This is a genomic window from Nonomuraea sp. NPDC050404 (genome assembly GCF_040655495.1).
Lineage (GTDB): Bacteria > Actinomycetota > Actinomycetes > Streptosporangiales > Streptosporangiaceae > Nonomuraea.
In genome coordinates this window covers 1-45,201 of record NZ_JBFAKB010000030.1, presented here as the reverse complement: position 1 = coordinate 45,201, position 45,201 = coordinate 1, and the positions used below count along the sequence as shown (strand labels likewise).

Annotated in this window: 42 protein-coding genes; 26 read left to right on the top strand and 16 right to left on the bottom strand. The window is 71.4% G+C overall.

The features are described 5' to 3' along the window. The first annotated feature begins 895 nt into the window (after positions 1-895). Positions 896-2,098, top strand: coding sequence for a hypothetical protein (locus AB0I81_RS51285; protein ID WP_360674750.1), 1,203 nt, complete (start codon positions 896-898; stop codon positions 2,096-2,098). Between the two features lie 1,136 nt (positions 2,099-3,234). Here AB0I81_RS51285 and AB0I81_RS51280 read toward each other — a convergent pair. Further along, a complete protein-coding gene (locus AB0I81_RS51280; RefSeq protein WP_360674747.1) occupies positions 3,235-4,206 on the bottom strand; it encodes an AsnC family transcriptional regulator in 972 nt (323 codons plus the stop codon). Positions 4,207-4,341: 135 nt separating this feature from the next. Between AB0I81_RS51280 and AB0I81_RS51275 the strand changes: the two genes are divergently transcribed. The 3 genes from AB0I81_RS51275 to AB0I81_RS51265 all read left to right on the top strand — a co-directional run bounded on the left by AB0I81_RS51275 (position 4,342) and on the right by AB0I81_RS51265 (position 6,947). Further along, positions 4,342-5,760, top strand: coding sequence for an MFS transporter (locus tag AB0I81_RS51275; RefSeq protein WP_360674744.1), 1,419 nt, complete (start codon positions 4,342-4,344; stop codon positions 5,758-5,760). Between the two features lie 226 nt (positions 5,761-5,986). Next, a complete protein-coding gene (locus AB0I81_RS51270) occupies positions 5,987-6,559 on the top strand; it encodes a TetR/AcrR family transcriptional regulator (RefSeq protein ID WP_360674741.1) in 573 nt (190 codons plus the stop codon). A 1-nt stretch (position 6,560) separates the two neighbouring features. Next, the gene (locus AB0I81_RS51265) at positions 6,561-6,947 is read left to right on the top strand and encodes a tautomerase family protein (RefSeq protein ID WP_360674738.1); all 387 of its coding nucleotides are present in this window, start codon (positions 6,561-6,563) and stop codon (positions 6,945-6,947) included. A 322-nt stretch (positions 6,948-7,269) separates the two neighbouring features. Here AB0I81_RS51265 and AB0I81_RS51260 read toward each other — a convergent pair whose 3' ends face one another. Both AB0I81_RS51260 and AB0I81_RS51255 read right to left on the bottom strand, forming a co-directional pair. Then, positions 7,270-7,992, bottom strand: coding sequence for a phytanoyl-CoA dioxygenase family protein (locus tag AB0I81_RS51260; RefSeq protein WP_360674735.1), 723 nt, complete (start codon positions 7,990-7,992; stop codon positions 7,270-7,272). A gap of 210 nt (positions 7,993-8,202) precedes the next feature. Next, on the bottom strand, positions 8,203-9,525 hold the full coding sequence (locus AB0I81_RS51255) for an aspartyl protease family protein (RefSeq protein ID WP_360674732.1): 1,323 nt from the start codon (positions 9,523-9,525) through the stop codon (positions 8,203-8,205). A 480-nt stretch (positions 9,526-10,005) separates the two neighbouring features. Here AB0I81_RS51255 and AB0I81_RS51250 point away from each other — a divergent pair, with 480 nt between their 5' ends. From AB0I81_RS51250 to AB0I81_RS51240, 3 genes are all read left to right on the top strand, one after another. Next, the gene (locus AB0I81_RS51250; protein WP_360675000.1) at positions 10,006-11,895 is read left to right on the top strand and encodes an ATP-binding cassette domain-containing protein; all 1,890 of its coding nucleotides are present in this window, start codon (positions 10,006-10,008) and stop codon (positions 11,893-11,895) included. Next, positions 11,892-13,664: an ABC transporter ATP-binding protein gene (locus tag AB0I81_RS51245; RefSeq protein ID WP_360674729.1), complete on the top strand. Its 1,773-nt coding sequence runs from the start codon at positions 11,892-11,894 to the stop codon at positions 13,662-13,664. Before AB0I81_RS51250 ends, AB0I81_RS51245 begins: the two co-directional genes overlap by 4 nt. A gap of 86 nt (positions 13,665-13,750) precedes the next feature. Further along, complete coding sequence (locus tag AB0I81_RS51240; RefSeq protein ID WP_360674726.1) at positions 13,751-16,270, top strand: excinuclease ABC subunit UvrA; 2,520 nt, start codon at positions 13,751-13,753, stop codon at positions 16,268-16,270. 21 nt (positions 16,271-16,291) lie between these two features. Here the strand turns inward: AB0I81_RS51240 and AB0I81_RS51235 are convergent, their stop codons facing one another. After that, positions 16,292-17,128, bottom strand: a complete 837-nt coding sequence (locus AB0I81_RS51235) for a M55 family metallopeptidase (protein WP_360674723.1) — start codon at positions 17,126-17,128, stop codon at positions 16,292-16,294. Between the two features lie 126 nt (positions 17,129-17,254). Continuing rightward, a complete protein-coding gene (locus tag AB0I81_RS51230; protein WP_360674720.1) occupies positions 17,255-18,025 on the bottom strand; it encodes a MerR family transcriptional regulator in 771 nt (256 codons plus the stop codon). Between the two features lie 84 nt (positions 18,026-18,109). Here AB0I81_RS51230 and AB0I81_RS51225 point away from each other — a divergent pair, with 84 nt between their 5' ends. Continuing rightward, positions 18,110-18,493, top strand: a complete 384-nt coding sequence (locus tag AB0I81_RS51225) for a VOC family protein (protein ID WP_360674717.1) — start codon at positions 18,110-18,112, stop codon at positions 18,491-18,493. Positions 18,494-18,529: 36 nt separating this feature from the next. Here the strand turns inward: AB0I81_RS51225 and AB0I81_RS51220 are convergent, their stop codons facing one another. Then, complete coding sequence (locus tag AB0I81_RS51220) at positions 18,530-19,723, bottom strand: MFS transporter (RefSeq protein WP_360674714.1); 1,194 nt, start codon at positions 19,721-19,723, stop codon at positions 18,530-18,532. 85 nt (positions 19,724-19,808) lie between these two features. Between AB0I81_RS51220 and AB0I81_RS51215 the strand changes: the two genes are divergently transcribed. Then, positions 19,809-20,255 (top strand): helix-turn-helix domain-containing protein, encoded by a 447-nt coding sequence (locus tag AB0I81_RS51215; protein WP_360674711.1) that lies wholly within the window; start codon positions 19,809-19,811, stop codon positions 20,253-20,255. 9 nt (positions 20,256-20,264) lie between these two features. On the opposite strand, the gene AB0I81_RS51210 is transcribed toward AB0I81_RS51215, so the two are convergent. Next, positions 20,265-20,813, bottom strand: a complete 549-nt coding sequence (locus tag AB0I81_RS51210) for an EF-hand domain-containing protein (RefSeq protein WP_360674708.1) — start codon at positions 20,811-20,813, stop codon at positions 20,265-20,267. A gap of 161 nt (positions 20,814-20,974) precedes the next feature. Between AB0I81_RS51210 and AB0I81_RS51205 the strand changes: the two genes are divergently transcribed. The 3 genes from AB0I81_RS51205 to AB0I81_RS51195 all read left to right on the top strand — a co-directional run bounded on the left by AB0I81_RS51205 (position 20,975) and on the right by AB0I81_RS51195 (position 23,030). Continuing rightward, on the top strand, positions 20,975-21,859 hold the full coding sequence (locus tag AB0I81_RS51205; protein WP_360674705.1) for a hypothetical protein: 885 nt from the start codon (positions 20,975-20,977) through the stop codon (positions 21,857-21,859). A gap of 89 nt (positions 21,860-21,948) precedes the next feature. Further along, a complete protein-coding gene (locus AB0I81_RS51200; protein WP_360674703.1) occupies positions 21,949-22,581 on the top strand; it encodes a helix-turn-helix domain-containing protein in 633 nt (210 codons plus the stop codon). A 2-nt stretch (positions 22,582-22,583) separates the two neighbouring features. Next, the gene (locus tag AB0I81_RS51195; protein ID WP_360674700.1) at positions 22,584-23,030 is read left to right on the top strand and encodes a thioesterase family protein; all 447 of its coding nucleotides are present in this window, start codon (positions 22,584-22,586) and stop codon (positions 23,028-23,030) included. An 18-nt stretch (positions 23,031-23,048) separates the two neighbouring features. On the opposite strand, the gene AB0I81_RS51190 is transcribed toward AB0I81_RS51195, so the two are convergent. Beyond that, entirely contained in the window at positions 23,049-24,332 is a 1,284-nt protein-coding gene (locus tag AB0I81_RS51190; protein WP_360674697.1) for an aspartyl protease family protein, read from the bottom strand. Between the two features lie 160 nt (positions 24,333-24,492). On the opposite strand from AB0I81_RS51190, the gene AB0I81_RS51185 reads away from it, so the two are divergent. From AB0I81_RS51185 to AB0I81_RS51165, 5 genes are read left to right on the top strand one after another with little or no spacing between them, the layout of a single operon-like run. Continuing rightward, a complete protein-coding gene (locus AB0I81_RS51185; protein WP_360674694.1) occupies positions 24,493-25,152 on the top strand; it encodes a TetR/AcrR family transcriptional regulator in 660 nt (219 codons plus the stop codon). After that, the gene (locus tag AB0I81_RS51180; protein ID WP_360674691.1) at positions 25,145-26,047 is read left to right on the top strand and encodes an ABC transporter ATP-binding protein; all 903 of its coding nucleotides are present in this window, start codon (positions 25,145-25,147) and stop codon (positions 26,045-26,047) included. Before AB0I81_RS51185 ends, AB0I81_RS51180 begins: the two co-directional genes overlap by 8 nt. Beyond that, positions 26,044-27,642 carry a polyketide antibiotic transporter gene (locus AB0I81_RS51175; RefSeq protein WP_360674688.1) on the top strand — a complete coding sequence of 533 codons (1,599 nt, stop codon included), beginning with the start codon at positions 26,044-26,046 and terminating at the stop codon, positions 27,640-27,642. Before AB0I81_RS51180 ends, AB0I81_RS51175 begins: the two co-directional genes overlap by 4 nt. 44 nt (positions 27,643-27,686) lie before the next feature. Further along, entirely contained in the window at positions 27,687-28,271 is a 585-nt protein-coding gene (locus tag AB0I81_RS51170) for a CGNR zinc finger domain-containing protein (protein ID WP_360674685.1), read from the top strand. A gap of 11 nt (positions 28,272-28,282) precedes the next feature. Beyond that, entirely contained in the window at positions 28,283-28,798 is a 516-nt protein-coding gene (locus tag AB0I81_RS51165) for a protein-tyrosine phosphatase family protein (RefSeq protein WP_360674682.1), read from the top strand. Between the two features lie 114 nt (positions 28,799-28,912). Here the strand turns inward: AB0I81_RS51165 and AB0I81_RS51160 are convergent, their stop codons facing one another. The 3 genes from AB0I81_RS51160 to AB0I81_RS51150 are packed head-to-tail and all read right to left on the bottom strand — an operon-like array spanning position 28,913 to position 31,410. Next, a complete protein-coding gene (locus tag AB0I81_RS51160; protein ID WP_360674679.1) occupies positions 28,913-29,695 on the bottom strand; it encodes an alpha/beta hydrolase in 783 nt (260 codons plus the stop codon). A 7-nt stretch (positions 29,696-29,702) separates the two neighbouring features. Next, the gene (gene sigJ, locus AB0I81_RS51155; RefSeq protein ID WP_360674676.1) at positions 29,703-30,623 is read right to left on the bottom strand and encodes an RNA polymerase sigma factor SigJ; all 921 of its coding nucleotides are present in this window, start codon (positions 30,621-30,623) and stop codon (positions 29,703-29,705) included. A 40-nt stretch (positions 30,624-30,663) separates the two neighbouring features. Further along, positions 30,664-31,410 carry a TioE family transcriptional regulator gene (locus tag AB0I81_RS51150; RefSeq protein WP_360674673.1) on the bottom strand — a complete coding sequence of 249 codons (747 nt, stop codon included), beginning with the start codon at positions 31,408-31,410 and terminating at the stop codon, positions 30,664-30,666. 102 nt (positions 31,411-31,512) lie between these two features. On the opposite strand from AB0I81_RS51150, the gene AB0I81_RS51145 reads away from it, so the two are divergent. The 3 genes from AB0I81_RS51145 (at position 31,513) to AB0I81_RS51135 (ending at position 34,564) form a co-directional block, all read left to right on the top strand. After that, the gene (locus tag AB0I81_RS51145; RefSeq protein WP_360674670.1) at positions 31,513-32,034 is read left to right on the top strand and encodes a PadR family transcriptional regulator; all 522 of its coding nucleotides are present in this window, start codon (positions 31,513-31,515) and stop codon (positions 32,032-32,034) included. After that, entirely contained in the window at positions 32,031-32,774 is a 744-nt protein-coding gene (locus AB0I81_RS51140) for an ABC transporter ATP-binding protein (protein WP_360674667.1), read from the top strand. Before AB0I81_RS51145 ends, AB0I81_RS51140 begins: the two co-directional genes overlap by 4 nt. 74 nt (positions 32,775-32,848) lie before the next feature. Beyond that, positions 32,849-34,564 (top strand): FtsX-like permease family protein, encoded by a 1,716-nt coding sequence (locus AB0I81_RS51135; protein WP_360674997.1) that lies wholly within the window; start codon positions 32,849-32,851, stop codon positions 34,562-34,564. Between the two features lie 36 nt (positions 34,565-34,600). Here AB0I81_RS51135 and AB0I81_RS51130 read toward each other — a convergent pair whose 3' ends face one another. Continuing rightward, positions 34,601-35,335 carry a LysR substrate-binding domain-containing protein gene (locus AB0I81_RS51130; protein ID WP_360674664.1) on the bottom strand — a complete coding sequence of 245 codons (735 nt, stop codon included), beginning with the start codon at positions 35,333-35,335 and terminating at the stop codon, positions 34,601-34,603. Positions 35,336-35,511: 176 nt separating this feature from the next. On the opposite strand from AB0I81_RS51130, the gene AB0I81_RS51125 reads away from it, so the two are divergent. Next, positions 35,512-36,075 (top strand): dihydrofolate reductase family protein, encoded by a 564-nt coding sequence (locus tag AB0I81_RS51125; protein WP_360674994.1) that lies wholly within the window; start codon positions 35,512-35,514, stop codon positions 36,073-36,075. A gap of 54 nt (positions 36,076-36,129) precedes the next feature. On the opposite strand, the gene AB0I81_RS51120 is transcribed toward AB0I81_RS51125, so the two are convergent. Then, on the bottom strand, positions 36,130-37,161 hold the full coding sequence (locus AB0I81_RS51120) for an RNA polymerase subunit sigma-70 (RefSeq protein ID WP_360674661.1): 1,032 nt from the start codon (positions 37,159-37,161) through the stop codon (positions 36,130-36,132). 226 nt (positions 37,162-37,387) lie between these two features. Between AB0I81_RS51120 and AB0I81_RS51115 the strand changes: the two genes are divergently transcribed. Together AB0I81_RS51115 and AB0I81_RS51110 are read left to right on the top strand one after the other, a co-directional pair. Beyond that, entirely contained in the window at positions 37,388-37,957 is a 570-nt protein-coding gene (locus AB0I81_RS51115) for a TetR/AcrR family transcriptional regulator (RefSeq protein ID WP_360674658.1), read from the top strand. Next, on the top strand, positions 37,941-39,047 hold the full coding sequence (locus AB0I81_RS51110) for a prolyl oligopeptidase family serine peptidase (RefSeq protein WP_360674655.1): 1,107 nt from the start codon (positions 37,941-37,943) through the stop codon (positions 39,045-39,047). The genes AB0I81_RS51115 and AB0I81_RS51110 overlap by 17 nt, the downstream gene beginning before the upstream one ends. Before the next feature lie 5 nt (positions 39,048-39,052). Here AB0I81_RS51110 and AB0I81_RS51105 read toward each other — a convergent pair whose 3' ends face one another. Then, on the bottom strand, positions 39,053-39,676 hold the full coding sequence (locus AB0I81_RS51105; RefSeq protein WP_360674652.1) for a maleylpyruvate isomerase family mycothiol-dependent enzyme: 624 nt from the start codon (positions 39,674-39,676) through the stop codon (positions 39,053-39,055). 26 nt (positions 39,677-39,702) lie between these two features. Here AB0I81_RS51105 and AB0I81_RS51100 point away from each other — a divergent pair, with 26 nt between their 5' ends. After that, positions 39,703-40,317 carry a TetR/AcrR family transcriptional regulator gene (locus AB0I81_RS51100; protein ID WP_360674650.1) on the top strand — a complete coding sequence of 205 codons (615 nt, stop codon included), beginning with the start codon at positions 39,703-39,705 and terminating at the stop codon, positions 40,315-40,317. Here the strand turns inward: AB0I81_RS51100 and AB0I81_RS51095 are convergent. After that, a complete protein-coding gene (locus tag AB0I81_RS51095) occupies positions 40,314-42,101 on the bottom strand; it encodes an alpha/beta fold hydrolase (RefSeq protein ID WP_360674647.1) in 1,788 nt (595 codons plus the stop codon). The two genes, AB0I81_RS51100 and AB0I81_RS51095, sit on opposite strands and share 4 nt — an antisense overlap. Before the next feature lie 66 nt (positions 42,102-42,167). Continuing rightward, positions 42,168-42,728: a TetR/AcrR family transcriptional regulator gene (locus tag AB0I81_RS51090; protein WP_360674644.1), complete on the bottom strand. Its 561-nt coding sequence runs from the start codon at positions 42,726-42,728 to the stop codon at positions 42,168-42,170. A 178-nt stretch (positions 42,729-42,906) separates the two neighbouring features. On the opposite strand from AB0I81_RS51090, the gene AB0I81_RS51085 reads away from it, so the two are divergent. Further along, entirely contained in the window at positions 42,907-43,806 is a 900-nt protein-coding gene (locus AB0I81_RS51085) for an oxidoreductase (protein WP_360674641.1), read from the top strand. A gap of 148 nt (positions 43,807-43,954) precedes the next feature. Continuing rightward, entirely contained in the window at positions 43,955-45,100 is a 1,146-nt protein-coding gene (locus AB0I81_RS51080; protein WP_360674638.1) for a hypothetical protein, read from the top strand. Positions 45,101-45,201: the final 101 nt, after the last annotated feature.

The following is a 45,201-nucleotide window of genomic DNA, read 5'->3' as shown; positions in this document are numbered from 1 at the left end:
CACGGCGAGCGTTTTCCAGGCGGTTTCCACAGTCGCGAGGTGGGGGGTGGCCGGGTGTGGCCGCGACTACGGCCACTACGGCGTCTCGCCGTGGGGCTGCAGGCCGCCGCCACGGCGAGCGTTTTCCAGGCGGTCTCCGCGGTCACGGGGTGGGGGGTGGCCGGGTGTGGCCGCGACTACGGTCACTGCGGCGTCTTGCCGTGGGGCTGCAGACCGCCACCGCGGCGAGCATTTCCCAGGCCGTTTCCACGGTAACGGCGTGGGGTGCGCGTGGCTGGCCGCGATCCGGCCGCTGCGCAAGGAGTTGTGTCATTCATGCGCTTCCACGCGGGGCCGTCCGATGCCCTCGATGCGCGAGCCGGGGAGCGGTGAGCTAGGTGTCACCGGAGGTCCAACTCGGGTAGAAGGCCGAGCTCGCAGGGTCCACGACGGCCAGGCGGGTGGCGGTGGCGGCGGTAGCGGATGTAGCGGTCGATGCGACGTCCAGCAGCGGAGACTCTCGATGGCCTGAGTTCCAACCACACGGACGCCGCCCTCCATGCCCGCGCGCCGGGCACCAAGAAAGATGGCGCGGGCGGGGTTTCGGTCGGCTCACGTCCCTCCGACATGGGCACCACCTACGCCGTCTGGTCCGGTGCCAGCCACCACCGCCTACGCCTAACGGTCGCCGGGGTGGCCGTCTCCCTGTCGGGCATCGCGCGGTGGCCTCGGCTCCCGTGACCGCGGTCGGCCAGGTTCATGGCCCATGGACCGGTGCCAGCACCACCGCCATCGTCCTCATCGGCGCCGCCATCTGCCGGGTGTCGCGCGCAACGTCTTGGAGGGCACTGGTGTGGCGACGCCAAATTATTTTTGGATTTTAATTTCTAGAAAATAAAAATGCTAGGCTGCCGTTGTGACTGGGGAGACGGGGCTTGTGACGTTGTGCAAGCACTGCGGTGCGTCCATCGAGCAGCGGGGAGGAAGAGGGCGGCCCAAGGCGTACTGTCCCGAGAAGGGTTGTCAGGCTGCGGCCAAGCGTGAGCGGGAGTTGCGGCGCGCCACCCCGGGGTTGGAAGGGGCGCTGGCCAGGGCGGAGCAGTTGTACGACCGGATGGAGAGTGGGCTGGTCGCGGCCATTGAACCGCTGGCGCGGGCGTTGGCTGAAGAGATGAGTCCTGCGGGGGTTGAGGCCAAGTTGAGCGCGGTGCAGGCGGAGGCGCATACGCGGGTCGCCATTGCGCGTACCGAACGTGAGCAGGCTTTTGAGCAAGTACGGCTGGCGCGCGAGGCCACCGAGCACGCGCGCAGGCAGACGGCGGAGATGCGCCGGCGGCTCGAAGAGGCCGAGCATGAGCGGGAGACCGCGCTGGGCGATGCCGAGCGCGCCCGCGAGCAGGCGTTGGCCGCCCTGCGTGAGGCGGCCAGCACCGAGCGGCAGGCGTTGCAGGCGGCGGAGGAGGCCAAGCGGCGGGCCGAACTGGCCGAACGGCGGGCGGAGGAGGCGGCCCGCCGGGTCGCGCTGACCGAGCAGGCCGGGGACCAGGCTGTACAGGAGCTCGCCGGGCGGGTCGAGCAGGCCGGCGGACAGGTGGACGATGCGCGGGCCGAGGCCGTACAGGCCAAGGAGGACGCGGCCATGGCCAGGTGGGAGCGGGATCGCGCCCGGGAGGAGACGGCGGCGGCGGTTCAGGCGCGCGAGGTGGCCGAGCGGGAGGCGGTCGGCGCCAGGGCGCGTGCGGAGGCGGCGGCGCAGGAGCGGGAACGGGCCGTGGAGCGGGCCGTCAAGGCGGAGCGGAACGCCGCCGAGGCCGAGCGCGACCGCGCGATGGCGCTCAGGGATGCCGCGCAGGCGGCGGCCGAGGGGGAGCGGCTGGCCGGGAAGATCGCGGAGATGGAGGAGGGTGGTGCCGCGGCGCTGTCCCGCGAGCGGAAGGTGGCCTCGCGGGAAAAGTCGCGGGCCGAGGCGGCGGTCAAGGAACGTGATCGGCTGCAGGCGGAGTTGCGGCTGGAAAGGGTACGGCTGGCAGATCTGCGGACCGAGTTGGAGTCGGTCCGGGCGGAGGCAGCGCAACTGCGGGAACGGGCGGTGGCGGCAGAACTGCGTTCGGCCCAGTAAGAGGGGTGTTAGTCAACCGCAAGATCGCGCATGACGATCTTGCGTCGTGGGAGCAGACTCCAGGTAGGTCGGCCCTGGGTGGGTTCGGTGCCTCCCGGTCACGCAATGGCGGTCCGGACCTCCACAGCTACGGCTGGCCGCCACGCCGGAGTTCGGCGGCTTGTGAGAAGAGACGGCCGCACAAGTAACGGTCTCCGCAACGCGTACGGAGGCCGTTCGCATGCTTTTCTGAGCTGCTCGGCCCCGTTCGTTGCTCGGGGCGCGCTAAAAGCTTGGTAGTGGTCGACGATCCACATGGTGCCGTGGTGGGAGCTGCCGACGCAGAAGGATTGCTGCATCGTGCCCCAGGGCGTCGAATTTGTGCGGATCTCCTGGCGGCCGCCTGCGGCCGCGCAGTGGGCCAGGGTGATGATGCCGTCCGCCGATGCGGCGGGGCGCGAGCACGATCATGGCGGCAGCGGCGGCCACCAGGACGCCGTCACTCGGACGGGGATGTGTATGAAGTTCTCCTTGACGACGGTTGCGGTGATGGGTCGCTGGAGTTCCTTGCCACCCGGAGCAAACGCGTACTGTGACTGGCCTGCCATTTCTCGCTATCGCCATCGCTTGCGGGATCGGACCGCCGCCCAAGTAACGGCTTCCCTGATGTACGGGAAGGGCCGCCACCTGCGTGATGGCGGGCCCTGGCGGTGTGCCGGAGGATGATCCGGGCGGGGGCCGCCATGGCGTAGGCGGCGAGGTTGAGGGCGTTGAGGGGGCGCTGGTGGTGGCCATGGCGGCGGGGTCGATGAGGGGGCGGGGTGGCGGTGGCGATGGGGGAGCGGGTGGCAAGGGTGTTGTTGGAGGGCGGGCGCGAGCGCGGCGGTTCGCCCGGTGCGGGGGCTCGGTGAGGTGCTGCTGTGCGCCCGCTGTGACGCGGGCGACCCGCTCGTCACGTACTTCGCCATCCAGTCCACGGCACTGCCCGTCCTGGACACGCCGCTCTCCTGTCCCGGCTGCTGCGCGGGTGGCTCGCCCGAGTCCGCCCGCAGGCCCCGGACGAGGGCGCGGTGCGCGCCGAAGCGGAGACCAGGCGGAGGGGCAACCTGGCCTGTCGGTAAGGCCGGCCCCACCAGCCGCCATCTGAGGTGCTGCAGTTAACGGCCGGTGCCGACGATGGTTGTCGGGCCGGTCGCCTTCACGGTGCGCAGCACGGGAGCGGTTTCGATCGTGTGCATGCCCTCAACCGAGCCAAGCCCCTGCGTCAGGTAGCGGTGCAGGGCCGCTGGATCGGTGCACAGCGCGTTGGCCACCAAGTTGGTGGAACCCGTGGTGGCGGCTACGAAGGCCAGTTCTGCATGCCGGGCCAGGGCGGTGGCGATCCGGTCGAGGTGCATCGGGGCGACCGACATCCACAGCAGAGCCTGCATGCCGACACCGAGCACCGCTGCGTCGAGCTCGATGTCGAAGAAGAGCGCGCCGCTGGCCCGCAGGTCAGCCAGGCGGCGCGCGACGGTGGCAGCCGACCAGCCTGTGGCCTTGGCCAGGTCGGCGTGGCCGGCCCTGCCGTCGGAGCGCAGCGCGGTCAGCAGGGCGGCATCGGAGCCCGTCACGGCGTGCCGTTCGCTGTGGGACTGGACGACGGGCTCCAGCAGCCGCTGCTGTCGCTCGTCCAGCACGTTCGGGCGTCCGCGCCAGGCGGCGGGACCGCCGTGGTAACTGTGCAGCAGGCAGTGCGCGGACACCGCGGTGATGCCCGAGGTCCGCGGGATGTCGTGCAGGAGCAGCGCGCGATCGGGCTGATGGTCTGGGGTGGTGACGATCGCGAAGATCTCCGTGCCGCCGGAGATGAGCTTGACCCACGAGGTGTCGGCCCGCCGCGCCAGAGCCCGGGCGAGGTTCTGGGCGCTGTGCGGGGCGGCGGTCAGGCGCAGCATCCACTGCGCCTGACCGGTGTGCCGGGTGTCAGGAAGCCCCACGACCCGCAGCCCGGCCTCGGCGCACAGCCGCCGGTAGCGGCGGGCCACGGTCTGGGTCGAGACGCCCAGCACGGCACCGATCCTGCTGAACGGCGCGCGACCGTCGATGTGCAGCGCATGGATCAGACCCCGGTCGACGTCATCCAACATGCGATATTCCCTCATTCATCGACCTTCCATGGAAAGTATCGCCTACTTTCCGATGAAAAGTGGAACCTGTCTCGCTCCCGCCCGCAGACTCAACCGCGATGAACGAACCTGCAGGAAAGGGAGCTTCCCGTGCTGATGAGCCCGAAGTTGGCCTACCGGTGGCGGTGGGCCGCGCTGACAGCGCTGCTGGCCGCCGAGGCAATGAACCTGCTCGACGCCACGATCGTCCAGGTCGCCGCACCCGTCATCCATGCCGACCTGGCCGGTCCCGCCTCTGACATCCAGTGGTTCGGGGCCGCGTATACGCTGCCGTTCGCGGTGCTACTGATCACCGGCGGACGGCTTGGCGACATCGCCGGCCGCACCCGGACATTCCGGGTCGGCGTCGCCGCCTTCGTGATCGCCTCGCTGGCCTGCGCGCTGAGCGGGTCCGCCGGGACGCTGATCGCCGCGCGAGCGGTGCAGGGAGCCGCGGCGGCGCTGATCATCCCGCAGACTCTCGGGCTGATCCGCGCCATGTTCCACGGCGCGGAACTGCCCAAGGCGCTGGGCACCATCGGGCCGGTCATGGGCCTGTCGGCGGTCTGCGGCCCCGTGCTCGGCGGCCTCCTTACCCACGCCGACCTGCTCCGATCGTCGTGGCGGTCGGTCTTTTTGGTGAACGTCCCGCTCGGCCTGGCGGTCCTCGCGCTCACCCCGCTGCTGCGCGAGGACCGCGCCGCTCACCGGCCACGCCTCGATCTGCCCGGAACCACGCTGGCGACCTTCGGCACGGGCATGGTGGTCTACCCGCTCATCGAGGGCGACACGGCAGGACGGTGGATTGTGCTCGCCGGCGGTGTCGTTGTGCTGGTGATGTTCTGGTTCCAGCAGCGTGGACGGTCGCGGCGCGGACGGACCCCGCTGATCGAGGCCAGCCTGTTCGGCAACCGCGGTTTCCCCGCCGCGCTGATGAGCTCCACGTTGTTCTTCGCGGTGATGAACGGCCTGATGCTGACCATCGTCCTGCAGGCGCAGCTCGCCCGCCATGACGACGTCCTGACCTCGGGCCTGATGCTGCTGCCCTGGTCGGGCGGGATGGCGGTCTCCTCATGGGTGTCAGGGGCCTATCTGTTCCCTCGCTTCGGGGCGAAACTCATGTACGGCGGGCTCACCGCACTGCTGACGGGAACTCTGCTCCTGCTGGCCACCTACACGCTCGGTTACTCCTGGCCGGCCGTACCCGCGATGGCTCTGGGCGGACTCGGGCTGGGGATGTTCACCACGCCGTTCTTCAGCACCGCGCTCGCCCGCGTCCGCCCGCACGAGATCGGCTCGGCCGCCGGGCTGCTCAACGCCGTGCAGCAACTCGGGGGCACGCTGGGCATCGCCCTGCTCGGCACGCTATTCCTCCGCACCGGCGCGGCCCTCACCGGCCTGTGGGCCGCCGGCGCGCTTGTGATCGCCACCGGCTTCGCCACCAAGTTCATGATCGGCGGACGGCCGCAAGACGCTGATCAGGCAGGTACGGGAACTGCAGCTGCCTCTGTGACAAGCCCCGCTTCCACCCCTTAACTGCCGCCGCTGAACGGCCACGTCCACCCGGCGAAGCTGACCCCGGCACGATCTCGCCCTTCGCACGAAGTGCCGACTTGCCAAGGGGTATCGGTACTTCGAGGGTTTCGGGGGCAGTGCAGGGCGTGCACGTCCAGGGAAATGCCGCCTCCAAGTATTGTCGGCACTTTCCACGCACGCATGCCGGCCTGTGAGCAGTGCTTATGTACCTACTAGTATGTAGGTCGTGGACACCAGGGAACGGCTCATCGAGAGCACCCGCGAACTGCTGTGGGAACGCGGCTACGTGGGCACCAGCCCGAAAGCCATCCAGCAGCGCTCCGGCGCGGGCCAGGGCAGCATGTACCACCACTTCCACGGCAAACCCGACCTGGCACTCGCCGCGATCACCCGCAACGCCGAGGAGATGCGCGAGCGGGCCCGGGCCGCCCTCGACGGCCCCGGCACCGTCGCCGGGCGCGTCGCCGCCTACCTGCGCCGCGAACGCGACGCCCTGAAGGGCTGCCCGGTCGGACGGCTCACCCAGGACCCCGACGTGATGGCCGACCCGGAACTGCGGGGGCCCATTGAGGAGACGTTCGCCTGGCTCACCGGCACGCTGACCGCCCTGCTCGCGCGGGGCCGCGCGGACGGAGAGCTGCGTCCTGACCTCGACCCGGGCGCCACGGCCGCCGCACTCGTCGCGGTCGTCCAGGGCGGCTACGTGCTCGCCAGGGCCACCGGATCCCCGGACGCGTACGCGCAGGCCGTCGAGGGCGCGCTCGCTCTCATCCGCTTCCAGGAAAAGGAGAACCACTGACATGCCCCTTGTACGCATCGACGCCCTGCGCGCCGGCACCGAGCGGCTTGAGGCGCTCGGGCGCGCCGTGCACGACGCCCTCGTCGAGACCATCGGCATCCCGCCCGGGGATCTGTTCCAGGTGCTCACCGATCATGACGGCGTGCGCGGCATGCTGCGGTACGGGGACTTTCCCGACATCCGGCGGGACGATGACATCGTGTTCGTGGCGATCACGTTGCGATCCGGGCGGACGGCGGACCAGAAGCGGGCGCTCTATCGGCGGATCGCGGACCTCGCGCAGTCGTATGCGGGGACGGAGCCGCGGAACGTGTTCGTCTTCCTGACCGAGAACGAGTCGATCGACTGGTCGTTCGGGGAGGGAATCGCGCAGTACGCCCGTCCTTAGCGGGCCGCCAAGCTGTCACTCCGGCACCTTCCGCGCATCCGCCGGCCTCGGCAAGAGGGCGCCCGCGATGGCGATCGCCGCCCGCCCGGCCAGAGCGCCCGCGCCGCGCCGAACCTGAGCAGGATCCGCCGTTCCCCGAACCGCCGCACCAGCGGCCGTGACAGCCGCGCCCCCGACGATGCCGCCGAGCCGAACCCGAGCCCGTACTCAAGCGGCGTGGAACCCAGGTCGTACGGGCTGGCGGGCCTTACGGTCGTCGCGGCGCTCCGCGGCCAGGCGCGAGCGGGTGGCGGCTCACCGCAGCCTCGGGAGTTCCAGGCCGTTACAGCAGGGCGCGGGCCAGGGCGTTGCCGTTGCCCGGCTCGACCGGTGCGGTCAGGAACACCGGCGCCTGGGACATGAAGCGCGGTCGCGTCCCCCGGTGCTCGTCGGCCGCGTGCACGGTCAGCGGGTGTACGAGGTACATGTCGCCCGGCTGTCCGGTCGCGTACGTCACCGGCCGGTCCTTTGAGGCCGCGTCCAGCAGCGGGCCGGCCTCGAACGGGTCCATGACCTGTTCGGCGAGCACTCGCGCGGCGTCGCGCTGCGAGCCAACCCGGAGGCGCGTCGGCGCGTCGTCCGGGCCCACGTCCGACAGCAGGACCAGCAGCAACATTGTCTCCGGCCGTCCCGACACCGCCCAGGAACCGTCGGGCCGGGCCACGGAGGCGTCGATGTGCCAGCCTCGGTCGTCGTCCGGCTCGACGCCGGGGAAGCGGATCGGCATGTTGCCGAGCGAGGCGCGCGGTCCCCACCCGCCGGGCCCGGCCACCTCGTCCAGCGCCTGTGCCAGCCGTGGGCTGCGCATGAGCTCGCCGAAAGGACCCTCGCCGGTCAGGTCGGTGGCCCACATCACGGGTTGCCGCCAGCTGGCGGGGTCATCGGGCGACAGGCCCAGTTGCTGCCACACCAGCGCCCTGGCCGCGTCGCCGACCTCGCGCGGTACGGCCGCCGCCAGCTTGACGAAGCCGTCGGCGATGAACCGGTCCACGTTCGTGACGGTCATGTCCAGCACTCTAACGACGCCGTCCTACTACATGGGAGCGCGTCTGCTCCTGTCCGAAAAGTAGCCCTGCGGCGCGCCGCTGGGGTGCCGCGCTTGCCCCTGGGCGCGCCGAATGCGGCACCACTGGCTGCAAGGCGGTGCGGAACAGCTGGTGGAAGCCTCGTGCTCCGGTCGGCGTGACCAGCCCGGGGCAGCTGGTGTCACAGGTGGTCAGGCGGCCTCGCCGCAGGCGATGTAGAGGCTCATGTCGGTGAAGTCGACGGTGATGGTGTACGGCTTCCAGAAGCAGTGGGAGAACCAGCCCATCGTGTCGAACCCCGTCCCAAAGGGCCAGGGCACGTTGACCGGCTGATTCGGGTTCGTGTAGCAGTACACCTCCTTGGCGACGGCGTTCCCGAGGCGGATCTCCTTCGGATAGCAGGGGTAGACGACGGCCGGGTGGCTCTGGGCGAAGGTCCCGATCTGGCGGTCGTGGTCCGTGCGGATTCCCAATTGCTCGGCCGTTGTCCCGCGCGTTCCGGCGGCGATCTCGCTGCCTCCACCGAGGTTCACGCCCACCACGCCCGTACGGGAGCCGGTGACGCCGGCGAAGCTGCCCACGCTGTGCAGGTACTGCTCACGGGCCAGCCACAGCGGCAGGCGTTCGGCGCCCGCCCGGGTGGCGGCGGCGCGTGCCTTCCTGGCCGATTCGGGGGTAGGGCGGCGCAGGATCAACTGCCGGCCCGCGTAGTCGAAGGTGGTCAGCAGGTGGTAGAAGACCCACGTGCCGATCAGGCCGTCGCTGTCGGTGCCGACATCTTCGCCCGACTCCGTCGCCGACCAGCCCACCGGGACGTTACGCAGTTCGAGGCCGCCCAGCTTGAAGGACTCCAGGATCCCGTAGTACGCCCATACGGTGCCGCCCTCGAAACCGATCTGCTGACTGGCGACGGGGCTCAGCCCGGCCTCCTTGGCCACCGACGCGCGCAGGCTCAGGCTCGGGGCGCCGGTGTAGAACGTGAAGCGTTTCGCCGGCCCGCCGTTGACCGAGGCTTCGACCAGCGGCAGCGGGTCCAACTGCGTCCATGGCACCCGCGCGGTGTCGCCGTGGACCTGGTACGCCTCGCCGCGTACTGCCGCGAACCACTTGGCGTAGCCGTCCTCGCCGGCCGCCTTCCAATGGGGTGCGGACAGGCCGAATTTGTCCTGCCGGATGTAGCAGTCGGCCAGGAAATGGTTGGCGTCCTTGTCGTCGGGTGCCAGGGCGAGGGCCATTTTGAGGTATTTCTCGGCGTCGGCGAACCGGTTGCCCAGTAGCCCGACATAGCCGCGCAGGCGGGCCGCGTGCAGGTTCCCGGGGTCCTTTTTGAGGATCTCCTCGTACGCGCGGCCGGCCTGCTCGAACTTGCCCGCCTTGAACAGCGCGTCCGCGTCACCGCCATCGGCCAGGGCTTTGGTCGCGCCGCCCGTCAGCGGCACGGTCGCGGCGGCACCGGCCAGCGCGGCGGCACCCCGCAGCAGCGAACGCCGGTCCCAACGCCTGTCATCAGCCACGCCTTCTCCTTCTCGTGATCACCTTTGCGACGGACGGGCACAGTTCCCCGCATCGCCCTGTTCGATGAGGGCGATGCCGTGGCGTACAGCGTCGTCCCGATGTGGGTGGCTGGGTCGCGCCCGCCGGTCCCGTCCACTATCGGACGGCCGTATCCCCGCCCCATCCGCGCCGTGTCATGGTCACGTCACAGCCGCCGCGCCACGGCGGAGCGGCCCATTAATTGCATGGCGGCGAGGCGGACACCGGTGCAACTATTCGGACGTTCGTCGCCTCACCGGGGCGGAAGCTCTCCGATCTGGATCAGAGCAGCGGCAACGGCCGACCAGGAGGAAAATGCCGAGCGCCCACGTCCGGGGCACGATCGCCCGCAACCTGGACGACCAGGAGCAGGCGTGACCACGGATACGAGTCCACCGCCCCCGGCCACGCGGTGGGTGCTGCCCGCCCTGGTCGGATACTCCTTCTCCGTGGCGCCGGCCATGACCACCCTGACCACCGTCCTGGCCGTGCTCGCGGGTGCGGCGCCGGTCGGCATCACCATCGCGATCGGTGCGCTGGTGGACGTGCTCACCTCGGCGATCGGTCAGGGCCTGGACACCCCGGCGGCGCGGGAGTGCTACCGCTGGATCGCCCTCATCGTCGTGCTGTTCTTCCTCACCCACATCACCGAGTCCGCGCGTACGGCCCTGGGCCGGGCACTCGGCCGCCGGGTCACCGGCCGGCTCGGCGAGCGCGTGATGATGGCCGCCTCCGAGCCGGCGACCATCGGCCACCTCGAAGATCCGGCCTTCCAAGGGCGGATCGAGCGGGCCCGGGGCAGCGGAAGCATCGACATGCCGGCCGGGGAGGCGGTCTTCGGCTTCTCCACCAAGGCCTCGTTGTGGGTGACCAGCATCGGCTCCGCGGCCCTGCTCACCCAGATCACCTGGGGGCTGGGGCTCATCGTCCTGGCCGTCTTTGTCGTGATCCACCTGCGGCTGGTCAGGAACTACCGGATCGCCGTCGTGGAGACCGTGAGTCAGACGACGAAGCTCCGCCGTACGTCCTACTTACGGGACGTGCCGACCACGCCGGGCGCGGCCAGGGAGGTGCGCCTCTTCGGCCTCGCGGCCTTCTTCCGCGACGCCTACCAGGCGGAGTGGCGCGTGAACATGACGGAGGTCTGGCGACGGCGGCGCGAGCATCGCCTGTTCGTCGTCGTGGTGGTCGTGGTCACCGGCGTCACTGTCGCGTCGGTCTTCCACTACCTGGGGCACCGGGCGGCGACCGGAGGTTCGACGGTGGGTGACCTGGCGCTCGGTGGCCTCGCCATCCGGGCGCTCCTCCAGGTGCTCCGGGCGGACGAGGACGACCTCCGCATCGGCTTCGGCTCGAAGGCGGCCACCGAGGCGTTCGCCTTCCCGGCCGCTACGCCACCGCCCGCCCCCGAAAACAGCCTCACCCCGGACACACCCAACAACAGCCCCACGCCGTACGCCCCCGAAAACAGCCTCACCCCGGACACACCCAGCAACAGCCCCACGCCGCACGCCCTCAACAACAGCCCCACATCGGACGCACCTGACAACGGCCCCATGCCAGTCGTTCCGAACAACGCCCCCTGGCCGGTCGCGGCCATCTCGTGCGAGGATCTGCGCTTCCGCTACGGCGGCGCCTCCGACGACGTCTTGCACGGCATCGACCTCACCATCCCCGCAGGCCAGTCCCTCGCCGTCGTCGGCCTCAACGGCGCGGGCAAAACAACGCTGGCCCGCCTCATCGCGGGCCTGGACGCCCCGAGCGGTGGCCACGTACGCGCCGGCACGACCCCGATCGACGACGCCAACCGCCGAAACTGGCAACGTCAGGTGGTCGCCGTGTTCCAGGACTTCAGCCGCTACGAGCTGACCGTACGCGACAACATCGCCTTCGGCTCCCTGCCCCATGCGGACGACGAGGAGGGCCTGCGCGCCGTGGCCCGCCAGGCCGGCCTCCCGGAGTTCATCGGACGGCTCCCGAACGGCTGGAACACGGTACTCACCGGCGGGACCGACGCGTCGGGCGGCGAATGGCAGCGCATCGCCATCGCCCGGGCACTGTTCGGCCTGCGGCACGGCGCCCGGCTGCTGATCATGGACGAGCCGGCCGCGAGCCTGGACGCCCGCGCGGAGGCTCAGCTCTACGACACCTTCCACGAGCTCACCGCGGGCGCGACCACCATTGCCATCTCGCATCGGTTCGCCACCGTGCGCAAGGCGGAGCGCGTGGTCGTGCTCGACCACGGCCGGATCATCGAGGACGGCACGCACGAGGATCTGATCGCCGCCGGCGGCCGGTACGCCGAGCTGTTCCGCCTGCAGGCCAAGCGTTTCGAGGGGACACCGTCGTGATCGGCGCCCTGCGCTTCGCCCTCACCGTCGGACCCCGCATCGACCCGCTGCGATCCCTGCTCGTGATCGCGGTGGCGATACTCGAACAGGCCACCGGGATCGGTCTCGCCGTGCTGCTCGGGCTGTTCAGCGAGATGGCGAGCAGGCATTCGACCAGCGGCCTGCCGGCACTGGCGCTGGGTGTGGCGGTCTTCGTGATGCTCACCCAGGGCACTTTCATCGCCGGCTACTTCACCCGCCTCCGCCTGCAGGAGGAGATCCGGAACGAGGTCGAGCGCCGGTTAGTCGACGCGGTGGGCACGACGCCGACGCTGGAGGTGCACGAACGTGCGGGCCGCTCGGACAGGGCGGCGGTGGTCCGTGGCGCGCGGGGCGACATCGGGACGGCCTTCGACCGGCTCCTGTGGCTGGCCGGAGCGGCGCTGGCGCTGGTCGCCTCGGCGGTCGTGATGGCCTCGGTCGTTCCCGTCCTCGCCGTGCTGCCGATCTTCGCCGTCCCCGCGGTGCTGGCCACCCGGGCTGCGGACAGGAAACGCGATCAGGCCGTACGGCGCGCCACGCCCAGGCTCCGGCTGGCCGATCACCTGTTCACGCTCGCCACCACGGCCGCGCCCGGTCGCGAGACCCGCCTGTTCGGGCTGGCGGGCGAGCTGCGGCGCAGGCACCGCGAGGAGTGGGAGTCCGGCGGCCGGGACCTCGCCAGGACCGATCGACGGGCCCGCGTGCCGGTCGCGCTGGCCTGGCTGCTCTTCGTGCTGGCGTACGCGACCGCCATCGTCCTGATGGTGCGGGCCGGCCTGTCCGGCGAGGCCCCGCTGGGCCTCATCGTCGCGGCCATCGCCGTGTCCAGCCAGGTCACCGGGCTGGTGCAGGGCGTGCTGACCCTGACCTACTGGGCACTGGAGTCGCTTCGGGCCACCCGGGCGTTCCTCGACGTGGTCGAGGACGCCGCCGCGGAGCGGGCGGCCGTCGTGCCCGCCACGCCGGTGGCGGTGCCGGCCCGGCTGGAGGGCGGCATCAAGGTGGAGGGCCTCGGCTTCCGGTACTGGAACCGCGATCGGCCCGCGCTGAACGACATCGACCTCGAACTCCCGGCCGGCGCCGTGGTGGCCCTGGTCGGCGAGAACGGCGCGGGGAAGTCGACGCTCGTCAAGCTGCTCGGCGGCCTCTACCGGCCGACCACGGGGCGCGTCCTGGTGGACGGTACCGATCTCGCGCACTTCACGCCGGAGGACTGGCGCGCCAGGGTCACGGCGGCCTTCCAGGACCCCGTACACATCGAGATGTCCCTGAAGGACACGGTCGGGCTGGGCCTGCTGGAGCATCGCGACGATCCGGAACGGATCGCGGAGGCACTGCGGACGGCCGGCGGCGACCGGCTCCTCGCGTCGTTGCCCGAGGGCCTGGAGACCCGGCTCGGGCGCGGATCGTGGGACGGCAAGGGGCTGTCGGGCGGCCAGTGGCAGACGGTGGCCAACGCCCGCGCGGCGATGCGGCGGACCCCGCTGCTGCGGATCCTGGACGAGCCCACCGCCAGCCTCGACGCGCGGGCCGAGGAGTGGCTGTTCCAGCGGTACACCGGCCTGGACCGGCTGGAGGGCGGCGTGACGGTCCTGGTCACGCACCGTCTCACCACCGCGCGGGCGGCCGATCTCATCGTCGTCCTGGACGGCGGCCGGGTCGCCGAGGTCGGCACGCACGACACGCTGAGTGCGGCCGGCGGGCTCTACGCCGAACTGTTCCGCTTACAGGCCCGATATTTCGCCTGAGCGGAAAACATGACATCAGGCGTCGGGATTCAGGGCGATCGTCGTCCGTGGGCCGGAACCCACGGACGACGACGAGGAGCTCAAGCATGACCGACGCCGAGGCCATCGAGGTGGTACGCGCCCGTACCAACAACCTGCGGGATGTGTCGGTGCGCATCCCCAAGGGGCGGCTCATCGCCTTCACCGGGGTGAGCGGCAGCGGCAAGACCTCGCTGGCCATCGACACCCTGCACAACGAGGCCCAGCTGCGATATCTTGAGGGCCTCTCGCCGTTCGTGCGGCAGTACATCACCCAGCGCAACCGGCCCAAGGTCGATCGCATCCTGGGACTCGGCGTGACGCTCGCGGTCGACCAGCGCCGCCTGAACCGCAACCCCCGCTCCACGGTCGCCACGATCACCGGCATCGACGGGCATCTCGGACTGCTGTACTCGCGCCTTCCCGCGATCGGCGCGGAGCGTGCGGACGGGCACCTGACGACCGCTCACTTCGACCGCGACACGCCGGAAGGAGGCTGCGCGGACTGCCATGGGGTCGGCGGGCGGTGGCAGGCGCAGGAGGACCTGGTCATCACGCGTCCTGAGCTGCCGCTCTTCGAGGGAGCCTCACCCTGGTACGCCAAGTGGCGCTCGGGAGAGCACGCGTTCGTGCCGGCGCTCGCCGAGAAACGGGGCGTGGACCTCGGCCGGCCGTGGAAGTCGCTGCCCGAGGAGTTCCGACACTGCGTGTTGTACGGCACGGGCGAGGAGAAGATCGAGGCGACCGTCAACATGACGAACAAGAACGAGACGGCCCAGGTGACCTACACCTCCAGCCAGCCGCTGCGGGGCGCGCTCGCCGAGGTGGAGCGCGTGTTCGTGAACGCCCAGACCTCCAGTGCCAAGCAGCGCTACCTGGCGTACATGCGCAAACAGCCGTGCGGCACCTGCGGCGGCAGCGGGTACGACCGGGCGGCCCGCTCCGTACGGCTCGGCGGGCTGACCTACCCCGACCTGATCGAGGTGGAGGTGCGGCAGGTGCGCACCTGGGCGGAGCGCGTGGCCGGCGACCTGGACGCCCGGCAGCGCGAGGTGGGCGAGCCGCTGCTGCAGGACCTGGGCCGCAGGCTCGGCATCCTCGACCGGCTCGGCCTGGCCCATCTCCAGCTGTCCCGCAGCGCGGCGACGCTGTCCGGCGGCGAGCTGCAGCGGACCAGGCTCGCCGCTCAGCTCGGCACCGAGCTGAGCGGCATCACCTTCGTCCTGGACGAGCCGGGCACCGGGCTGCATCCGGCGGACAAGGCGCACCTGCTCGACATCGCCCTGGAGCTGCGCCAGGCCGGCAACACGGTGCTCCTGGTCGAGCACGACCCCGAACTGATCGCGCGGGCCGACTGGGTGATCGACATGGGGCCCGGCGCGGGCCGCCTCGGCGGTGAGGTGCTGGTGTCGGGGCCGCCCGCCGACGCGGCCGCCCACCCGGCGTCGCTGACCGGACGCTACCTGGCGGGACGGGGACCTCGGCTGCGCCGCACCCGCCGCCCGACCGGCGAGGACACCGGCTGGGTGGAGCTGTACGGCCTGCGCGCGCACAACGTGACCGCCGACCTGGTACGTATCCCCGCCGGCCGGCTCACCTGCCTGACCGGGGTGAGCGGCAGCGGCAAGAGCAGCCTGCTCGGCGCGCTGGCGGAGGGTGTGACGGCCGCGTTGAACGGGACGGTGACCGACGCGGTGCGGCAGGTGACCGGGCTGGCGGGGTTCGACTGGGTTGCCGTCGTCGATCAGGAGCCGCTCGGGAGGACGCCGCGGTCCAATCCGGCCACCTACAGCAAGGCGTTCGACATCGTCCGCAAGTTGTTCGCCGGGACGGACGCGGCGCGCGGGCTCGGGGTGAACGCCTCCTGGTTCAGCTTCAACACCGCAGGTGGCGGACGTTGCGAGACCTGCACCGGCTATGGCCGTAAGCTGGTCGACATGCACTTCCTGCCGGATGTGTGGGTGGTCTGCGACGCGTGCGAGGGCCGGCGCTACAAGCCGGAGGCCCTGGACATCAGGTATCAGGGCCTGGCCATCGACCAGGTGCTGGAGCTGACCGTCGCCGAGGCCGTGGAGCGGTTCACCGGACCCCGGCAGCTCGCGGAGACCCTGGGAGCCCTGAACCTGGTCGGGCTCGGCTATCTCCAGCTCGGCCAGAGCGCCACGGAGTTGTCCGGCGGGGAGGCGCAGCGGCTGAAACTGGCCTCCGCGATCCAGCGCGGCGCCGCGAGCCGCAAGGCCGGCCTGGTCGTACTCGACGAACCCGTCTCGGGCCTGCACCCGTCCGACACCCAGCGGGTGGTGGACGCGCTCGACGTACTGCTCGACTCGGGCAACACCGTCGTCGTGGCCGAACACGACATCCCCGTCGCGGCCTGCGCGGACTGGGTGATCGACCTGGGGCCTGGGGCCGGTCCTGACGGGGGAGCGGTGGTCGCGGAGGGCAGCCCTGACGCCGTCGCGACCGCCGGCACGCCGACCGCCGCCTTCCTCCGGCGGTACGCGGCGGGCCTGCCGCTGTTGTCAGAGACGCGTCTCGTGCCCGTCAACGATCAGGAAGAAGCCGCCCTGGCCGGTTGCGCCGGTTGAGCTCGACGGTGCGTCGGGGGCTTACCGCCGGGGTGACACCGTGGCGGTCGCCTGCGCGGACAGGTAGAGGCAGGTGGAGATCAGCCTGATCAGGTCCACGGTGCCGGCCACCTCGCGCACGAGGCCCACGCCGCTCAGGCGCCGCGCCTCGGGCACGTACATCGCGTAGTCGCAGGCCAGCGGGGTGGTGAAGTCGATCTCGACGCGCAGGTTGTCCGGTACGGGCAGGCACTCCAGCCCGGCGCGGCCGGACACTGCGTCGCGGGCGGCGGCCCTGATGCGCTCGGTGGCCACCGACGGGTGTGAGGAGGTCGCCGCGTGAAAGCCCGCCGCCCGCTTGACCGGCACGGTCAGCACGCCGGGCAGCGCCTTGGCCGCCGTGGCGCAGACCAGCTCGTCGCCGGTGACCAGGCCGACCGGCACGCCGAGCGACGCGGCATGAAGCGCGTTGACCTCCAGTTCGCCCACCGGCGCGCCGTTCACGCGGATCTCGCGGAAGCTGCCGGAGAAGCTGTGCGCCAGCACGCCCTGCTCTCCCGCCGCCGCGTGATAGCCGATGAACAGGGCGACCGCGTCGCCCTCCGTGATGCCCTGCATCATGGCCAGCGGCTTGGGCGAGCCGGTCACCACCTGGGCCCGCGGGTCCAGATCGGCGTGCAGGAGGTTGTCCATGCTGCCGTGGCTGTCGTTGATCACGACTTCCTCGGCGCCGGCGTCGAAGGCCCCCCGGATGGCGGCGTCGGCCTCGGCGGTCATCAGGCGCTGGGCCAGCGGGTAGCCGGTGCCGCCGCGTACGGCCTGGTCGAGGGTGGCGACGCCCGCTACGCCCTCCATGTCGATCGAGATGAAGACTCGCATGCCCGTCATCGTAGTGACGTGCCACACGCTCGCGATCATGCGCCGGCACGGCTGCCCGGCCGCCGGATCGGCTCAGCAGCGCCAGGCCGCCACGGCGTCGGTCAAGCCACGCCGCCGCGGCGTCGGTCAGGCCGGGTCGTGCGGCGGCCCCTCTTCGTCCGCCATGCGGCCGAGCAGGCGTTGCGCGAACAGCTGGTTCGCGTGGTGCTGCTGCTCGTTGAGGGTGCGCTCACCGTAGGCGGCGAGCAACGAGGAGACGTCGGCGCCGAACCCAATGTCGGGCCAGTTCTCCAGGAGGGGCCGGTACAGCGTCACCATGTCCTCGGCGACCTGTTCGATGCCCTCCTGCGGCGTGTCAGGGCCGAGTTCGGCGAAACGCCGGAGCAAATCCGTGGTGGCCGGGGTGAAGAGGGAATGCTGAGCCATGGCGCCGGCGAAGGCGGACGTCCCGGTCTCGCCGAGCAGGTGGGAGATCAGGACGACCTGCTCGTGCTCGTGACGCGCCGCGTCGGGGGAGACGTCGGCGATGGCGCTGAGGGTGGGTCCGAAGGCCGCCATTTCCGGCGGGAGGTCGGGCAGCGCGCCGTGGCTGCGGAGCCGGGCGATGGCCGCCCGCCGTCCGGCGAGCCGCTCCATCTCGGCGGCGGCCTGCTGGTCCAGCTCGTCGAGCAGCTTGTCGGCGGCCCCGGGATTGTCGAGCACGTCCGGCAGTGCGGCGAGCGGGAGGCCGAGCTCGGTCAGGCGGGTGATCCGCAACAGCCTGACCAGGTGACTCACGTCGTAGTCGCGGTAGCCGTTGACCGAGCGTTCTGGTTCGTCGAGGATCCCGATCTGGAGGTAGTGCCGTACGGTGCGGATGGTGACCCCGGCGAGTGCGGCCAGTTCACTGCTGCGCAACGGTCTGCCCCTTCGCTTCCCTTTCGGTCGGTACGCAGTGTAGCCGGATGATTGGCGGCCGGCCGTCTGCGTACACTGACCGGCATGGCATGCCGCATCAGTGAGCTGGTCCTCGACGCCGCCGATCCCGAACGGCTCGCCGCGTTCTGGAGCGAGGTCCTCGGCTACGTCGAGCTCGGCCGGGAAGACGACGGAAGCATCGAGATCGGGCCGCCCGGCACCGGTTTCGGCGGCCCGCTGCCCACCCTCGTCCTCAGCCCCAGCAGCGACCCGCGGCCGGGGAAGCTCCGCCTGCACATCGACGTCAACGCCACGGACCGCGACCAGGACGCCGAACTTGAGCGCCTGTACGCCATCGGGGCGACCAAGGCCGAGGTCGGGCAGAGCGGCGAGGAGTCGTGGCATGTCCTGGCCGACCCGGAGGGCAACGAGTTCTGCCTGCTCCGCCGGCGCCTGGACCCGGTGTAGGCGGGGGGTCCGCGTGCCCGGCGGCTCGGACAGAGGTCATCGCGTGCCCGCCGGCTCGGACAGGAGCCCGGCGCGGTCACGGGACGGGCGCCTGTCGATCGCCCAGACGGCCAGCGCGCAGGCCGCGAATCCGGCCCCGAGGAGGCTGGCGCCCGCCCAGCCGTGTCCGGCGAAGACGGCAGTGGTGGCGGCCGCGCCGAGAGCCGAGCCGAGCGAGTAGAAGACCATGTAACCGCCGATGACACCGCTGGTGCGATCCGGATGCGCGGCGGTGAGCAGGTGCTGGTTGCTCACATGCACGGCCTGGACCGCGAAGTCGAGCACCACGATCCCGGCGATGAGCGGCCACAACGACCACGGCAGCTGGGCGATCGCCGCCCACGAGCCGATGAGCAGGGCGAGCGCGAGCCCGGTGATCGGGACGGCCCGTCCCGCGTCCGCCCACCGTCCCGCGCGTGCCGCGCCGAGCGCGCCGGCGAGCCCGGCGACGCCGAACAGCCCGATCTGGCTCTCGCTCAGTTGCCACGGCGTGCCCGCCAGCGGCAGGGACAGCCCGCTCCACAGGGTTCCGAACGAGGCGAACAGGAAGAACGCGATGAGCCCGCGCGTCAGGAAGACGCGCCGGCCGAACAGCGTGCCGAGTGAGACGAGGGCCCGCCCGTACGCCGCGGGCCGGTTGGGCCGTTCCTCCGGCGGCAGCACGGCCAGGACGAGGGCCGCGAGCCCGAGCGACAACACCGCGAGCACGGCGTAGACGCTCCGCCAGCCCCACACCTCGGCGAGCGCGCCGGTGACGATCCGGGCGCCCAGGATGCCGGCCACCACGCCCGAGGTCACGACGCCGATGGTGCGTCCGCGTTCGGCGGGCGGCGAGATCGACGCGGCGTAGGCCACCGTGGTCTGCACCACCACGGCGAACACGCCGGCCGCCGCGAGCCCGGCGAACGCCACCCACGCGGCCGGCGCCGAGGCCGTCAGGATCATGCCCGCCGCGGTGAGCGCCAGATGCGCGGCGATGAGCCGGCGCCGGTCGAGCACGTCACCGAGCGGCACCAGCAGCACCAGCCCCGCCAGGTAGCCGACCTGGCCGGTCGCCACGATCCACCCGGTGAGTTCCGCCGGCACTCCGAGATCGTGTCCCATCGGCTGCAGAACCGGCTGCGCGGCATAGATGCTCGCCACAGCGACACCGCACACCACCGCGAGCAGCAACCGCCGCCCCACGTCCATCGACCCTCCCGAATAAGTAGCAAATTGCAACCATTTCGACCGTACGGCATGATGGTTGCAAACCGCAACTCATTGGGAGGGAGCCATGTCGCGCACCCCGGACGCCGGCTGGACCGACCCTGAATGCCCCGTCGCCCGCACGCTCGACCTGGTCGGCGACAGGTGGAGCCTGCTCGTCGTCCGCGACGCGATGGACGGGGCGCGGTCGTTCACCGAGTTCCAGCGGCGCACCGGCATCGCCCGCAACATCCTCACCGACCGCCTGCGCAAGCTCACCGCCCACGGGCTGCTCGCCCAGCGCACCGCGCCATCGGGCCGCCGCCAGGAGTACGTGCTCACCGACGCCGGCCGCGACCTCTTCCCGGTCATCCTCACCCTGCGGCAGTGGGGAGAGCGCCACGCCTTCGACGCAGGCGAGCCCCACTCCACGCTTGTCGACCGGCACGGCACTCCCGTGCCGGAGATCGCGCCGGCCGGCGCCGACGGCACTGCCCTCGGCGCCGACACCACCCACGTGCGCAAAGCACGGTAGAAGAGTCCGTTATGCCAGGCGGCCGAAGATGTGGTTGGCAGGGGAACCGGGATCGTCCCCATAGAAGAACTCGGACGCCGCCTTGTGGTACTCGGCCCGCGACAGGGCTCCGGAGGCGTCGAGGTCGAGCGTGTTGAACACCTCGGCGCACTCGTCGTCGGAGGCCCGGCCCGTGCTGCCGAAGATGTGCGTGAACTCGGTGAGGCTGATCGCGCCGTCGGCGTCGCCGTCGGCCAGGTCGAAGAAGAGGTCGGCGACCGGCGCGAGCTCTTCGGGGTAGCGGGCGCGGTCGGCGAAGGTGGCGGCGAACGCCTGCGTCAGCTCCGCCGTGGTCACCATGTCGTCCTTGTCGGCGTCGGCGGGGGCGATCACGAACTCCCAGAACCGGTGCATGGTCTCGTGCATCTGCCGTGCCTGCGGGGAGTCCGGTGGAATTCCTCTGGCCTGGATGTAGCGTTCGCTCATCGTGACGACGTCCTGCCGGGTGATCGCGCCGTCGCCGTTCACGTCCGCGGCGTGGAACCACCGCTCGTACTTGCGTTTACGCAGCTCATTCATAGATTCACGGTAAATCTGCGGCATCGGTTCCGCCAGCGGCAGCTTCTTGGGCAAACAGGATGAAGTGTCCGGTCTATGCCCTGCGGACGTCCTGGTTCGTGCCCGGCAGGGACAAGAGCATGAGCGGGAGAACGCTTTCTCGACGCCAGATCAGGAGATCCATGAGGAAGGCACTTGCCGTGTTGGCGGTGACCGCCGCGGTCACCCTTGTCGCTCAGCCGATCCCCGCCGGAGCATCGCTGACCAGCCGGCGCACCACATCGTCAGGGTGCGACACCATCAAGGACAAGGACGCGGCCATCCGCGGCCTCGCCGAGTACGTGAACGGCAGATGGAAGCTCGGCATCAAGACCCAGGACTACGAGCTGCGGCCGTTCGAGGCGGGCTGCGTCATCCAGCCCAAGGGCGCCGCCCCCATCACGATGGACAAGGATGGCGGCTCGGTGACGGTCAGCGTGCTGGAGACCGCGCCCCCCGAGGCATCGTCTCCGGGCGGCGGCGTGAGCGTCCGGCAGGAGGCCACGTGGAGGGAGCCCACCTGCCGCGAGACCTTCGACTCGGAGGGCATCGGGAAGATGCGCGCCTGCACACAGTGGGGCCGCATGGACTACGAGGGCGCGACGCACATCAACTACGCCTTCAGGAGCTACGCGTCATGCGGAGCGCGTGAGGGCGGCCCCATCGCGACGTACGTCTCCGAGTGCTACGTGGAGACGGACCCCCTCTCGCCGACCTCCACCACGCTGGTCTGGAACGACTGGAGCCCGAAGTCGACGACCGAGTTCAACCCCTGCGGAAGCCTCGCTCTCAGCCTGGGAGTGGGGCCGGTCAACGCCGGCTACACCGTCAACACCTGCGAAAAGCTGGTCCCGGCTTGGGGCACGTACGCCCCTGACTTCAGGGCCACCTGGAAGGGTAAGTCGTACTTCGCCGAGGACGTTCGGGAGACGGCCGCGATGGTCGGCTTCTGGAGCCGCGGCACCAGCTCACCCAGCATCTACGCGCGGCACGGATACACGGTCGCCGTCGGTCCTCCGGGCCGCTGAACCGACGGATCGCCCGGTTCGAGGCATCGAACCGGGCGATCGTTTGCGCTTATATACAACCGATCGGTCGTTAATGTAGTTTGTCCTCCATGACGCAAGACGGCCGGCGGTTGCGCGGGTTGCGGAGCCGGGAGGCGATCCTGGAGCAGGCGGTGGCGCTGGCGTCCGTGGAAGGGCTCGACGGGCTCTCACTCGGACGGCTGGCGGCGGCGACCGGCACCAGCAAGTCCGGATTTTTCGCACACTGGCGTGACAAGGAGCAGCTGCAGCTCGACGCCGTGGAATGGGCCGCCCGCCAGTGGACCGAGCACGTGGTGGTGCCCACGCTGCGTGCCCCGGCCGGGGTGCGGCGGGTGTTCGCGCTGCACGAGGCGCGGCTGCGCTTCTACGAGGACGGCGTGCTGCCGGGCGGCTGCTTCTTCTTCACCGTGCAGGCCGAGTTCGACGACCGTCCCGGGGCGGTGCGCGATCGGGTGGCGCGGGCCATGGGGGAGTGGCTGGGGTTCGTCCGGCACCAGGTGGAGCAGGCCGTGGCGCTGGGCGAGCTGGCCGGGGACGTCGATCCGGCGCAACTCGCGTACGAGATCGACGCGCTCGGCGAGATGGCCGTCGTCCACTCCCGGCTGCACGGCGGGGAGCTGTCCCTCCTGCACGCCCGCCGCGCCGTCCTGCAACGCCTGCGCGCGCTCTGCCCCGACCCAGCACTTCTACCGGAGGACTGATCATGATGGACAACGACGGCGTGTACGAGCCGGTCCAGGTGCATTTCGACGACCTCGACGCCATGGGCCTGTTGCACAACTCGCGCTACGCCCTGCTGGTCGAGCGGGCGATCGGCGCCTTCTGGCAGCGGCTCGGCTGGTCACCGGACGCCGGGCGGTCGGCGTTCAGGGATGTGTACCTGGCCGTGCGCGAGTTCAAGGTGACCTATCACGTGCCCATCGCGGGATCGGGTGACGTCCAGGTGCACTTCTGGATGGATCGTATGGGCCGTACGAGCGGGATCTACGGTTTCCGGGTGTTGTCGGCCGACCGCACGGTGGTGCATGCCGAGGGCTACCGGGTCAACGTCAACCTCGACCCCGCCACGTTCCGGCCCGCGCCCTTCAGCGATGAACTGCGCAGCGCCGCCGGACCTCTGATGCGGCAGGCGGTGGCGGCCGGGTCGTGACGGCCGCGGTTCGTTCCGCTAGACGGCCTTGCCGGGGGCGATGTAGAGGTTCATGCCGGTGAAGTCGAGGGTGACGTTGTAGGGCTTGTAGAAGCTGTGGAAGAAGGTGACCGGCACGTCGAACCCGAGGGGGTCGAGCTTCGAGTTCGGGTTCGTGTAGCAGTAGACGTCCCTGGCGGCGGCGTCGCCGAGGCGGATCTCCTTCGGGTAGCACGGGTAGGCGACGGCCGGGTGGCTGTGGGCGAACGTCTCGATCGGGCGGTCACGGTCGGTGCGGATCCGCAACCGCTCGGCCGTGTCCCCGTGCGTGGCCGCGGCCGGCTCGCTGCCTCCGCCGATGGGCACGGCCACCACCCGTGGGCCGGAGCCGGCGATGCTGCCCCTGCTGTAGACCATGTGCTCGCGGGCCAGCCACATCGGCAGGGGCTTGGCGGCGGCACGGGCCCTGGCGACCGTTTCCGGAGTGTTGCGCCGCAGGATGAGTTGCCGGCCCGCGTAGTCGAAGGTGGTCAGGAAGTGGTAGAAGACCCACGTGCCGATCATGCCGTCGTTCTCGGTGGTGACGTCGCCGCCCGACTCCCATTCCATCCACGCCACGGGGAGGTTGCGCACTTCGATGCCGCCCAGCTTGAACGACTCCAGGATTCCGCCGTGCCGCCAGGCTTTGCCGTTCAGGTAATCGATCTTTGAACTGGCGATGGGGCTCAGCCCGGCCTCCTTGGCCACCGTCGCGGAAACGCTCAGTGACGGAGCGCCGGTGTAGAACGTGAAGCGCTTCGGCGGCCCGCCGTTGACCGACGCCTCCACCAGCGGCTGCGGGTCCATCTGCAGCCAGCTCACCTGCGCGAGGTCGCCGTGGATCTGGTACGGCTCGCCGCGTAACGCCCCGAACACCTTGGCCGCGCCCTCGTCCCCGGCCGCCTGCCAGTGGGGCGCGGAGAGGGCGAACTTGTCCTGCCGCATGTAGCAGTCGGCCAGGAACCGGTTGGCGTCCTTGTCGCCGGGCGCCACCTCGATGGCCAGCTTGAGGTATCGCTCGGCCTCGGGGAACCGGTTGGACAGCAGCCCGACGAAGCCGCGCCGCCGGGCCGCGTGCAGGTTCCTGGGATCCGTTCTCAGCATCTCCTCGTACGCGCGCCCCGCCTGCTCGAACTTCCCGGCCTTGAACAGCGCGTCCGCGTCATCGCCGGCCTGCGCAGCGGCCGCGCCGCCGCCCAGCAAGGGCGCGGTCGCGGCGGCACCCGCCACCACGGCGGCGCCCCGGAGCAACGAACGCCGATCCCACGCTCCGTAATCAGCCACACCTTCTCCTCTCCCTTGATCACTTTCCGTCCCACTGTCGACCGGCTGTGTCCCCGCCTCATCCGCGCCACGTCATGGTCGTGTCACACCGGCTATGCAAGTGCATAGTATGCTCGCCGTACGCACAACTTCTTGTGCGAACGAATAGGAGTCATGGGCAGTGACGACACCAACACCCGACCCTGAGGACCTGACCGCCCGCGCGCGGATCAGAGACGCCGCACTGCGGCACTTCGGGGAGCACGGCTTCGAGGGGGCGACAACCCGGGCGATCGCCGAGACCGCCGGCGTGTCCCCGGGGCTGCTGCGCCATCACTTCGGCACCAAGCAGAAGTTGCGCGAGGCGTGCGACGACCACCTGGTCAAACTGATCAGCAGGATCAACGAGCAGGTCAGCGCCGACACCGGAGTCAGCGGCGTCAACTACGTCGGGGCCTCCATGGCGGCGATCGGCCCGTACCAGCGATACCTGTCCCGTGCCCTGACCGAGGGGCGGGCGGAGCCGGTGTTCGACGCGATGGCGCGGATGGGCGAGCAGTGGCTCGCCCGGCTCGACGAGCGCCGCTCCGACACCCCCTTCGCGAACCGGAAGGCCAGGGCGACGGTGGGCACCGCGATGGCCCTGGCCGTCGGCATCCTGCACGAGCACGTCTCCCGTGGGCTGGGCGCCGACGTGTCCAGCGAGGAAGGCACCCACCTGCTCGCCCTGACCGTGCTCGACCTCTACTCCCACCCCTGGCTCGGCCAGGAGGAGGCCGCCGCCTACCGCGACGCCCTGAACAGGACCGGAGCGCAAACCAAGGAGCACCCCGGTGAGTGACGCGATCTCAGTGACGGGCCTGGTCAAGACGTTCGGCGGCACCCACGCGCTGGACGGCCTCGACCTCGTCGTGGGCGCCGGCGAGGTGCACGGCTTCCTGGGGCCCAACGGCGCGGGCAAGAGCACCACGATCCGGGTCCTGCTCGGCATGTTGCGCGCCGACGCGGGCTCTGCGCGGCTGCTCGGCGGCGACCCGTGGGCCGAGGCGGCGGAGCTGCACCGCAGGCTGGCCTACGTGCCCGGCGATGTCACGCTGTGGCCGAACCTGTCGGGCGGCGAGGTGATCGACCTGCTCGGACGGCTGCGCGGCGGCCTCGACGAGCGGCGCCGCGCCGAGTTACTGGAGCGCTTCGACCTGGACCCGCGCAAGAAGTGCCGCACCTACTCCAAGGGCAACCGCCAGAAGGTCGCCCTGGTCGCCGCGCTGGCCTCCGGCGCCGAACTGCTCATCCTCGACGAGCCCACCTCCGGCCTGGACCCCCTCATGGAGGAGGTCTTCCGCGAGACGGTACGCCAGGAGCAGCGCCGCGGGGACCGTACCGTGCTGCTGTCCAGCCACATCCTGGCCGAGGTCGAGGAGTTGTGCGACCGGGTGACCATCATCAGGGACGGGCGCACGGTCGAGAGCGGCACCCTGGCCGACCTGCGCCATCTCACCCGCACCTCCATCCGGGCCGACCTGGCTGCGCCGGCCGAGGGGCTGGCGGGCCTGCCCGGCGTGCACGGCCTGCGCGCCGAGGGCGACCGGGTGTGGTTCGACGTCGACACCGGCGCCCTGGACGACGTGCTGCGGCACCTCACCGACAGCGGCGTACGCGGCCTCGTCAGCAGGCCCCCCACGCTGGAAGAGCTGTTCCTGCGGCACTACGACCGGCGCGCGGGAGCGGCACGATGAACCCGCTCACCGGCACCGGCCACCTGGCCCGCCTGGCGCTGCGCAGGGAGCGGGGCATCGCCCCCTGGTGGATCCTGCTGATCGTGGCCCTGGGCCTGGCGATGGTCGCCTACGTCGACCGGAACATGGGCACCTACCAGCTCAAACTCGCCTATCTCGACGTCATCCGCGGCAACGCGTTCCTGCGGGGGCTCGGCGGCGCGTCCGTCGAGCCGCGGCTGGAGGTGCTCGCCACGTGGCGCAGCGGCGGGTTCCTCTACCTGGCGAGCGCGCTGGCGGCCGTCATGTCCGTCGTCCGGCACACCCGCGCGGAGGAGGACGCCGGCCGCGGCGAGCTGGTCCGCTCGGCCGTCGTGAGCCGTCCCGCCCAGCTGACCGCCGCGATGCTGGTGGCGGCGGGGGTCAGCCTGACCGGCGGGCTGGTGACGGCCGGCGTGCTCATCGGGATCGGGCTCGAACCGGCCGGTTCGCTCGCCTACGGCGCCGCCATCGCGGTGGCCGGCTGGGTGTTCGCCGGCATCGCCGCCGTCGCCGCCCAGCTGGCCCGCGACGCCCGTACGGCGACCGCGATCGGCCTGTCGGTGCTCGCCGTCTCCTACGTGATGCGCTACGCCGGCGACGCGAGCGGGCAGCCCTGGCTGAAAAGCCTGTCCCCGATCGGCTGGAGCCATCTGGTGCGGCCCTACCAGCACGAACGCTGGTGGATGCTCGGGGTCTCCATCCTGGCCGGCGCCGCCCTGCTCGCCGTCGCCTACCGGTTGCTCGGCCGCCGCGACCTCGGCGCCGGGCTGCTGCCGGAACGCCCCGGCCGCGCGCGGGCCCCGGAGCTGCGCGGCCCGATCAGCCTGGCCTGGCGGCTGCACCGCGGCCTGCTGGCGAAATGGGCGGCCGGGGTCGCGTTCTTCGCGGCGGCGGGTGCGGCGCTGAGCCCGCTGGCCCGGGATCTGCTGGCACGCCCCAGCATTGTGGTGGACAACATCAGGAACACCCTGGGCATGCCGGGGAACGAGCTGCTCGGCGCCTACTCCTGGTACCTGATCCTGATTCTCGCCTACGCCATCGCCCTCTACCCGGTCCTCATGACGCTGCGGCTGCGCGCGGAGGAGAGCTCGGGCCGCGCGGAGGCCGTCCAGGCCACCCCCGTGACCCGGCTCCGGTGGGCGGCCGGGCACCTGACCGTGACCGGGCTCGGCACCGCGGCGCTGCTGGCCGTGGCCGGGCTCGTGTTCGGCACGCTGTACTCGGTGCTCGTCGGCGACCTGGCCGCCGACCTGCCCCGTTTCCTGGCCGGGGCGCTGGGGGCAGTGCCGGCCGTCTGGTGTGTGGGGGCGGTGTCCATGCTCGCGTACGGGCTGCTGCCGCGGGCGAGCGTGGCGATCTCCTGGATCGTCTGGATCATGACCGCCGTGCTCGGGCAGGTCGCGGGCCCCCTGTACGGGCAGTGGGGCGGCAGCCCGCTGGAACCGCTGCACTACATCCCCAACGCCTTCACCGCGACACCGCCGGACGCCGTGCCGGTCCTGACCCTGCTCGCCGTCACCGCGGTCCTGCTCGGCGGCGCGCTGCTCGCCCTTCGTCGCCGCGACTTCCAGTAAGGGGTATATTCTCTTTTTAACGGTTACTGGGAGGCGGGTGAGGCATGCGGATCTCCATCACCGACTATGCGGTGGGGGCGGCCCTGGCGGGCGATCTCGCCAACACCTCACCCACCGTGCAGACCACGGCGGGCGACACCCTGCCCACCCCCGAGGCGTTGCTGAGCTTCCTCCAGGAGCATGAGCTGCGGCTCGACGCCCTGGCGGACGGGCGGACGCCGACCGACGGCGACGTCCGCGAGGTGCACCTGCTGCGCAGGGAGGCGCGCGGCGTCGTGGAGACCGAGACGGAGGAGCAGGCGGTCGCGGGCGCCATCGTGTTGTCCAGACGCGCCGGCCTCAGCCCGGTGCTGGACCGCGACGCCGGCGGACGCTGGCAGTGGTACGTCCCCACCGCGCCGGGCGCGTCGCCGGCCGGGGAACTGGCCGCGATCATCGGCGTCGGCCTGCTCGGCGCCGTACGGGCCCTCGGCCACGGCCGGTTCCGCGCCTGCGTCGCTCCCGGCTGCCGCGGCGTGTTCGTCGACACCAGCCGCGGCGGGCGGCGCGTCTACTGCATGCCCGACCTGTGCGGCAACCGCCTCAACGTCGCCAACCACCGCGCCCGGAACCGACTTCCCACTCGATGAAAGAGAACCCGATGCAGAATCCGACCTCCGACCGGCCGCCACTCGCGGGCGCCTTCCAGCTTCCCGACGGCACCTGGATCCGCGGCCGCGGCCTGCGCCATCCGCTCCCGGAGGGCCCGACGCCCGCCTTCGGCCTGTACCTCGGCTCCGACCGGCTACGCCGCCGCCACGAGGGTGAGCTGCGGTGGCCGCAGGAGTGGATCGACTGGCCCGACTTCCTGCTGCCCCGCGACCGCGACCTGGCCGTACGGCACATCCGCGCGCTGCACGACCGGGCGCGGGCGGGCACCGCGGTGGAGGTCGCCTGCGGCGGCGGCATCGGACGCACCGGCACGGTCATCGCCTGCCTCGCCATCCTGTCCGGCCTCGACCCGGCCGACGCCGTCACCTGGACCCGCGAGCACCACCACCCCCGGGCCGTCGAGACCCCGTGGCAGCGCCGCTGGATCCGGCGCTTCCCGCCGTCGCCCGGCGGGTATTCGGTTGCGGAACCTGAGCAGGGTCGACAACCATCGCACGGTGAATGATCGCCTTTCTGACGAGACACCGGCACCCGTCGCGTACGTGCGCGACCTGCTTCAGGAGAGAGGTGGGAGTGACTCCCACCTCCTACCGGAAGGCGTACACGAAAGGCCCGTAGCTCAGACGCGGGCGGATTCGGTGATGAGCCCGGCGACGGCGTCCGGGTCGTCGGACATGGGGACGTGGCCGCAGCCCGGCAGCGAGCTGACCCGGGTGCCGGGCGGAAGCTGGTCCAGGTGGCGGGAGCGGCGCAGCAGCAGGAGGTCGCGCGAGCCGAACGCGACGGTCGTCGGAACGCTGAGCGGTGCTCCCGCCCGGTAGCAACGTCTGGCGACGGCCTTGGAGGTGGCGTGGAAACCGGGGCAGCGGCCCATGCCCCAGATGTTGGTCCGCGCGTGGTCGGGAGTCATCCGGGCGGGCCGCCCATGGGTCTGGGCGAAGACGACGAGACGTCCCGGACGGTAGTTCACCAGGTGCGACAGCACGCCCTCGCCGTGCTCGGTGAACCACCGGATGGCGTGCAGGCTGGCCCGCTGGTACACCGGGGTGGCGCCGCGCCACAACCCGGCCGGTGAGATCAGCGTCAGTGACGCCGCCGGGCAGAGCTGGGCGAGTTCGAGTGACACCCATGCGCCGAGCGAGTGGCCGACGAGGTGCGGGTTGGTGATGCCGAGCTCCCGCAGGAAACCCGCCACGATCGCGGCCAGCGCCGCCGGAAGCGGCTCGACGTGCGACGGCAGCGGCTCGGAGTCCCCGAAGCCGGACAGATCAACGGCCAGCACGTCGAAGCGCTCGGCCAGCACGGGGATGACGGGGTCCCAGACGTGCCGCGAGGATCCGAGGCCGTGCAGTAACACCAGGGGCGGGCCCGTGCCGGCACGGGTGAACGCGAGCGAAGACATATTCTCTCTACTCCTTGTGATCGGTTCTGGCAGGGTTGCGCCCGCGAAGGACTCGGCTGAGCTTGTCGGGATTGACCACGAAGTAGATCTCAGTGATCAGGTTCCCGGCCACGCTGAACCCCATCACCCCGACGACGCCGCCCTCGGCCTCGAAGACCAGGCCGGTCGCCCCGTTGACGGTGCTGAGCAGCGGCGTGACGACATGCCTGGCGGCGACGCCGAGCAGCAGCCGCGCCACGTTGTCCGCGCCGAAGACGGGCCGGCGCGCCACCCCGGGGACCAGCCCGCCGCCGTCGGAGCGCAGGACGACCTCCGGGTCCAGCACCTGGATCAGCTCGTCGAAGCCACCCTCGAAGCACGCCTTCATGAACGCCTCGACCGCGTGCGCGTGCTGACCGTGGTCGGGGGTGAAGCGGGGGGCGCGGCTGCGTACATGACCCCTGGCCCTGGCCACGAGCTGGCGGCAGGCCACCTCGCTGCGGCCCACCACCGCCGAGACCTCCTGGTAGGACAGGCCGAGCACCTCGCGCAGCACGAAGGCGGTCCGCTCCGCGGGGCTGAGCGATTCGAGCAGGACGAGCATCGCCATGCTGACCGACTCGTCCAGGATCACCTGCTCCTCCGGGCTCGGGCCCGGCGGCGACAGCGCACGGTCCCCCGTGGCGCCGACGAGCGGCTCGGGCAACCACGGGCCGACGTAGCTCTCCCGCCTGACCCGGGCCGAACCCAGCTCATCCAGGCAGATCCGCGCGACCACCGTGGTCAGCCAGGCCCGCACATCCCGCAGCTCGTTCTCCTGCGCACGGGTGAAGCGCAGGTACGCCTCCTGAACGGCGTCCTCGGCGTCGGCCAGCGTGCCCAGGATCCGGTAGGCGACCTCGGTCAGATGGGCGCGGTACCGTTCGAACTCGGAGTTGTCCGCTCGCATACCAATAAGACGACGAAACCGCTCCGGCCGTGACAAACGATCAGGCGCCGCTGCCTTCCCGCGCGTTCCCGTGCCCTCGCGCCTCGTCCAGCACATCGAGGTAGTCGGCGAGCTTGCCCGCCGCGATCAGCATGGCCCGCCCGCGGTCGGCGAGCCGCCGCCGCCAGTCGCCGAGCGAGTGGGCCAGCGGCTCGGGGCCGCCGGCGCTGCGTACCTGCCGCATGACCGTGGTGATGTGCTCCAGCGGGAAACCGCCGCGCCTGAGCATGTGGGCGAGCCGGGCGTCGCGGATGTCGCCCGCGGTGTAGTGCCTCTGGTGGGTACGCGGGTCGCGTTCCGGCGCGAGAATCCCGGCGCGTTCCCACTTCCTGAGGGTCGCCGGCGACAGGCCCAGCCGGTGCGCCAGGTGACCGATCAGCAGCGGGCCGTCCGGGGGATCGGCGGCCAGCGGCTGGGTGAGCGAGCCGACGGCCGCCTCGACGGCGTCGAGCGTCTCGCGGTCGCGCAGCAACTGGGCGTGGCTGCGGTCGATCGCCAGCAGCGCGGCGTCCACGTCCCCCCGGTTGGCCGCGTGCATGACCTGCCCGCCGGTCGCGTAGCCGTGCGCGGGAATGAGCGCCAGGTACGCGCGCAGGGCGTGCACGTGCACGGTGGTGTAGCTGCGGTAGCCGCTGGGCGTGCGTTCGGCCGGCGGGAGCATGCCGTCGCGCTCGTAGTTGCGTACCGCCTGCGTGGAAATCCCGTGCTCCCTGGCAAGGTGCACAGGCCGGTACACCGGTAGGTTCACGCCACGCTCCTCGCTCGTCCAGCCGGCCGGGTCAGACAAGCGTACGGCGTTTGACACCGCACCTGCTGACGGCTATCTATTGGCCAACCGTGGGGGGATGAAGTGCAGGACGCAGTGCTGGCGATGCTCGCCAAAGAGCCGTCACACGGCTATGGCCTGCGCGCCCTGCTACGGCGGAGCCTCGGCCCGCTGGGCGAGTCCATGAACCCCGGCCAGATCTACGTGACGCTGGCCCGGCTGGAAAAGGCGGGACTCGTCACCGGCGAGCGGGCGGACGGCCTGCCCGAGCGGCCGGAGCGCAAGGTGTACGCGCTGACCCCGGCCGGTCAGGAGCGGGTGATGGCCTGGCTGGGCGAGGTGGGCTGGCCGAAGCCGGACCTGGCGGAGTTCCATCTCAAGCTCGTCGCGGCGCGCGCGGCCCGGCTGGCCGACCCGGTGGAGTTGGTGGCGGCGCAGCGCCGTGAGCTGCTGCGCCGCCTGCGTGATGCGCAGCAGACGGCGCTCGCCGAACCGGCCGGGTCGGGCGCCGGGCTGCTGCTGGAGGGGGTCGTGCTGCGGCTGCGGGCGGACCTGCGCTGGCTGGACGCCTGCGAGCGGGCCTGGTCCGGGGCGGATGACGGATGAACGGACTGGTCCGGGTGCGCGGCCTGGTGAAGCACCACGGTCACGGGGAGAGCCTGGTCCGCGCGGTCGATGACGTCGACCTGGAGGTGCCCGAAGGTCAGACGCTGGCGGTGATGGGGCCCAGCGGCTGCGGGAAATCTACCCTTCTGCACCTGCTGGGCGGCCTGGAGCGGCCGAGTCGCGGGGAGGTGTGGCTGGCCGGCCGCCGTATCGACGCGTTGAGCGAGCGGGCGCTGGCGCGGATGCGGCGCCGTTCCGTGGGGTTCGTCTTCCAGGCTTTTCACCTGGTGGAGGAGTTGTCGGCGGCCGAGAACGTGGAGTTGCCCGCGCTGCTGGCCGGGCAGTCGCGGCGCGAGGCCAGGCGGCGTGCCGGTGCCCTGCTGGACCGGGTGGGGCTCGCCGGCCGCGCCCGGCATCTGCCGTCGCAGCTGTCCGGCGGGCAGTGTCAGCGGGTCGCGATCGCCCGCGCGCTGGCCAACGACCCGCTGGTCGTCCTGGCCGACGAGCCCACCGGCAACCTCGACACCACGGCGACCCTGGACGTGCTGAGGATCTTCCAGGAGCTGCGTTCCGCCGGGCAGACCCTCGTGATCGTCACGCACGACGAACGGGTCGCGGCCACCGCCGACCGCCTGGTCTCGATGCGCGACGGCATGTTCGTGGACGACCTGCGCCTGGCCGGCACCGGCACCAGCACTGGCAGTGGGCGGCTCGGCGGCCTGATCGGGCTGGAAAGCTGATCGCATTGGGCTCGATCGTGCTCGTCGCGCGCCTCGTGCTGACCGACATACGCCGACACAGGACCCATTGCGTGATGTTGCTGCTCGCGGTGAGCGCCGCCACCGCCACCTTCGCCCTGGGCCTGTCCCTGGGCGAGACGTCCCAGACGCTCTACCGGCAGACCCGCGAGGCCACCGCCGGGCCCGACCTGGTGGCGCTCGCCCCCGACGCGGGCCCCGCCGTGACCCCAGCGTTGGACTCGCTGACACGCGATCCCGCGGTCGTCGCCCGCAACGGTCCTTACCGCATGGTGTACGCCACGCTCACCGCGCGCGGCGCCACCTCCAACGTGGTGGTCCACGCCGCCGCCGAGGAACCGGGCGCGGTCAACCGCCCGCTGGTGACCTCGGGCCAGTGGGTACGCCCCGGCGGCACCGTACTCGAACAGGGCTTCGCCGCAGCGCTGGGCGTGCACGTGGGCGACCACGCCACCATCGCGGGCCGGTCGTACCCCGTCGTCGGGATCGCCGTCACCGCCGCCACCACCATCTACCCGTGGGCGCGGCAGATCGGCCCGGGCGGCGGCCCGAGCATCTGGAGCGGCCTGGCCTGGCTGACCCCGCCGGATGCCCGGGCGCTGGCATCCTCCCGGGACCTTCCGGTGACCATGGCCCTGGACCTCAAGCTGCGCGACCCCGCCGCCACCCTGGCCTTCATCGACGCCCATCCCATCCGCACGACCCGGATGTGGTGGGCCGCCTGGCAGGACATGGCCCTGCGCAACACCAACCTCATCAGGACCAGCCAGCCGATCCTGGTCGTCGGCAGCTGGCTGCTCGCCTTCCTGGCCGTCACCGGAGTGGCCGCGATGGCCGCCGGGCGCGCCGCCGCGCAGACGTACCGGGCCGGGGTGCTCAAGGCGGTGGGCGCCACCCCCGGCCTGATCGCCGCCGTGTTGTTCACCGAATACCTGGTTCTGGCGCTGCTGGCCGACGTGGTGGGGCTGACGCTCGCCCGCCTGGCCGCGCCCGCCTTCGCCAGTCCCAGCGCCAGCCTGATCGTCGGCGACGCCGGACTGAGCGGCTTCACCATCGCCGCGACGACCGCCCTGGCGGTGGCGGTGGCGGCGCTGGCCACCCTGGCTCCCACGCTGCGGGCGCTGCGCACCGCCACGGTCACCGCGCTGGCCGGAACCGCCCGCCGGCCCCGCCACCGTCCCCGGCTGACCTCCCTGTCCGCGCTGCTGCCCACCCCGCTCCTGCTCGGGCTGCGCCTGACCGCCCGCCGGCCGGGCCGCGCCCTGCTGCACGCGTGCGCCACCGCCGCCACGATGACCGCCGTGACCGCCCTGCTGACCTTTTACGCCCAGCAGGAGCAGGGCTACGGCCTGGGCTCTTCCATGCTGCCGAACCTGCGCAACGAGCAGGACCGCCACCTGCTGCTGATGGTCACCATCGCCCTGATCGCCCTCGCCGCGGTGAACACCATCACGCTCACCTGGACCACGGCGATGGAGGCCACGGCGAGCATGGCCATCGCACGCACGCTCGGCGCCACCCCCGGCCAGGTCTCCGCGGGACTGTCCGCGGCCCAGCTCCTGCCCGTCCTGCCCGGCGCCGTCGCCGGCGTTCCCTTGGGCTTGGTCCTGTTCCGGCTCTTCGGCAACGGGCCGATGACGGCACCTCCCCTCTCGTGGCTGCTCACGGCCGTGCTCACGACCCTCCTGGCAACGGCGGCGCTGACCGCCGTACCCGCGCGCCTGGCGGCCCGGCGGTCCGTGGCCCGCACCCTCAGCGCGGAGACGGCCTGACCGCCACCTCGTCGAGCAGCTTGACGTTTCCGATCGCTATGGACGGAGCACCCGGCGCACGGCACCACGCAGCCACTGGTGCGCCCCGTCGGCCGTGTGGCGCGGATGCCAGGCCATGCCGATCGTCAGCGGTGGCAGGGGCAGCGGGATGTCCAGGAGACGGAGTCCCAGCGCGTACGCCGCGTCGCTGAGGGGTGAAGAGGGCTCGCCCGGCAGCGCGATGGGCACCAGGCAGACCGCGTCGCCGGTCGCGGCCAGCATCATCGCCGCCAGGTGGCCGGACAGGACGGCGCCGACCCGCCGGCTGAGCCCGTGCTCGGCCAGCGCCGCGTCCAGCGGGCCGGTGAAGCGTCCCCGGCGGCTGACCGCCACGTGCTCGGCCGCGGCGAGCGCGGCGGGCGTCAGGGGCTCCTCGGTGAGCGGGTGCCCGGCCCTGACGCCGGCCGCCATCCGCAGCGTGACCAGCTCCTCGACCCGGGTCTCCGGATCGACGTGGTCGATGGCTCCGAGCTCCAGGTCGATCCGGCCCTCGCGCAATGCGGGGCTCGCCTCCCACTCCTCGGCCAGCACCCGCAGCGAGACGCCTGGCGCCTGGCGCCTGGCCAGGTCGAGCAGGCCCGGCGCCAGTGCCGCGCCGACCAGGTCCGCGGCCTGGACGGTGAAAGTGCGGCGCAGCACGGCGGGGTCGATGCCGCCGCTCGGGGTGAGCAACGCCTCCAGCCGGCGCACCACCGCGGCCGCCTCGTTCCAGGCCCGCTGTCCTCGGCGCACCGGAGGCAGCCGATGCCCGCTGACCGCACCGAGCCGCCGATCGCCACGTTCATGCTGGTCAAGACCACGCCGAGGAGCAGGCGATGACCGTGGACGGGATCCGGATCGCGCACCGATTAGGTTTCCGCGCCGTGCCCGTCTGTACGAGTGAGATCGACTCACAGGAGGCTGGCACGATGCGGAAACTGATCTTCGGCATGAACCTGAGCCTGGACGGCTACATCGCCGCGCCCGGCGACGACATCGGCTGGAGCGTACCGAGCGACGAGCTGTTCCAGTGGTGGTCCGACCGGGTGGGGGAGACCGGCCTGGCGCTGTACGGGCGCAAACTGTGGGAGATGATGAGCTCCCACTGGCCGACCGCCGACCAGCAGCCCGGCGCCACACCGGCGGAGATCGAGTACGCCCGCCGCTGGCGGGACATGCCGAAGGTGGTGTTCTCCTCGACGACCGGCACGGTCGACTGGAACACCCGCCTGGTCACCGGCGACGCGGTCACCGAGATCACCCGGCTCAAGGCCGAAGACGGCGGCCCCATGGACATCTGCGGCGCCACACTTGCCGCAGCGGCCATGCGGGCCGGACTGATCGACGAGTACGCGCTGGTCACCGCACCGGTCTTGCTGGGCGGCGGCACGCCGTTCTTCACAGCCCTGGACAGCTGGGTGAACCTGAACCTGGTGGAGACGCGGACGTTTCCCGGCGGCGTGGTGCTGACCCGATATGAGACGAGGCGATGAGCACGGGCCAGCTGCTCGGCTCGTGAGGCCAGGTCCACATCCTTCCCGGCGCGCTCACCGTGACCCTCGGCCGTCTGACGACAGGCTCGCGGGCAGGCCCAGCCAGGGTTTGTCCGTGGCGTCGAATCCGGTGAGCTCGGCGATCTTCCCGTCGACGATGTGCAGGACCGCGATGTTGAACAGCCGGTACTCCGGGTCGTCGGGGGCGCGGAGGTACAGCACGGCGGCAGGCATGCGGTTGACGGTCGTGGTGATACAACGCCAGTCGTCGTAGCCGTGCTGGAAGAGCCCATGGGAGACCCAGCCGTCCACCGCGTCCTTGGCCGTAATGGTCGATGTGCCCGGCTCGGGCAGCATCGCGAAACGCAGGTCGTCGCGCAGCAGGGACATCAGCCCGTCGAGGTCGTTGCGCTCATGGGCGTCGATATACGACTTCACCACGCCGCGCTCGTCATTCGACAACTCGTGGGTGGCGGGGCTTCGCCAGTCGAGGCGGCGGCCGGGCAGTTGCTCTCGCATCGTCACACGGGCCCGCTGCAGTGCGCTGGTCACCGATGCGACGGTCAGTTCGAGGGCGTCGGCGGCTTTCGACGCCGGCCAGCCGAGGACGTCGCGCAGGATGAACGCCGCCCGCTGCCGCGGCGGCAGGTGCTGGACGGCGACGATGAACGCCAGCTCGATCGTCTCCCGCGCCACCACCGATTCCTGCGGGTCCTCGGGGAGCATCCGGTCGGGGTAGGGCTGCAGGTACAGCACCTCGGAGTCGGGGTCCGGGAGCTCGGACGGCACGGGTGTGCGGTCGTTGCGCTTCTCCAGGAAGTCGAGGCAGGCGTTCGTCGCGATCCGGTACAGCCAGGTCCGCAGGGTCGCGTGGCCCCTGAACGACTCCCGCTTGTTCCACGCTCGCAGGAACGTCTCCTGCGTCATGTCCTGGGCGTCCTCGTAGTTCGCGAGCATCCGGTAGCAGTGCACCTGCAGCTCACGCCGGTGGCGCTCCGAGATGAGTGCGAACCGCGCCGTGTCGCCCGAGCGGGCCGCCGCGATGAACGTGGCCTCGTCGGCGCCCAGCGGTCTGGCGTCGGTCATGGTCATCAATCCTTCCACAGGTGCGTGAGGGCTGACAGAACTGACGATGCGGTGCCGACCGGCTCATCGCCGGCAACCTCGGCAGCACCTGAACCCGATCTTTGCCGGCCGGCCATATCCGCCCGATTTCGGCGAGCACCACGGGAACCTCGGCTCGCCGGCTTCGGCCACGGCGAGCCATCATCCAGGTGTACGTCGTATACCTCATTGGTTTACTGTGTACACCATGAACGCAGCGGAACGGATCGCCGACGCGGCGCAGGGCATCCTCGTGGGGGAGGGGGCGCGGGCCGTCACCATGCGGCGGGTCGCCGACCTGGCGGGCGTGTCGCCGATGGCGGCCTACAAACACTTCCCGAACCGTCAGGCGCTCCTCGACACGGTGGCCGAGCGGGCCTTCCGGGAACTGGCCGCGCGGTGGGGCAAGCAAGCACCCGGCGGTTCCTGGGAGGAGCGGGCGTTCGGTCAGCTGGCGGACTTTCTGGACTTCGCCCTGGGGCGGCCGCATCTGTACACGTTCCTCATGACCGACCACCGCGAACGGGCCCGGCGCTTCCCCGGCGACTTCGAGACCGGCGGGTCGCCGTTCAGGAACCTCGTCGTGCTGGTCGAGGAGGGCATGCGTGAAGGGATCTTGCGTGAGGACGACCCGCTGGAGGTGACCATGGCGCTCACCTCGGCCGTGCAGGGGCTCGTGCAGCTCTACCTCGGTGGCCGCATCGACCTGGAGGAAGACGGCTTCCGCGCGCTGTGTGAGCGTACGGTGAGGAGGACTCTCGATGGCGTCAGGAAGTAGGCGGCGGTGGTGGGTCGCGGGTGTGGCGGCCTTGGTCGTCCTGGTCGCGGTGACGGGGGTGGGCGGCTGGTACGGCAGCGACCAGGCGATCAAGGTCGTGCACTACGGCACGAGTAACACCAGAGTTCTCGCCGTACAAGGTGACCTGGTGACGCTGGAGCAGACGCCGCAGACCGCCAAGCCGGGCACGTACTGGCTGGAGTGGACCGGCGCGTACTCGATGCTCGGAGACGTCGTGGCCCGCGCGCCCGGCCGGGTGACGCGCAAGGTGCTGCGCGGGCCGGTGCCCTCGGTGGGCACCCCCGGGCACTTCGGCAACGTGCCGCCCGGCGATCCCAAGGTCGCCTGGGGGATCGACTACACCGAGATCATGGTGCCCACCGAGCTCGGGCCCGCGCCGGCCTGGTACGTGCCCGGCGAGAGCGACACCTGGGTCGTCGCCGTGCACGGGCAGAACGGGCGGCGCAAGGCGGAGCTGAAGATCCTGCCCATCGTGCACGAACGCGGGCTGCCCTTCCTGGACATCACCTACCGCAACGACGAAGGCGCGCCACCCTCGCCCGACGGGCTGCTGCACCTGGGCGACTCGGAGTGGCGTGACCTGGAGGCCGCCGTGCGCCAGGCGCGGACGATGGGGGCGCGGCGGTTCATCCTGTACGGCACCTCGATGGGCGGCCAGATCGTCGGGCAGTTCCTGGCCAGGTCACCCCTGGCGAGCCTGGTCGACAAGGTCGTCATGGACGCGCCCATGATCGACGTGGGCATGACCGCGGAACAGGGCGCCAGAAACCTCGGCCTGCCCGGTTTCGTGGCCGGGCTGACGAATCAGATCACCGAGTGGCGCACCGGGATCGACACGGACCGGCTCAGCCTGATCCGCCACCCGCCGAAGGTCAGGCCGCCCCTCCTGCTGATCCACACCGTCCCCGACAGCGACCATCCGATCCAGGAGATGTACGCCCTGGTCGAGGTCGGCAAGCGCCTCGGCTGGCAGATCCGGTTCGAGCCGTTCGCGCGGGGCGAGCACACGGAGGCGTGGAACGTGGATCGCGCCCGCTACGACCGGCTCGTACGTGACTTCCTGGCGTAACCCGCTCAGACGGCTACGTACCGATCGCTCGCCTGCCCGCGCAGATGGCCGGGCGGCAGTTTCCGGCCATAGGCGACCAGCAGCAGGTCCTGGGCGGCGCCGGTCAGCGGCGTGCCGGTGCCGAAGGACCAGCCGAGGTCGTCGGCCCGCAGTTCGACGCCCGTAAGGTCGGCGCCGAAGAACTTCGCGGTCCGGGCGGTGACGTTGTCCAGCAGGACGCGCACGCGCTCTTCCGGCACCCGGCGTTCGAGACCGAGCGCGACCGTGATGTCCAGGCCGTGCACCACGTCGTGGCCCAGCGCGGCCGCGATGCCGCCGACCGGCGGCTTCCAGGGGTGGTGCGCGTTGTCGCGCATCGCGCGGGCCAGATCCGTGGTGGACAGGGTGGCCGCGTCGTGGCGGGCCCGCCGGTCGGTCATCCGGTCGAGGTTGCCGCCTGCCCTGACCAGGTGCAGCAACATCGCGGGCAGCGGGCTGCGAAACCCCAGCGACAGGTGGGCGGCCACCTCTCTCACCCGCCAGCCGTCGCACAGGCTCGGGGCGTCCCACTGGGCGGGGGTCAGGCCGTCCAGCATCGTCGCGAGCTCCCGGCGCTCGGCCGCGATCATGGTCTTGATCTCTTCTCTCATAATCAGATTACTGTAATAATGAGATTATGAGAGTGACAAGGGCGGAGGCCAAGGAACGTAACCGGCGGGCCCTGGTGACCTCCGCGCGCCAGGCCGTCGCCAGGGACGGCCACCGGGCCAAGCTGGAGGAGATCGCCGAGCAGGCGGGCCTGACGACCGGTGCCGTCTACTCGTTGTTCGGCAACAAGACGGGCCTGCTGATCGCGGTCCTCACCGAATACCTCGGCCCGCACTACGAGGACCTGGAGCAACTCGCCGCCGCCGGTCCCGAGGTGGGCGGGGCGGTGGACGCCTTCGCCCGTCACTACCGGCGCCAGTGCGACGATCCCGACGCGCTGCGGCACCTGTCGTTCGAGATCAGCCTGCAGGACCTGGCCCTGCGCGATCCGGAGCTGCGGCCCAAGCTGGCCGCCTCCGTACGGGGGCACGAGGAGCGGCTCACCACGCTGTTCACCGGCATGACCCACGACGGGGCCGCGCTCACGTCCCGGCAGGCGCGACGCCTGGCCACGGCGCTGCGCGCGCTCCTGGTCGGCCTCAGCCAGGGTGTCATCCTCGGCCTGACCGACACGGCCCCCGAACAGTACTTCGCCGACGCCGCCCGCGCCCTGGTCACCCCGGACGTGCTCGGCCCGCCCTAACCGGCGATGATGGCGGCCAGTTCGCCGGGGTGGGTGAGCTGCGGGTAGTGCCCGGCGCCGTCGATCGTGGTCACGGGCCTGTCCACCGCCGCCGTCAGCGGGTTGGCCGATCCCACGACGATCTCCACGGGGACCTCCACCCGGTCGAGGGCCCGCCGCAGCTCCTCACGGCCCGCGTGGGCGGCCCGCATGGCGGCGACCACCCGGCGGGCCGCACCGGGGCGGGCCAGATTCGCCGCCGCGGTGGCCACGGCAGGGCTCTCGGGTACGCCGAGCGTACCCGCCAGGCGTTCCGCCGACATCCGCCGCAGCAGGGGAGCGGCCGCGGCCGAGCGCAGCAGCCGGGACGAAGGAGCCTGGAGGAAGGCCGGGGCGACCAGCACCAGACGGGAGACGCGGTCGGGGTGGGCCGCGGCGTAGTGGATGGCGGGGATGCAGGCCAGCGAGTGCGCGACGAGAACCGGCCGGGTGTTCGCGGGCCGCAACAACTCGGCGAGCCACTCGCTGGCGGGCAGACGGCGGTCGGCGAACCGGGCGTCATCGGCAGGCCGCGCGTTGGAAGATGGTCGCGCGTTAGAGGATGGCAGGGCCCCGCTCTCGGTGAGTCGGCCGCCGGCAGGACCTGAGCGGCCGAGGCCGGGGAGGTCGGCTGCCAGCGTGGGGGCGTCGAGCCCGTCCCTGACCTCCGCCCAGGAGCCGGAGTCCAGCGGCAGCCCGTGCAGCAGCACGTAGCCGGGCCGTTCCGGCTCGCCCTCCACCCAGGTCGGCACCCCCGCCACCCGCCGGTACCCGTACGGGCCGCGCGGCGCCGCCGCCTGCCCGAATCGGGCCGCCACCAGGTCGTCGGCCCAGGTCGTGAGCGCCGCCTCGACCGCCGGCGGACGCAGCCCGGTCCGCTCGGCGAAGGCGTCGGCGGGCGCGGTGTCGTACCGGTCGGAGGACAGGAACGACAGCGTCTCGGGGTCCACGCCGGTCAGCGCGCGGGGAAGCAGCCGCAGCAGCCCGACCGGGACCGTACGCCGGGGCGCCCGCACCCCCATGTGCCCGGCCAGCAACTCCACGAGCTCGGGCAGGACCGGAGTCCGGTCGTCGAGCACCCAATAGGCGCTGAGCGGCCCCCGATCGTGCTCGGGCAGGTTGGCCATGAAGGCCGCGAAGTACCCGGCCTCGACCACCGGGACGAACACCTCGCCGCCCCCGGGAACGGCGGGCAGCCGCCCGTGCCACAGATCCGACACCACGCTCGCCAGGCCGACGAACTGGCCGGGACCGATCACGCTGGCGGGGTTGGCGATGCTCAGCGGCAGGTCCAGGTCACGGGCGCGCGCCCGGACGGCCACGTCCGCCTCGACCTTCGACGCCTCGTACGCCCCCAGCCCGCGAGGGTCCTTCGCGCCGCCCACCCGGTACCCGGAGATGTGCACCACGCGCCGGAGTTTCGCCAGGCCGGCGGCCCAGTCCAGAATGTGCAGCGCCCCGGTCACGTTCGCGGCCCGCGCCTCTTCCGCGGTGAGGCCGAAGGCGTACCGGCCTGCGCAGTTGTAGACGTCGCGCACCGCCGCCAGGTCCGCCTCCGCAGGTAGGCCGAGGCCGGGGCGGGTGATGTCGGCCCGGACGACGGTCAGGCCGTCCGGGGAGATGCCCTGCTCCTCAAGCCAGGACGTCAGGCTCTCCCCGCCGGAACGGGCCGCCGCGGCGACCGCGTGCCCCCTTCGCAGCAGTTCGGCGACGAGGAAGCGCCCGGTGAAGCCGGCGGCGCCGAAGACGATCGAGTCGGGTTGCATGAGCTTCTCCAGTAGATCGGTCTACATATTTTCAGGACATGCGAACGGCAGGCCGCCCGCCCCTTCTTAAAGCAGGGTCGTGATCCGCCGGCCCACGCGTTCGAGCGGCTCCCGGCTGCGCCGCGTCCTGGCCAGCAGCAGCGCCCCTTCGATCAGGGCGAGCACGGTCGTGGCGACGTCCTCGGCCTCGGGATGCCCGTCGGCGATCAGCCGGTCGCGCAGGGCGCCCTCCCAGGAGTCGTAGACCCCGGCACACACCTGCTGCAACTCGTCATGGCCGGCCGCCATCTCCAGGGCGACCGTGGCCACCGGGCATCCCTTGCGCCAGCCCGACTCCTCCAGCCGATCGCCGAGCAGACCGAGCATCCCGGTGACCAGGGCGGCGGCGTCGGGTGCGGTCTCGGCCAGCTCCTGCGCGGCCATCTCGATCCTGTGTCCGGACCGCCGCAGCGACTCGGCGACCATGTGGTCCTTGCCGCCGGGGAAGTGGAAGTAGAGCGATCCGCGAGGCATGCCGCTGGCCGCTATCACCTGGTTCATCCCGGCGCCGAAGTACCCACCGGCCTCGACCAGTTCCTGCGTCGCGTCGAGCAACCGCCCGCGCGTGTCGTCACCTTTGCGTCCCACACCCGGAAAAGTAGACCGGTCTGCCTATTTTCGCAAGTTCGCCCCACGCGATGACGCATGTGCAAGCCCGCCTGATCAACAGTGATATGCTGTGGTCACTGCTGAAGCCTTCTCGGCCGGACTCGCCTCCGCCCGGGGAGGCTTTTTTTGTTTCAGCAGTCCGACGCGAGGATTCACCATGACCACACGCACGACCCCGGCGGCGTCCGCGGGCACCTGGCGGCTCGGCGACCTGACCGTCAACAGGATCGGATTCGGCGCGATGCGCCTGACGGGCCGCGCCGCCTTCACCTCTGACGCCTCGGTGAACCGAGAGCGTTCGATCGGCGTGCTGCGCGACGCGGTCGAGCTCGGGGTCAACCACATCGACACCGCCGCGTTCTACTTCTCGCCGCGGTTGTCGGCCAACGAGCTGATCAACCGGGCGCTGTCGCCGTACCCGGACGACCTGGTCATCACCACGAAGGTCTGGCCGGGACGGGACCCGTCCGGCGACTGGTGGTGGGCGAGTCCCGCGCAGTTGCGCGGCCAGGTCGAGGAGAACCTGCGCCAGCTCGGCCGCGACCACCTCGACGTCGTGAACCTGCGGGTTCCCGTGAGCGGGAGAACGGATTCGATCGCCGAGCACTTCGGCGCGCTGGCCGACCTGCGCCAGGCCGGGCTGATCCGCCACCTGGGCGTCTCCAACGTCACCGCCGCGCAACTGGCCGAGGCGCGGGCCGTCGCCCCGGTGGTCTGCGTGCAGAACGCCTTCGGCGTCGGCGCGGCGGCCGGCGAGCGCGAGCTGCTGCGGGAGTGCGGCGAGCAGGGCATCGCCTACGTGCCGTTCTTCGCGATCGCCGGCGCCGGGCGCGAGGCAGGAGCAGGCGGGGACGACGACGAGGCGGTGCTCGCCGTCGCCCGCGAGCGCGACGTCACGCCCGCCCAGGTACGGCTGGCCTGGACGCTGGCCCAGGGGCCGAACGTGCTGGCCATCCCGGGCACCGGCGACCCCGCCCACCTCGCCGAGAACGTGGCCGCGGGCGCGCTGCGGCTGTCGGGAGAGGAGATGACCCGCCTGGCGGCCATCGGGGGCTGAACGCGGGAAGAGATGGCCCGCCTGAGGCCATCGGGTCTGACGGCGTTTAGTGGACCTTGCCGAGCTTGCCGTCCGGGGAAATCATCGGGCTGCCGGGCTGCCATCGAGGCGGGATGACCCGCCTGTCATGCCTGAAAAGGAGCTCGTCATGAAGTCCACTTCGCGCACTCGCGCCGCTCTGCGCGTGTTGCCCGTCCTGCTGGCCCTGCAGGTCGCTGTGCTCCTGCCGGCCGCTCCCGCGGGCGCCGCGACGTGGGCGGTGGTCGCGACGCCCAACGCCTCGAACGAGCTCAACGCGTTCGAGGGCGTGGACGCGCTGACCACCACCGACGCGTGGGCGGTCGGCCGCGCGGAACACCCGGGCCAGCCGAGTGTCCGGCCCCTCACCGCACGCTGGAACGGCAGCGCCTGGTCGATCGTGACCACACCGGCGACCGGCGGCCGGCTCAACGGGGTGGACGGCAGCGCGCCGGACAACGTCTGGGCGGTCGGCGCCGGCACCACCGGCCCGCTGGCCGAACGGTGGAACGGCAGCTCGTGGAGCATCGTGCCCACCCCTGCCCCGCCGGGCGCGCTCAGCGCGTCGTTGTCCGGCGTGAAGACCTTCTCCGGCACGAACGCGTGGGCGGTCGGCTCGTACGGCACCTCGGCGGCCCCGAACACCCGCACCCTGATCCAGCGGTGGAACGGCACGAGCTGGTCCATCGTGCCCAGCCCGAGCCCGGACCCGATCCGCAACCTGCTGACCGACGTGGACGGCGCCTCGGCGAACGACGTCTGGGCCATCGGCAACGCCGGCGACGACGGGTACGGCGGCGGCACCGTCGCCGGGCTCGTGCTGCACTGGGACGGCTCCGCCTGGACCCAGGTGAACGTGCCTGGCGCGGTCTCCGACGGCACGTTCAACCTGCCCGTGCTGCAGGACGTGTTCGCGCGGTCGGCGAACGACGTGTGGATCGTCGGCCGGGCGTTCAGCTGGATCGACTTCAGGGTCGTGCCGATCGCACTGCACTGGAACGGGCAGACGTGGCAGCGCTCGGTCATGTCCACCGCGCCGAACGACGGAGCCGGCTTCCACGGCGTGGCCGCCCTGTCCGCGACCCAGGTGTACGCGGTCGGCAGCGTGGTCGCGCGGTGGACGGGCACCACCTGGGCCGCGGAGAGCTTCGCGCCGGGCGGTTCGCTCTCCGACGCCGCCGCGATCGGCCCCTCGACCGTCTGGGGCGCCGGATCGCGTTACGACACGGGCCTGGGCCGCTTCCGTACCCTGGCGGTGCGCACCACCAACGGCTGACGGCGGCTAGTGTCCCGGTCTTGAGTTTCGTCATCTAATGGAGGGATGGCGGGCAGACCACGACGTCCGCTCGTGCTGAGTGTGGACGAGCGGCGGACGCT

Excerpts from the sequence above, each read along its gene's own strand:
- AB0I81_RS51280 (WP_360674747.1), bottom strand. The coding sequence starts at position 4,206 with ATGTTGGATGACGTCGACCGGGGTCTGATCCATGCGCTGCACATCGAC.
- AB0I81_RS51275 (WP_360674744.1), top strand. The coding sequence starts at position 4,342 with ATGAGCCCGAAGTTGGCCTACCGGTGGCGGTGGGCCGCGCTGACAGCG.
- AB0I81_RS51265 (WP_360674738.1), top strand. The coding sequence starts at position 6,561 with ATGCCCCTTGTACGCATCGACGCCCTGCGCGCCGGCACCGAGCGGCTT.
- AB0I81_RS51260 (WP_360674735.1), bottom strand. The coding sequence starts at position 7,992 with ATGACCGTCACGAACGTGGACCGGTTCATCGCCGACGGCTTCGTCAAG.
- AB0I81_RS51250 (WP_360675000.1), top strand. The coding sequence starts at position 10,006 with ATGACCACCCTGACCACCGTCCTGGCCGTGCTCGCGGGTGCGGCGCCG.
- AB0I81_RS51240 (WP_360674726.1), top strand. The coding sequence starts at position 13,751 with ATGACCGACGCCGAGGCCATCGAGGTGGTACGCGCCCGTACCAACAAC.
- AB0I81_RS51235 (WP_360674723.1), bottom strand. The coding sequence starts at position 17,128 with ATGCGAGTCTTCATCTCGATCGACATGGAGGGCGTAGCGGGCGTCGCC.
- AB0I81_RS51225 (WP_360674717.1), top strand. The coding sequence starts at position 18,110 with ATGGCATGCCGCATCAGTGAGCTGGTCCTCGACGCCGCCGATCCCGAA.
- AB0I81_RS51220 (WP_360674714.1), bottom strand. The coding sequence starts at position 19,723 with ATGGACGTGGGGCGGCGGTTGCTGCTCGCGGTGGTGTGCGGTGTCGCT.
- AB0I81_RS51215 (WP_360674711.1), top strand. The coding sequence starts at position 19,809 with ATGTCGCGCACCCCGGACGCCGGCTGGACCGACCCTGAATGCCCCGTC.
- AB0I81_RS51210 (WP_360674708.1), bottom strand. The coding sequence starts at position 20,813 with ATGAATGAGCTGCGTAAACGCAAGTACGAGCGGTGGTTCCACGCCGCG.
- AB0I81_RS51205 (WP_360674705.1), top strand. The coding sequence starts at position 20,975 with ATGAGGAAGGCACTTGCCGTGTTGGCGGTGACCGCCGCGGTCACCCTT.
- AB0I81_RS51200 (WP_360674703.1), top strand. The coding sequence starts at position 21,949 with ATGACGCAAGACGGCCGGCGGTTGCGCGGGTTGCGGAGCCGGGAGGCG.
- AB0I81_RS51195 (WP_360674700.1), top strand. The coding sequence starts at position 22,584 with ATGATGGACAACGACGGCGTGTACGAGCCGGTCCAGGTGCATTTCGAC.
- AB0I81_RS51175 (WP_360674688.1), top strand. The coding sequence starts at position 26,044 with ATGAACCCGCTCACCGGCACCGGCCACCTGGCCCGCCTGGCGCTGCGC.
- AB0I81_RS51170 (WP_360674685.1), top strand. The coding sequence starts at position 27,687 with ATGCGGATCTCCATCACCGACTATGCGGTGGGGGCGGCCCTGGCGGGC.
- AB0I81_RS51165 (WP_360674682.1), top strand. The coding sequence starts at position 28,283 with ATGCAGAATCCGACCTCCGACCGGCCGCCACTCGCGGGCGCCTTCCAG.
- AB0I81_RS51160 (WP_360674679.1), bottom strand. The coding sequence starts at position 29,695 with ATGTCTTCGCTCGCGTTCACCCGTGCCGGCACGGGCCCGCCCCTGGTG.
- sigJ (WP_360674676.1), bottom strand. The coding sequence starts at position 30,623 with ATGCGAGCGGACAACTCCGAGTTCGAACGGTACCGCGCCCATCTGACC.
- AB0I81_RS51140 (WP_360674667.1), top strand. The coding sequence starts at position 32,031 with ATGAACGGACTGGTCCGGGTGCGCGGCCTGGTGAAGCACCACGGTCAC.
- AB0I81_RS51135 (WP_360674997.1), top strand. The coding sequence starts at position 32,849 with ATGTTGCTGCTCGCGGTGAGCGCCGCCACCGCCACCTTCGCCCTGGGC.
- AB0I81_RS51125 (WP_360674994.1), top strand. The coding sequence starts at position 35,512 with ATGCGGAAACTGATCTTCGGCATGAACCTGAGCCTGGACGGCTACATC.
- AB0I81_RS51120 (WP_360674661.1), bottom strand. The coding sequence starts at position 37,161 with ATGACCGACGCCAGACCGCTGGGCGCCGACGAGGCCACGTTCATCGCG.
- AB0I81_RS51115 (WP_360674658.1), top strand. The coding sequence starts at position 37,388 with ATGAACGCAGCGGAACGGATCGCCGACGCGGCGCAGGGCATCCTCGTG.
- AB0I81_RS51110 (WP_360674655.1), top strand. The coding sequence starts at position 37,941 with ATGGCGTCAGGAAGTAGGCGGCGGTGGTGGGTCGCGGGTGTGGCGGCC.
- AB0I81_RS51105 (WP_360674652.1), bottom strand. The coding sequence starts at position 39,676 with ATGAGAGAAGAGATCAAGACCATGATCGCGGCCGAGCGCCGGGAGCTC.
- AB0I81_RS51100 (WP_360674650.1), top strand. The coding sequence starts at position 39,703 with ATGAGAGTGACAAGGGCGGAGGCCAAGGAACGTAACCGGCGGGCCCTG.
- AB0I81_RS51095 (WP_360674647.1), bottom strand. The coding sequence starts at position 42,101 with ATGCAACCCGACTCGATCGTCTTCGGCGCCGCCGGCTTCACCGGGCGC.
- AB0I81_RS51085 (WP_360674641.1), top strand. The coding sequence starts at position 42,907 with ATGACCACACGCACGACCCCGGCGGCGTCCGCGGGCACCTGGCGGCTC.
- AB0I81_RS51080 (WP_360674638.1), top strand. The coding sequence starts at position 43,955 with ATGAAGTCCACTTCGCGCACTCGCGCCGCTCTGCGCGTGTTGCCCGTC.